This is a genomic window from Streptomyces sp. NPDC058469, assembly GCF_042721125.1.
In the GTDB taxonomy this organism is placed as follows: Bacteria; Actinomycetota; Actinomycetes; order Streptomycetales; family Streptomycetaceae; genus Streptomyces.
In genome coordinates this window covers 1-57,671 of sequence record NZ_JBHXME010000009.1, presented here as the reverse complement: position 1 = coordinate 57,671, position 57,671 = coordinate 1, and the positions used below count along the sequence as shown (strand labels likewise).

At 70.9% G+C, this 57,671-nt stretch carries 47 protein-coding genes and 1 tRNA gene (1 of these 48 running past the window's edge); 19 read left to right on the top strand and 29 right to left on the bottom strand.

Translation table 11 applies throughout. The features are described 5' to 3' along the window. The 3 genes from ACFWP5_RS07690 to ACFWP5_RS07680 all read left to right on the top strand — a co-directional run. Positions 1–93 carry the end of an RNA polymerase sigma factor SigF gene (locus ACFWP5_RS07690; RefSeq protein ID WP_384151824.1) on the top strand. The gene continues 747 nt to the left of window position 1, outside the view, so the window shows 93 of its 840 coding nt (coding positions 748–840); the start codon falls outside the window, past its left edge; the stop codon is at positions 91–93. Positions 94–391: 298 nt separating this feature from the next. Beyond that, entirely contained in the window at positions 392–520 is a 129-nt protein-coding gene (locus ACFWP5_RS07685) for a hypothetical protein (RefSeq protein ID WP_384151821.1), read from the top strand. Further along, positions 517–744: a LexA family protein gene (locus ACFWP5_RS07680; RefSeq protein ID WP_384151818.1), complete on the top strand. Its 228-nt coding sequence runs from the start codon at positions 517–519 to the stop codon at positions 742–744. The genes ACFWP5_RS07685 and ACFWP5_RS07680 overlap by 4 nt, the downstream gene beginning before the upstream one ends. Positions 745–1,209: 465 nt before the next feature. On the opposite strand, the gene ACFWP5_RS07675 is transcribed toward ACFWP5_RS07680, so the two are convergent. From ACFWP5_RS07675 to bldG, 12 genes are all read right to left on the bottom strand, one after another. Beyond that, positions 1,210–1,283, bottom strand: a tRNA-Thr gene (locus tag ACFWP5_RS07675). 106 nt (positions 1,284–1,389) lie between these two features. Continuing rightward, entirely contained in the window at positions 1,390–3,051 is a 1,662-nt protein-coding gene (locus ACFWP5_RS07670) for an alpha/beta hydrolase (RefSeq protein WP_384151816.1), read from the bottom strand. A gap of 174 nt (positions 3,052–3,225) precedes the next feature. Next, positions 3,226–4,431 carry a DNA polymerase III subunit delta' gene (locus tag ACFWP5_RS07665; protein ID WP_384151813.1) on the bottom strand — a complete coding sequence of 402 codons (1,206 nt, stop codon included), beginning with the start codon at positions 4,429–4,431 and terminating at the stop codon, positions 3,226–3,228. 138 nt (positions 4,432–4,569) lie between these two features. Beyond that, complete coding sequence (gene tmk, locus ACFWP5_RS07660; RefSeq protein ID WP_384151810.1) at positions 4,570–7,857, bottom strand: dTMP kinase; 3,288 nt, start codon at positions 7,855–7,857, stop codon at positions 4,570–4,572. Positions 7,858–8,064: 207 nt separating this feature from the next. Continuing rightward, positions 8,065–10,884 (bottom strand): type I DNA topoisomerase, encoded by a 2,820-nt coding sequence (gene topA / locus ACFWP5_RS07655; RefSeq protein WP_384151807.1) that lies wholly within the window; start codon positions 10,882–10,884, stop codon positions 8,065–8,067. A 353-nt stretch (positions 10,885–11,237) separates the two neighbouring features. Continuing rightward, positions 11,238–11,435, bottom strand: coding sequence for a hypothetical protein (locus tag ACFWP5_RS07650; protein WP_366435692.1), 198 nt, complete (start codon positions 11,433–11,435; stop codon positions 11,238–11,240). Positions 11,436–11,529: 94 nt separating this feature from the next. Then, positions 11,530–15,201 (bottom strand): protein kinase, encoded by a 3,672-nt coding sequence (locus ACFWP5_RS07645; protein WP_384151804.1) that lies wholly within the window; start codon positions 15,199–15,201, stop codon positions 11,530–11,532. A 203-nt stretch (positions 15,202–15,404) separates the two neighbouring features. Continuing rightward, a complete protein-coding gene (locus ACFWP5_RS07640) occupies positions 15,405–16,925 on the bottom strand; it encodes a methyltransferase (protein WP_384151801.1) in 1,521 nt (506 codons plus the stop codon). 152 nt (positions 16,926–17,077) lie between these two features. Further along, on the bottom strand, positions 17,078–17,674 hold the full coding sequence (locus ACFWP5_RS07635) for a small secreted protein (protein WP_384151798.1): 597 nt from the start codon (positions 17,672–17,674) through the stop codon (positions 17,078–17,080). A 217-nt stretch (positions 17,675–17,891) separates the two neighbouring features. Beyond that, positions 17,892–20,297, bottom strand: coding sequence for a sodium-translocating pyrophosphatase (locus ACFWP5_RS07630; RefSeq protein ID WP_384151795.1), 2,406 nt, complete (start codon positions 20,295–20,297; stop codon positions 17,892–17,894). A 299-nt stretch (positions 20,298–20,596) separates the two neighbouring features. Further along, positions 20,597–21,034, bottom strand: a complete 438-nt coding sequence (locus tag ACFWP5_RS07625; RefSeq protein WP_033286332.1) for an ATP-binding protein — start codon at positions 21,032–21,034, stop codon at positions 20,597–20,599. Between the two features lie 118 nt (positions 21,035–21,152). Continuing rightward, entirely contained in the window at positions 21,153–21,494 is a 342-nt protein-coding gene (gene bldG, locus ACFWP5_RS07620) for an anti-sigma factor antagonist BldG (protein ID WP_003975386.1), read from the bottom strand. 80 nt (positions 21,495–21,574) lie between these two features. On the opposite strand from bldG, the gene ACFWP5_RS07615 reads away from it, so the two are divergent. Next, the gene (locus ACFWP5_RS07615) at positions 21,575–24,085 is read left to right on the top strand and encodes a DEAD/DEAH box helicase (RefSeq protein WP_384151792.1); all 2,511 of its coding nucleotides are present in this window, start codon (positions 21,575–21,577) and stop codon (positions 24,083–24,085) included. Between the two features lie 60 nt (positions 24,086–24,145). Here the strand turns inward: ACFWP5_RS07615 and ACFWP5_RS07610 are convergent, their stop codons facing one another. From ACFWP5_RS07610 to ssd, 7 genes are all read right to left on the bottom strand, one after another. Further along, on the bottom strand, positions 24,146–24,631 hold the full coding sequence (locus tag ACFWP5_RS07610) for an Rv3654c family TadE-like protein (RefSeq protein WP_384151789.1): 486 nt from the start codon (positions 24,629–24,631) through the stop codon (positions 24,146–24,148). A gap of 71 nt (positions 24,632–24,702) precedes the next feature. Further along, positions 24,703–25,080, bottom strand: a complete 378-nt coding sequence (locus tag ACFWP5_RS07605) for a TadE family type IV pilus minor pilin (protein ID WP_384151787.1) — start codon at positions 25,078–25,080, stop codon at positions 24,703–24,705. Beyond that, positions 25,067–25,306, bottom strand: a complete 240-nt coding sequence (locus ACFWP5_RS07600) for a DUF4244 domain-containing protein (protein WP_384151784.1) — start codon at positions 25,304–25,306, stop codon at positions 25,067–25,069. The genes ACFWP5_RS07605 and ACFWP5_RS07600 overlap by 14 nt, the downstream gene beginning before the upstream one ends. A gap of 122 nt (positions 25,307–25,428) precedes the next feature. Next, a complete protein-coding gene (locus ACFWP5_RS07595) occupies positions 25,429–26,232 on the bottom strand; it encodes a type II secretion system F family protein (protein WP_384151781.1) in 804 nt (267 codons plus the stop codon). A 289-nt stretch (positions 26,233–26,521) separates the two neighbouring features. Next, on the bottom strand, positions 26,522–27,382 hold the full coding sequence (locus ACFWP5_RS07590) for a type II secretion system F family protein (RefSeq protein WP_384151990.1): 861 nt from the start codon (positions 27,380–27,382) through the stop codon (positions 26,522–26,524). Between the two features lie 349 nt (positions 27,383–27,731). Next, positions 27,732–28,889, bottom strand: a complete 1,158-nt coding sequence (locus tag ACFWP5_RS07585) for a TadA family conjugal transfer-associated ATPase (RefSeq protein ID WP_384151778.1) — start codon at positions 28,887–28,889, stop codon at positions 27,732–27,734. A gap of 341 nt (positions 28,890–29,230) precedes the next feature. After that, positions 29,231–30,334 (bottom strand): septum site-determining protein Ssd, encoded by a 1,104-nt coding sequence (gene ssd, locus ACFWP5_RS07580; protein ID WP_384151775.1) that lies wholly within the window; start codon positions 30,332–30,334, stop codon positions 29,231–29,233. A gap of 583 nt (positions 30,335–30,917) precedes the next feature. Between ssd and ACFWP5_RS07575 the strand changes: the two genes are divergently transcribed. Then, positions 30,918–31,760 carry an HAD family hydrolase gene (locus tag ACFWP5_RS07575; protein WP_384151772.1) on the top strand — a complete coding sequence of 281 codons (843 nt, stop codon included), beginning with the start codon at positions 30,918–30,920 and terminating at the stop codon, positions 31,758–31,760. 144 nt (positions 31,761–31,904) lie between these two features. Further along, entirely contained in the window at positions 31,905–32,069 is a 165-nt protein-coding gene (locus ACFWP5_RS07570; RefSeq protein ID WP_158697987.1) for a hypothetical protein, read from the top strand. Between the two features lie 42 nt (positions 32,070–32,111). On the opposite strand, the gene ACFWP5_RS07565 is transcribed toward ACFWP5_RS07570, so the two are convergent. Further along, positions 32,112–32,936, bottom strand: coding sequence for an oxidoreductase (locus tag ACFWP5_RS07565; protein WP_384151769.1), 825 nt, complete (start codon positions 32,934–32,936; stop codon positions 32,112–32,114). Between the two features lie 101 nt (positions 32,937–33,037). Between ACFWP5_RS07565 and ACFWP5_RS07560 the strand changes: the two genes are divergently transcribed. Beyond that, positions 33,038–34,018 (top strand): ATP-binding protein, encoded by a 981-nt coding sequence (locus tag ACFWP5_RS07560; protein ID WP_384151767.1) that lies wholly within the window; start codon positions 33,038–33,040, stop codon positions 34,016–34,018. 45 nt (positions 34,019–34,063) lie between these two features. On the opposite strand, the gene ACFWP5_RS07555 is transcribed toward ACFWP5_RS07560, so the two are convergent. Continuing rightward, a complete protein-coding gene (locus tag ACFWP5_RS07555; RefSeq protein WP_384151764.1) occupies positions 34,064–35,335 on the bottom strand; it encodes a hypothetical protein in 1,272 nt (423 codons plus the stop codon). 335 nt (positions 35,336–35,670) lie between these two features. Between ACFWP5_RS07555 and ACFWP5_RS07550 the strand changes: the two genes are divergently transcribed. The 6 genes from ACFWP5_RS07550 to ACFWP5_RS07525 all read left to right on the top strand — a co-directional run bounded on the left by ACFWP5_RS07550 (position 35,671) and on the right by ACFWP5_RS07525 (position 43,771). Continuing rightward, positions 35,671–38,196, top strand: a complete 2,526-nt coding sequence (locus ACFWP5_RS07550; protein ID WP_384151761.1) for a SulP family inorganic anion transporter — start codon at positions 35,671–35,673, stop codon at positions 38,194–38,196. A gap of 125 nt (positions 38,197–38,321) precedes the next feature. After that, complete coding sequence (acs, locus tag ACFWP5_RS07545) at positions 38,322–40,325, top strand: acetate--CoA ligase (RefSeq protein WP_384151987.1); 2,004 nt, start codon at positions 38,322–38,324, stop codon at positions 40,323–40,325. A gap of 215 nt (positions 40,326–40,540) precedes the next feature. Continuing rightward, positions 40,541–41,977 carry a Na+/H+ antiporter NhaA gene (nhaA, locus tag ACFWP5_RS07540; RefSeq protein ID WP_384151758.1) on the top strand — a complete coding sequence of 479 codons (1,437 nt, stop codon included), beginning with the start codon at positions 40,541–40,543 and terminating at the stop codon, positions 41,975–41,977. A 43-nt stretch (positions 41,978–42,020) separates the two neighbouring features. Further along, positions 42,021–42,506 carry a phage holin family protein gene (locus ACFWP5_RS07535; protein ID WP_384151755.1) on the top strand — a complete coding sequence of 162 codons (486 nt, stop codon included), beginning with the start codon at positions 42,021–42,023 and terminating at the stop codon, positions 42,504–42,506. Further along, on the top strand, positions 42,503–43,453 hold the full coding sequence (locus ACFWP5_RS07530) for an alpha/beta fold hydrolase (RefSeq protein ID WP_384151752.1): 951 nt from the start codon (positions 42,503–42,505) through the stop codon (positions 43,451–43,453). The genes ACFWP5_RS07535 and ACFWP5_RS07530 overlap by 4 nt, the downstream gene beginning before the upstream one ends. Positions 43,454–43,591: 138 nt before the next feature. After that, on the top strand, positions 43,592–43,771 hold the full coding sequence (locus ACFWP5_RS07525) for a hypothetical protein (protein ID WP_078623198.1): 180 nt from the start codon (positions 43,592–43,594) through the stop codon (positions 43,769–43,771). Positions 43,772–43,832: 61 nt separating this feature from the next. Here ACFWP5_RS07525 and ACFWP5_RS07520 read toward each other — a convergent pair whose 3' ends face one another. The 3 genes from ACFWP5_RS07520 to nth all read right to left on the bottom strand — a co-directional run bounded on the left by ACFWP5_RS07520 (position 43,833) and on the right by nth (position 46,692). Then, positions 43,833–45,032 (bottom strand): MarP family serine protease, encoded by a 1,200-nt coding sequence (locus ACFWP5_RS07520; RefSeq protein WP_384151749.1) that lies wholly within the window; start codon positions 45,030–45,032, stop codon positions 43,833–43,835. 13 nt (positions 45,033–45,045) lie between these two features. After that, positions 45,046–45,741 (bottom strand): NUDIX hydrolase, encoded by a 696-nt coding sequence (locus ACFWP5_RS07515; protein WP_384151746.1) that lies wholly within the window; start codon positions 45,739–45,741, stop codon positions 45,046–45,048. A gap of 84 nt (positions 45,742–45,825) precedes the next feature. Then, the gene (gene nth / locus ACFWP5_RS07510; protein WP_384151743.1) at positions 45,826–46,692 is read right to left on the bottom strand and encodes an endonuclease III; all 867 of its coding nucleotides are present in this window, start codon (positions 46,690–46,692) and stop codon (positions 45,826–45,828) included. Positions 46,693–46,944: 252 nt separating this feature from the next. Between nth and ACFWP5_RS07505 the strand changes: the two genes are divergently transcribed. The 3 genes from ACFWP5_RS07505 to ACFWP5_RS07495 all read left to right on the top strand — a co-directional run bounded on the left by ACFWP5_RS07505 (position 46,945) and on the right by ACFWP5_RS07495 (position 49,616). Then, positions 46,945–47,619, top strand: coding sequence for a Crp/Fnr family transcriptional regulator (locus tag ACFWP5_RS07505; protein WP_019063754.1), 675 nt, complete (start codon positions 46,945–46,947; stop codon positions 47,617–47,619). A gap of 73 nt (positions 47,620–47,692) precedes the next feature. Then, positions 47,693–48,736, top strand: coding sequence for a PQQ-binding-like beta-propeller repeat protein (locus ACFWP5_RS07500; protein WP_384151741.1), 1,044 nt, complete (start codon positions 47,693–47,695; stop codon positions 48,734–48,736). Positions 48,737–48,794: 58 nt separating this feature from the next. Continuing rightward, on the top strand, positions 48,795–49,616 hold the full coding sequence (locus ACFWP5_RS07495) for a nucleotidyltransferase domain-containing protein (protein ID WP_384151738.1): 822 nt from the start codon (positions 48,795–48,797) through the stop codon (positions 49,614–49,616). Here the strand turns inward: ACFWP5_RS07495 and ACFWP5_RS07490 are convergent, their stop codons facing one another. From ACFWP5_RS07490 to ACFWP5_RS07475, 4 genes are all read right to left on the bottom strand, one after another. Continuing rightward, a complete protein-coding gene (locus ACFWP5_RS07490) occupies positions 49,617–50,447 on the bottom strand; it encodes an MBL fold metallo-hydrolase (protein ID WP_384151735.1) in 831 nt (276 codons plus the stop codon). It abuts the gene before it with no gap. Positions 50,448–50,502: 55 nt separating this feature from the next. After that, positions 50,503–51,378 (bottom strand): NUDIX hydrolase, encoded by an 876-nt coding sequence (locus ACFWP5_RS07485; protein ID WP_384151732.1) that lies wholly within the window; start codon positions 51,376–51,378, stop codon positions 50,503–50,505. Positions 51,379–51,474: 96 nt separating this feature from the next. Continuing rightward, positions 51,475–51,942 carry a RidA family protein gene (locus ACFWP5_RS07480; RefSeq protein WP_384151729.1) on the bottom strand — a complete coding sequence of 156 codons (468 nt, stop codon included), beginning with the start codon at positions 51,940–51,942 and terminating at the stop codon, positions 51,475–51,477. After that, the gene (locus ACFWP5_RS07475) at positions 51,939–52,097 is read right to left on the bottom strand and encodes a DUF4177 domain-containing protein (protein WP_019063748.1); all 159 of its coding nucleotides are present in this window, start codon (positions 52,095–52,097) and stop codon (positions 51,939–51,941) included. Before ACFWP5_RS07475 ends, ACFWP5_RS07480 begins: the two co-directional genes overlap by 4 nt. Before the next feature lie 95 nt (positions 52,098–52,192). Here ACFWP5_RS07475 and ACFWP5_RS07470 point away from each other — a divergent pair, with 95 nt between their 5' ends. Together ACFWP5_RS07470 and ACFWP5_RS07465 are read left to right on the top strand one after the other, a co-directional pair. Next, the gene (locus ACFWP5_RS07470; protein WP_384151726.1) at positions 52,193–53,170 is read left to right on the top strand and encodes an ArsA family ATPase; all 978 of its coding nucleotides are present in this window, start codon (positions 52,193–52,195) and stop codon (positions 53,168–53,170) included. Then, positions 53,167–54,600 (top strand): ArsA family ATPase, encoded by a 1,434-nt coding sequence (locus tag ACFWP5_RS07465; RefSeq protein ID WP_384151723.1) that lies wholly within the window; start codon positions 53,167–53,169, stop codon positions 54,598–54,600. The genes ACFWP5_RS07470 and ACFWP5_RS07465 overlap by 4 nt, the downstream gene beginning before the upstream one ends. 79 nt (positions 54,601–54,679) lie before the next feature. Here the strand turns inward: ACFWP5_RS07465 and wblA are convergent, their stop codons facing one another. Next, positions 54,680–55,018: a transcriptional regulator WblA gene (gene wblA / locus ACFWP5_RS07460; protein WP_019063745.1), complete on the bottom strand. Its 339-nt coding sequence runs from the start codon at positions 55,016–55,018 to the stop codon at positions 54,680–54,682. 406 nt (positions 55,019–55,424) lie between these two features. Here wblA and ACFWP5_RS07455 point away from each other — a divergent pair. Next, positions 55,425–57,671 (top strand): transglycosylase domain-containing protein (locus tag ACFWP5_RS07455; protein WP_384151720.1); only part of this gene is annotated, 2,247 nt, incomplete at its 3' end.

Below are 57,671 nucleotides of genomic sequence, written 5' to 3'. Positions count from 1 at the left end.
GGCGAACACCTCGGCGTCTCCCAGATGCACGTCTCCCGCCTCATCTCCCGCACCCTCGCCAAACTCCGCGCAGGCATGCTCGCCACCAACTGACCACCCCGGTCCGCAGCCCGCCCGCTGCTCACCGTCACCCCTGTGAGGTGGTAAGCGGCCCCGTTCCTCCGGCTCAGCCTGATCTTTAAGGTTCTTCGACGGGATCACCCTGGACCACACCACCGTCATCAATCCCCTGTTCGGCTTCCACCACGCCGAGAACTACCTGCGATCCGCGACCGCCGCCGCCACCATCGCCCCCTACCTCGAACGATGACCCGACACAGGAGACCTGTTAGCCACGTACGTACGCGGCGCTCGCCGTACCGCGCCCGGCGACCCCCACCACCCTGCGCCCATGCGCCGCCGCCTACAGGTGCTGTCCGCCCGTCTGTTGTGGCACCCGTACTTCTCCACCCCGGGCCGGACCCCGGCGGCGCGAGTCGAGCTGCGCCGCCAGGCCCGCGCTCTCAGGGACCGGCTGTGAACCGGCGCCCGGAACACCTAACCGAGCGGGAGGAGCAGATCCTCGCGGTCGTACGGCGCTGGATCGCCGAGCACGGCGAGGGCCCGTCGGTACGGGAGATCGCCGACGCCGTCGGGATGAAGAGCACCTCGTCGGTCGCCTACCACCTCGGCAACCTCGAAGGGGAGCTCGGAGCCCTGGTCCGCGACGGGCACGGCTGGCGAACTTGCCGCCTGGCGCGCTGACCTGGACGCGGCGGCGATGCGGTGGTTTCGTTCCGATGTTCCTCAACCCCCTGCCCCTGCTCGGCGAGTACTCGGCGAACTGGGGACGGCCTCCGGCGGCAAGCGGGTGCTGGAGACGGTGAAGCGGCTGTCAGCAGTCTCGCGGCGCAAGGTGAAGCCCAAGCCGCGGCTGCCCGCGCGATCAACCAGAAACTGACTCTGGAAGACCACTCGACCTGACCGAGGTCCTCACAAGTGACGCCGCAGGGCAACGCCTTGTAGGGATACAACAACGCCGGTGCGCCAACCCACACACACCCAGCGCACTCTTGGACACCGCCACTGCACGCCGACTGCACGTTTGGCCACCGGTCGGCCACCAGAGGCCACACCGCCGGGCCTCTCAGCCGACGCACCGCCCAGAAGCAAGGTCACACAAAAGCAAAAGCCCCAGGTCACGGCGAGTGAGTCCTGAGGCTTCGGCAGAGCCGCCTTCGGGATTCGAACCCGAGACCTACGCATTACGAGTGCGTTGCTCTGGCCATCTGAGCTAAGGCGGCGCGCTGTCCACACCATGGTGCGATCAGCAACGTCGGAAAGTCTACACAGTTTCCGGGGGTGCTCCGTACACCCCCCGGAAGCACCCCGGCACGCAGCCGCGCGGAGCTACGAGCACCGCTTCCCCACCCCCGGCGCCGTCCCCCGCAGCAGATACGCATCGATCGCGGAGTCGATGCACCTGCTGCCCCGCCCGTACGCGGTGTGGCCGTCGCCGACGTATGTGAGCAGGCGGCCCGAGGAGAGTTGATGGGCGAGGGACTGGGCCCAGCGGTACGGCGTCGCCGGGTCGCGGGTCGTGCCGACGACCACGATCGGGGCGGCGCCCTTCGCCTCGATGCGGTGGGGTTCGCCCGTGGCCCTGACCGGCCAGTACGCGCAGTTCAGGGAGGCCCAGGCGAGGCCGTCGCCGAAGACCGGGGACGCCTTCCCGAAGGCGGGGAGCGCCTGTTCGACCTGGTCGGCAGACGAGAACGCGGCCGGAAGATCGAGGCAGTTCACGGCGGCGTTGGCGAACATCAGGTTCGAGTAGCGGCCGTCGGCGTCACGCTCGTAGTAACTGTCGGAGAGGACGAGCAGCCCCGCGCCGTCGTTCTCCTTCATCGCCGACGTGAGCGCCTCGCGCAGCTGCGGCCAGGCCGCCTCGTCGTACATCGCCGCGATCACGCCGGTGGTGGCGAGCGCCTCGCCGAGCTTGCGGCCGTCGGCGTCGCCGGTGGGGACGGGGTGCGCGTCGAGCTTCTTGAAGAAGGCCTTGAGGTTCGTCCCGACCTTGGCGGGTGTCGTGCTCTTGCCGCCGAGCGGGCAGTCGGTCTGCCGTACACAGTCCTTCGCGAAGGACTGGAACGCCGTCTCGAAGCCCGCCGTCTGGTCAAGGTTCATCCGGCGCGCGGGGAGGGACGGGTCCATCGCGCCGTCGAGGACCACGCGGCCGACCCGGTCCGGGAACAGTCCCGCGTACGTCGCCCCGAGGAACGTCCCGTACGACGCCCCGACGTACGTCAGTTTCTGGTCCCCCAGCACCGCTCGCAGCATGTCCATGTCCCGCGCCGCCTCGACCGTGGAGACGTGGCGCAGGACGTCTGGCGAGTGTGCGCCGCAGCCTTCCGCGAACTTCTTGTACTCGCCTACGAGTTCGGTGGTCTCGCGCTGGTCGTCGGGGGTGGTGTCGGTCTGCGTGAACGTGTCCATGGCCCGCCCGCCGAGGCACTCGACGGGCTCGCTGCGGGCCACGCCGCGGGGGTCCATCGCGACCATGTCGTAGCGGGCGCGGACCTCGGCCGGGTAGCCGATCCCGGCGTACTGCTGGAGATAGCCGACCGCCGAACCCCCCGGGCCGCCCGGGTTCACCATCAGCGAACCGAGCGGTTTGCCCTTGCCGGTGGCCTTCTTGCGGGCGACCGCGAGCCGGATGTCCCCCGCGGTGGGCTTGGCGTAGTCCAGCGGCGCCTTCATCGTGGCGCACTCGAAACCGGGGACACCGCAGGTGTGCCAACTGAGCTTCTGCCCGTAGTACGGCGCCAGGGTGGACGGCGTCGACTGCGGCAGCGCGGCCAGCGCCACGTCCGCGGCCGGACTCGTCGCCGTCGTCGAACTCCCCGAGGAGCACGCGGACACGAACAGCGCGGCGGCGGCGAGCAGCGTGCCACCGGCCCTACGACTACGGCTGCGCTGGCTCCTGCTCCGGCGACTTCGACGGGCCTCGACCTCGCTGGGCTGACTCGGCTGACTGCTCCGGCTGGGCCGGCGAAGGGGGCGCCTGATGTGCATCCAGCGAGCGTAACGCTGCGCGATCACTTGAATGCCGTACGTGCGCGATCCACCCCGGACGAGTTACGCCGTCAACCTCACGCCCGATGAATCAGTCACCCTCCGGCGCATCAACGCGCCGCCCACACAGCCGCCCGCTCGACCCGCCCAACCCACTCGGCCCACTCAGCCCGTTCAACCCGCTCTCAGCGCCAAGGCCATCGCCTCCACCGCGAGCAGCGGCGCCACATTCCGGTCGAGCGCCACGCGGCACGCGCCGATCGCCTCGATACGGCGCAGCGTGGACTCCGGGGAACCGGCACGCGCGAGCCGCTCCAGCGCGTCCTCGGCATCCGCGTTGGCGATCGCCACCCGGGACCCGAACTGGAGCGCGAGGACATCCCGGTAGAACGCGGTGAGGTCCGTCAGCGCGAGGTCGAGACTGTCGCGCTGCGTACGCGTTCTCCGGCGCTTCTGCTTGTCCTCCAGGTCCTTCATCACCCCGGCCGTGCCCCGCGGCATCCGGCTGCCCTGGCCCCCGCCCATCGCCGCCTTCATCTCCTCGGTCTCCTTGTCGTCCACCTCCTCGGCCAACTGCTTCGCGTCCTCGGCCGCGGCATCCACCAACTCCTGAGCGGCCTTGAGACACCCGCCGACGTCCTCGACGCGCAACGGCAGCTTCAGTACGGCGGCCCGGCGTTCGCGCGCGGCCGGGTCCGTGGCCAGCCGACGGGCCCGGTCGACATGGCCCTGCGTGGCACGCGCGGCGGCCGCCGCCACGGCCGGCTCGACGCCCTCCCGCCGTACGAGCAGGTCGGCGACGGCGTCGACCGAGGGCGTGCTCAGGTTCAGGTGGCGGCAGCGGGAGCGGATCGTGGGGAGGACGTCCTCGATCGAGGGGGCGCAGAGGAGCCAGACCGTGCGGGGGGCGGGCTCCTCGACGGCCTTGAGGACGGCGTTGGCCGACTTCTCGTTCAACCGCTCGGCGTCCTCGACGAGGATCACCTGCCAACGGCCGGTCGCCGGCGAGGTGAAGGACTTGCGGACCGTGTCCCGCATGTCGTCGGCGAGGATCTGCGTGCCCACCGCGGCGACCGTGGTGACGTCCGCGTGGGTGCCGATCAACGCCGTATGACAGCCGTCGCAGAAACCGCAGCCGGGGCTGCCGCCGAGCGCTCGGTCGGGGCTCACGCACTGCAGCGCGGCGGCGAAGGCCCGCGCCGCCTGATTACGTCCCGCACCGGGCGGCCCCGTGAACAGCCAGGCGTGCGTCATCTTCGACGCCTCCGGCGGGGCCGTACCGGTGGTCGCCGCGGTGACAAAGGCGTCGGCGTCCCGGGCAGCGGCATCGAGCTGCTCGCTCACCTTCTCCTGCCCCACCAGGTCATCCCACACGGTCATGGGTCACCGGCCCTTTCGTCACGCTTCGGGTTACGCGATCCATTGTGCGGGCCACCACTGACAACGGGGGTCGGGGAGTGGTGCGGGGCGCTGGTTGGGGGCGGGTGCGAAGCGCGGGTCACCGCCCCCGCGCTGCCGTCAGCCCCGACGCCCTCGACCACGACCCCGCCCACGCCCGGTGTCGTCGTCATGCCCGAAGTCGCCGTCGTCGCGCGGACCGAGCAGTTCGTCGGCCAGCGAGGGCAGGTCGTCCAGGGGAGTCTCCTCGGCCCAGTCGGGGCGCGGCCGGCGCCGGGGTGTGCCCTGCTCGTCGACCTGGGGCAGCTCGCGTGTGCGGTCCTCGCCGTCGGCCTGGCCGGCCGGACTCTCGTCCCGGAAGAAACCCGCGGGCACCCGGTCCGACGGCCCCTGCCCACGCACAGGCGGCAGCACAGCGGTCTCGTCCGCGGCACCGGACGGTACGGGCGGCAGTACGGCCGTCTCCTCGGCAGCGGACACCGGCGGCAGCACGGCCGTCTCGTCCGCGGCCCCCGCAGGAGCGGGCGGTTGCGGCAGTTCGGCCGTCGTCTCGGAGTCACGCACCTCGGAATCGGACGCCTCGGAATCCCCGGACACCGGCCGCAGCACAGCCGTCTCGTCCCCGGAACCGGAGCTCACCGGTCGCAGCACAGCCGTATCCTCCGCCGACCGCCCACGCGCACCGGCACCCGGATCCGCACCCGGCTTCACCACCGGCGTCGGCACAGTCGACGCCTCAGGCCTGGCCTCCGGGGCAGCCGGAGCCGCAGGGGCCGTCGGCTGTCGAGCCGCCAGTTCCGCCGCGGCCGCCGCCTCCGCCGCCAGGCGGCGGGCCTCCTCGGCCGCGAGCAGGGCCGCCTCGGCCTTGCGCTGCTTCTCCCGGCGGCGCTCCTCGGCCTCTGCGCGCAGCCGGGCCTCGTCCTCGGCCTGCTTGCGCAGCCGGTCGGCCTCCGCCCTGCGGCGGGCCTCCTCGGCGGCGCGGGCCTCCTCCTCGGCGAGAAGGCGGGCCTTCTCCTCCTCGGCACGCCTGCGTGCGTCCTCGGCGCGCTGCCGGGCCTCTTCGGCCTGGCGCTCCGCCTCGCGGCGCTGGGCCTCCTCCAGCTCGCGCCGCTTGCGCTCCTCCTCCTCGGCGCGCAGCTGGGCGAGCTGCTCCTGGCGCTCGCGCTCCAGGCGCTCCTCCTCGGCCTTGCGGGCGGCCTCTTCCTCGGCCTTGCGGCGGGCCTCCTCCTCGGCGGCTTTGCGCGCCTCCTCCTGGGCCTTGATCTCGGCCTCGGAGAGCGGCAGGACCGTGTCGAGGCGGTGCCGGATCACCGTGGTGACGGCCTCGGGCTCCTGGCCCGCGTCGACCACCAGGTAGCGGCTCGGGTCGGCGGCGGCCAGGGTCAGGAAACCGGACCGTACGCGCGCGTGGAACTCGGCGGGCTCCGACTCCAGTCGGTCCGGCGCCTCCGTGAACCGCTCGCGGGCGGTCTCCGGGTCCACGTCCAGCAGGACGGTCATGTGCGGGACAAGTCCGTCGGTCGCCCACCGGTTGATGCGGGCGATCTCGGTCGGGGACAGGTCGCGGCCCGCGCCCTGGTAGGCGACGGACGAGTCGATGTAGCGGTCGGAGACGACGACCGCGCCGCGCTCCAGAGCCGGTCGTACGACGGTGTCGACGTGCTCCGCGCGGTCGGCGGCGTACAGCAGCGCCTCCGCGCGGTGCGACAGTCCCGCCGACGACACGTCGAGCAGGATCGACCGCAGCCGCTTGCCGACCGGTGTCGCCCCGGGCTCGCGGGTCAGCACGACCTCGTGTCCCTTGCCCCTTATCCACTCGGCGAGGGCCTCGGCCTGGGTGGACTTCCCGGCGCCGTCACCGCCCTCCAGGGCGATGAAGAAACCGGTGGTCGCGGGCACCGTGTCGGGGTCGTCGCCGCCGAGCAGCGCGTCGCGCAGATCGTGCCGCAACGGCACTCCCGCGCGGTCGTCGACCTTGGCAAGGACCAGCGCGGCGACCGGCAGCAGCAGGGCGCCGACCAGCATCAGCGTGAACGCGGCACCGCCGTGCGCGAACACGAACTTGCCGTTCTCCAGGCGGTGCGGGCCGATCAGCGCCGCCACCAGGGGGGCGATCAGCGCGCCGAGCGCCACCGCGACCCTGACGACCGCGTGCAGGTGCTCGGCCGTACGGGCCCGCCGGTAGTCCTCGGCCTCCTGGTCGAGCAGGGTGTGCCCGGTGTTCGCGGTCACGCCCGCGCCGATGCCGGCGAGCGCGACGATCAGCAGCACGGAGGTGACGTCCGGGACCAGGCCCGCGGCGAGCAGCGCGATGCCGGTGAAGGCGATCGCCAGCGTCAGCAGACGGCGCCGCGACAGCGTCGGCAGCAGGGCGGGCGCCGTACGGATGCCGACCACGACCCCGCCGGTCAGTCCGAGCACCAGCAGCCCGAAGGTCACCGGGCCGCCGTGCAGATCCTGGGCCTGGAGCACGGACACGGCGACGGCGGCGGAGATCGCCGCGGCGACGGCCGCGCAGGCGACCACGAGCAGCGCGATCGCGCCCGTACGGCCCTTGTCGACGCCGGTGCCCGTCCTGGGGCGGCGCAGGCCTTCGAGCGGCGACCGCGCGCGCGGGGTGCGCGTTCCGGGCAGTTCCAGGGCGGTCAGGACGGAGAGGGACGCGGCGAACAGTCCGGCCGCGACGTACGAACCGAGCGCGGCCTGGTGCTGGGCGAACCAGGCGACGCCCGTGCCCAGCAGGTTGTTGAGCAGGGCCGCTACGACGAGTGCGGCGGCCGCGAGGGGGATCGACACGAAGCTCGTGCGCAGCGCCAGCCGGCGCAGGGCGTCCATGTGGTCGGGCAGCGGCCGGACCGTGGCGCCCTCCAGCGGCGGGGCCGGCAGCAGGGCGGGCCCCGCGCTCTCGCGGCACACCGTCCAGAAGCGCTCGGCGACTCCGGTCACGAAGGCGGTCACCAGGAGCACGGCCAGTGCGTTGTCCGGAGTCCAGTCGATCCACAGCGGGGCGACGATCAGCAGCGCGGCCCGCAGACCGTCCGCGCCGACCATGGTCCAGCGCCGGTCGAGCGGCCCCTCCTGGGAGGTGAGCGAAGTGAGCGGGCCGAGCAGCACCGCCCCGAAGAGCAGCGTCGCCAGGATGCGCGCCCCGAAGACGGTCGCCACCGCGAACGCCACACCCCGATAGCCACCGCCGAAGGAGCCCTGGGCGATCGCCGCCTGGAAGGCGAGCACGACCAGGACCAGCAGGGCCAGGGTGTCACCGACACCCGTCACGAACTGCGCGCTCCACAACCGCTTGAGCTGCGGTTGGCGCAGCAGGGCGCGGACGGCACGCTCGCGGGAGTCCGCGACAAGGGCGTCGTCGGGGGCCGGCTGGTGGGCCGTTGGCTGCTCGGCTGGCGTCATGCTTTCAGCCTATCGGCAGCCACCGACAACAAGCCGCGCACGCCCGGACCTGCGCACGCCCCGACACCAAAGTGATGCCGGGGCGTGCGTTTCGCGAAGCCGAAGTGACCGAAGTGGAGGACGCGAAACCGAAGCCGACGGTCCGAAGCCGACGAGCCGGAGCCAACGAGCCCAAACCGAAGCCGAAGCCGACGACCGGTGGGCGGCTCAGTCCTCGGACGTCACCTTGGAGGTGGCCGTCTTCTTCGCCGTCGTCTTCTTCGCGGACGTGGTCGTCTTCTTCGCGACGGTCTTCTTGGCCGTCGTCGTCTTCTTGGCGGGCGCCTTCTTTGCCGCCGCCTTCTTCGCAGGGGCCTTCTTCGCCGTCTTCTTGGCGGGCGACTTGGCCCGCTTCTCGGCGAGCAGCTCGTAGCCGCGCTCCGGGCTGATCTCCTCGACGCTGTCGTCGGAGCGCAGGGTCGCGTTGGTCTCGCCGTCGGTGACGTACGGCCCGAAGCGGCCGTCCTTGACGACGACGGGCTTCTCGCTGACCGGGTCCACGCCCAGTTCCTTCAGCGGCGGCTTGCCGGCGGCCCGGCCGCGCTGCTTGGGCTGGGAGTAGATCTCCAGCGCCTCTTCGAGCGTGATCGTGAAGAGCTGGTCCTCGGTCTGCAGCGAGCGTGAGTCCGTGCCCTTCTTCAGGTACGGCCCGTAGCGCCCGTTCTGCGCGGTGATCTCGACGCCCTCGGCGTCCTTGCCGACGACGCGCGGCAGCGACATCAGCTTGAGGGCGTCGGCCAGCGTCACCGTGTCGAGGGTCATCGACTTGAACAGCGAGGCCGTACGCGGCTTGACGGCGTTCTTGCCGGTCTTCGGGGTGCCCTCGGGGAGCACCTCGGTGACGTACGGGCCGTAGCGGCCGTCGCGGGCGATGATCTGGTTGCCCGACTCGGGGTCGGCGCCCAGCTCGAAGTCGCCGCTCGGCTTGGCGAGCAGCTCCTCCGCGAGCTCGACCGTCAGCTCGTCGGGGGCCAGGTCCTCCTGTACGTCGGCGCGCTGGTGGTTCTCGGAGTCCTTCTCGCCGCGCTCGACGTAGGGGCCGTAGCGGCCGACGCGCAGCATGATGTCGTTGCCGACCGGGAAGGACGACACCTCGCGGGCGTCGATCGCGCCCAGGTCGGTGACGAGTTCCTTGAGTCCGCCCAGGTGGTCGCCGTCGCCGTTGCCGGCCTCGGCCGCGCCCCGCGCGTCGCCCTCGCCGAAGTAGAAGCGCCGCAGCCACGGCACGGCCTGCGCCTCGCCGCTGGCGATGCGGTCGAGGTCGTCCTCCATCTTGGCGGTGAAGCTGTAGTCGACGAGCCGCCCGAAGTGCTTCTCCAGGAGGTTGACCACGGCGAAGGACAGGAAGGACGGCACCAGGGCCGTGCCCTTCTTGAAGACGTAGCCGCGGTCGAGGATCGTGCCGATGATCGACGCGTACGTCGACGGGCGGCCGATCTCGCGCTCTTCGAGCTCCTTGACGAGGCTGGCCTCGGTGTAGCGGGCCGGGGGCTTGGTGGCGTGCCCGTCGACCGTGATCTCCTCGGCGCTGAGCGCGTCGCCCTCGGCGACCTGGGGCAGCCGGCGCTCGCGGTCGTCCAGCTCGGCGTTCGGGTCGTCGGCGCCCTCTACGTAGGCCTTCAAAAAGCCGTGGAAGGTGATCGTCTTGCCGGAGGCGCTGAACTCGACGTCCCGGCCGTCGGACGAGGTGCCCGCGATCTTCACGGTGACGGAGTTGCCGACCGCGTCCTTCATCTGGGAGGCGACGGTCCGCTTCCAGATCAGCTCGTAGAGCCTGAACTGGTCGCCGGTCAGGCCGGTTTCGGCGGGCGTGCGGAAACGATCACCCGAGGGGCGGATCGCCTCGTGCGCCTCCTGGGCGTTCTTGACCTTCCCGGCGTACACGCGCGGCTGGGCCGGGAGGTAGTCGGCGCCGTACAGCTGCGTCACCTGGGCGCGGGCGGCGGTGATCGCCGTCTCGCTCAGGGTCGTGGAGTCCGTACGCATGTAGGTGATGTAGCCGTTCTCGTACAGCTTCTGCGCGACCTGCATCGTGGCCTTCGCGCCGAAGCCGAGCTTGCGGCTGGCCTCCTGCTGGAGCGTCGTCGTACGGAACGGGGCGTACGGCGAACGTCGATACGGCTTCGACTCGACGGACCGGACGGCGAACCGCGTGTCCTCCAGGGCGACGGCCAGCGCGCGGGCGTTGGCCTCGTCGAGGTGGAGGGTGTTCGCGCCCTTGATCTGGCCCACGGAGTCGAAGTCGCGGCCCTGGGCGACGCGCTTGCCGTCGACGGCCTGGAGGCGGGCGACGAGGGTCGACGGGTCGCTCGCGTCACCTGCCCGGCCGGTCCCGAAGGTGCCGGTCAGGTCCCAGTACTCGGCGGAACGGAACGCGATGCGCTCGCGCTCCCGCTCCACCACGAGCCGGGTGGCGACGGACTGGACACGGCCGGCCGACAGGCGCGGCATGACCTTCTTCCAGAGGACCGGCGAGACCTCGTAGCCGTAGAGGCGGTCGAGGATACGGCGGGTCTCCTGGGCGTCGACCAGGGGCTGGTTGAGGTCGCGCGGGTTGGCGACGGCGGCGCGGATCGCGTCCTTGGTGATCTCGTGGAACACCATGCGCTTGACCGGGACCTTGGGCTTGAGAACCTCAAGCAGGTGCCACGCGATGGCCTCGCCCTCGCGGTCCTCATCGGTGGCGAGGAAGAGCTCGTCGGAGTCCTTGAGCAGATCTTTGAGCTTCTTGACCTGGGCCCGCTTGTCGGCGTTGACCACATAGATCGGCTCGAAGTCGTGTTCGACGTCCACGCCGAGGCGGCGGACCTCGCCGGTGTACTTCTCGGGCACCTCCGCGGCGCCGTTGGGAAGGTCGCGGATGTGCCCGACGCTCGCCTCGACGACATATCCGGGGCCGAGGTAGCCCTTGATCGTCTTCGCCTTGGCAGGGGACTCGACGATGACGAGTCGGCGGCCGCCGTGTGCGGTCTCGCTGGTCGGGGACAACTTCGCTCTTCTCTCCGGTCGACGCTGGGGCCTCCCCTGGGGCAAGCGGCTTCGGGGAGGAGCAGGTGCGTTTCCGCGTCGTTCGGCGAGAGTGCGTGCCGGATGGCGCGGGGACGTGCCTGCATCTCCCCGGGGTCGCTCGGTCCCGGGGTCGGGTCATGGTGACGCTGCGGAGTGTGACGGTACATCCCGCCCCCGTGTCAAACGGGGAAAGCCCGCAACGGCCACTCGAACGGTAACCCGACTACCGCCATTCCTGCCGCCCGGAGTCCCCACCGGCCTTTTCGGAGCCATCCGGAGGGTGATCTCCTGGCTGTCCGCCGATTGTCCGCGCCGCGGCTCCGGCGCGCTGCTCAGACGTGCAGGAAGCACCAGGTTCCGAGCAGCAGGGCGGCGACCGCGGCGAGGCTCGCGAGGGTCGCCGATGCGACCGGGTTCACACCCTGGGCAACAGGTTCGCGGTGCCGGACCCTGACCACGGTCCACAGCAGCAGCGCGCTTCCGAACAGGGCGAACACCAACCCCGCGAAGATCGCAGGCCCGCTCTCCATGCGTGTCCCCTCCCGACCGATACCCCGGTCCGGGAGGCTGGCACCCGGAGGCGACGGGCAGGCCAACCCCGGGTGAACGCGCGGCGGACAGCGCTCAGGCGGTCGTCCCCAAGGACGATATCGCCCCGGTCGTCCGGGACCGGTCGGCCTCCCCCACGGTGCACACGACCGAGTTGAAACCGGCCTTCCAGTTGTTCTCGTCGGACAGATACCCGAAGACGGAACGGTCGGCACCGGGCGCCCAAGTCGACTCGAACTTGCTGCCGCAGAGCTTGTTCCCCTGCCGCAGCGCCTCCTGGAACGCCATCGTCCTCGGGGCCGTCACGAAACCGATCACCTGGTCGGTGTGCTGATCGGCACAGTCGGTCAAGGTCGCGGTGAAGTACGTCTTGTGGTCGACGTACAGCCAGCAGTCGCCGATGCTCATCTCGGTGGTCCACACGTTCGACCCGGTGCTCCGGAAGCGCCCGATCTCACCGCCGATCGGCACATGCCGCCCGAGCACGAGACACGCCGTACCGCCCCCGGCCGCCCCAAAGCCCGCCTCGGTCGGCGTCAGCGCATAGACACCCGCGTCGGCCAGGGACCCGGCCGCCCCCTTCACCCTGCCCGCGCACCGCTCGGCCCCGTGGTCCCGCGCGTCGGCGAAGTCCCTCGCCGCGTCGACCGCCATCACCTGCCCGTCCGGATCGTCGTGCGCACAGCTCACGACCCTCAGATCGGGCCGCGACGCGAAAGCCGTCCCGGTCCACACCGCGTGCACACAATCCCCGGTTCGCAGCGCCTTCTTGAGCCCGACTTTCTCGCCGTACGGATACACGGCCCCGGCCGACGACGACGCCGACTCCGCGGACGGGGACGCCTTCTTGGTCGCCGCCGTGCCCTTGCCGTCGTTCTGCGAGGTCACGGCCCACACCCCACCGCCGACCACCAACAGAACGGCCACAACGAGGGCAACAACCGCCCCGACCGGCCTCCCCCGCCGACGCCCATGCGACGGCCCACCACCAACAGCCCCCGGTCCACCGGGATACGTCGGCCCCGGCCCGCCCGCGTACGGCGGCGTGATCGCACCGCCCTGATAGGCCTCCGGCCGGGACCCCGGATAGACGCCCTGGGCCCCCTGATCGGACCCCTCATAGGACATCGTGGGGCTGCTCGCATACGGATTCCATTGCCCGTACGACCCACCGTCGGGCGAACTGGCCTGCCCTTGGGGGGCGTATGGCGAGGCGGGGGGCGGCGGGGTGTTGGGGGTTGGCGGCGCACCGGGAATTTGTGGGGTGCCGGGGGGGTGCCGGGTGCCAGGAACCTGCAGGGCGCCTGGAATTGGTGGGGCGCCCGGGGTATTCGGGGCGCCGGGGGTGTACGGGGCACCTGGCGCGTGCGAGGTCCCGGGGACGAGCGGGGCGCCCGGCGCGTGCGGAGTGCCCTGGCTGTGAGGGGTGCCGGGGGTGTGTGGGGTGCCGGGGGTGTACGGAGTGTCCGGGCTGTGCGGGGCGCCGGGGACGAGCGGGGCGCCCGGCGGGTGCGGAGTGCCCTGGATATGAGGCGTGCCCGGGCTGCGTGAAATGCTGGGGATGTACGGAGTGCCCGGGGCGTGCGAGGCACCGGCGGCGTGCGAGGCGCCCGAAGTCTCCGGCGTCCCCAAGGCCTCCGGCGTCCCCGGAGTCCGCGGGCTGTCCGGGGTGGGCCGACCTTCGGGCGTGGAGTCCCCGAGGGCGTCCGCAGGCCGGTCACCGTGCGGCGCCGGACCCTGGTGGGTGGCCCCGGGCCCTCCCGGGGTCTGCGGGGCGTAGGGGCCGCCTACGTAGGGACCGCCCATGACGTATCCGGGCGGCCCGCCCGGGAGTTGGCCCCCAGACCCGCCCGGAGCTTGCCCCCGTGGCCCACCCGCGACATGGCCGGGCTGACCACTCCCGATGTAGCCGGGCGGACCGCTCTCGGCATCGCCGAACGGACCACTCTCCACGGAGCCCGGCGGGCTGCTCCCGTCCTGAGCGGACGAACCGCCCCCGATGTGGCCCGGCGGACCGCTCCCGACCTGACCGGACGCACCACTCCTGATCTGACCGGACGCACCGCCCCCGGCATAGCCAGGCGGACCGCTCGCGACATCGCCGGGCCCACTCCCCGCATAGCCAGGCTGACCACTCCCGACCTGACCGGACGCACCACCCCTGATCTGACCGGGCAAGCCGCCCCCGGCATAGCCAGACGGACCGCTCGCGACATCGCCGGGCCCACTCCCCGCATAGCCAGACTGACCACCCCCGACCTGACCGGACGCACCACCCCTGATCTGACCGGACGCACCGCCCCCGGCATAGCCAGACGGACCGCCCCCGATATGGCCGGACGCACCGTCAGCGACAGGCCCTGGCGGCGGATCAGCCGAGGGCCGGCCACCCTGTGCCGAGCCGAAACCGTCCGATGCCAGGCCGGAACCGTCCGGCGCTGGTCCGAAACCGTCGGGTGCCGGGCCAAGGCCGTCCGATGCCAGTCCAAAGCCCTCCGGCGGCGGCCCAAACCCTTCCGGCATCCGTCCAAAACCATCCGGTGCCGGGCCAAAACCATCCGGCGGCAGCCCAAACCCTTCCGGCATCCGTCCAAAACCATCCGGTGCCGGGCCAAGACCGCCCGGTGCCGGCGCGAAGCCCTCCGGAGGCGGCCCGAACCCGTCCGGCACCCGACCGAAGCCGTCCTCGTCCAGCCCCCGGCCAGGCCCGTCCCCGTCCGGCACCCGACCGAATCCACCCCCATCCGCCCCCCGGCCGAACCCACCCGCCGCCGACAAACCCCCCGCCGCCGCACCCCCCGTCCGCACCACCCGCTCCAACCCCCGCGCCACTACTTCCGGTGTCAACCTCAGCACCGGGTCCTTGACCAACAACCCCTGGAGTACCGGCGCCAGTTCACCCGCGCGGGCGGCCGGCGTCGGCTCCTCCCCCAGCAGAGCCGTGAGCGTCGCGAAGTCGCCGTGGCGGTCGAAGGGGCCGCGGCCCTCGACCGCGGCGTACAGCGTGGCGCCGAGGGAGAACAGGTCCGCGGCCGGGGTGGGCGGCTCGCCGCGGGCGCGTTCCGGGGCGAGGTAGCCGGGCGTGCCGGGGATGCCGGCGGTGGCGGTGAGGCGGGGTTCGTGCGACTCGGGCTGGAGGGCGATGCCGTAGTCGGTGAGCAGCACGCGCGCGTACGGATCGCCCGAAGCATCCGGCGCCAGAAGGATGTTGGCCGGTTTCACATCCCGGTGCAGGATGCCGATGCGGTGTCCGGCGGTGAGCGCGTCGAGGACGGCGAGCCCGATGCGGGCCACCCGGGCGGGCGGCAGCGGGCCCGAACGCCGTAGGACCGCCTGAAGGTCGACGCCGTCCGGGACGTACTCCATGACGATCCAGGGCAGTCCCTCGTGGATCACCACGTCGTGCACGGTCGCCACATGCGGATGGCCGCGCAGGCGGGCCGCGTGCCGGGCCTCACTGCGGGCCCGCGCGACGCTCCCCCACTCTCGGCTTCGCGCGATCGGGGGGACCCCCATCGCGCGCTCGCCCGCATCCCCCGCATCCCCCGAAACGTCCCGGTCGTCCCGGTCATCCCGGATGTCCCGGACGTCCGGCAGCGAGATCTCCTTGACGGCGACCTCGCAGGCCAACTCCTCGTCGTACGCGAGCCATACGCGCCCCGTGCCGCCCGCGCCGAGCATGCGCAGCAGCCGGTAGCGCCCGTTGACGACCCTGCCCTCGTCCTGGTCCTGCGTATCCCCGGCCATCACGCCTCCCCCGAGACGGCGCGCCTCCCCCGAGGACGCGTGGAACCTGTCTCCGAAGGTAGCCTCGCACCCGCCACTGACAAGAGGGCTTTTCCGTACCCATCCGAACAATCACGCCGGACAGGGACACATGCGGCTCAGTGGTACGGGCAGACCTCAGGCGTGACGGCCGCCGCCCGAGGCGTGACGCGCGGCGGGGACGGTCACCCGACCGGCTCCAGGAACCCCTGCTCCACCAGCAGCCGGATCTGCGCCGGCGTGCGGTCGCGGAGCAGGACCGGGTCCTCGCCCACGAGTTGGGCGATGGCGTCGAGGATGCGGCCCGCGCTCAGCGTGCCGTCGCAGACGCCGGCGAAGCCCGCGCCGACCGTGTCGACCTTGGTCGCCCGGCGCATGCCGCGATGCTGGCGCAGCACGACGTGCTCGGGGTCCTCGGCGCCGGGCAGCCCGACCTGTTCCTGGATGATCTCGGGGGCGAGCCTGAAGTGGGCGGCGAGCAGGGCCGCGTCGTCGTGGGCGCGCAGATAGTCGACGCGGTCGAAGTGCTCCCGCACGGTGTCGCCGAGCGGCTGCTCGACCGGGTGCGGCCACTCCTCGACGGTGATCGAGGGCGCGTCGGACCCCGTCCTGCGCAGCGTGATCCAGCCGAAGCCCACGGCCCTGACCTTGCGCGCCTCGAACTCGTCGAGCCACGCGTCGTAGAGCGCCTCGTACGCGGCCGTGTCGCCCTGGTGGTCGCCGGCGTCCCTGAGCCACAACTCGGCGTACTGCGTGACGTCCTGGACCTCGCGCTGCACGATCCAGGCGTCGCACCCGCGCGGCACCCACGAGCGCAGCCGGTCCTGCCAGTCCTCCCCCTCCACGTGCTGCCAGTTGGCGAGGAACTGCGCGAATCCGCCCTCGCGCAGCCGATCCCCCGCCTCCTGAACGAGCGACCGGCACAGATCGTCCCCGCCCATCCCGCCGTCGCGGTAGGTCAGCCGGGCGCCCGGTGAGATCACGAACGGCGGGTTGGACACGATGAGTTCGTACGTCTCGTCGTCCCGGACCGGCTCGAAGAGCGAGCCCTCGCGGAGGTCCGCGGCCGGTGCGCCGGACAGCGCGAGGGTGAGCGCGGTGATGTGCAGGGCGCGCGGGTTGAGGTCGGTGGCCGTCACGCGCGTGGCGTGCCGGGCCGCGTGCAGCGCCTGGATGCCGGAACCGGTGCCGAGGTCGAGCGCGGCGGAGACCGGCGTCCGTACGGTGATGCCCGCGAGCGTGGTGGACGCGCCGCCCACCCCGAGGACGACGCCTTCGTCCCGGCTGCCGATCCCGCCGGCCCCGCCGACCGCGCACCCCAGGTCGGACACGATGAACCAGTCCTCGCCGTCGGGCCCGCCGTAGGGCCGTACGTCCACGGTCGCGGCGACCTCGTGGGTGCCCACGGACACCAGCCACCCGCTCTCCACGCACGCGGCGACGGGCAGCACGTCCGCCACGCGTGCGTGCGGCACGGGCTGTTGGAGCAGGAACAGCCGGACCAGCGTCTCCAGCGGGGTGTCGCCTCTCGTCGCCCGGAGGGCCGGCACGGTCTCGCTGCGGGCCAGCGCCGCGTACGCGGGGGCGCCGAGCAGTTCGAGCAGTCCGTCGGCGGTGAAGGCGGCGCCGAGCAGGGCGTCCCGGAGCCGGGCGGCGACCTCCGGACGGTCGGATGCGGGCAGGTTGGGCAGGGTGGAGTTACTCACACCCCCATTGTGGCCGCTCGGACCGACACCGCGCGTGGCACGGACCGACAAGGCCGGTCGGCATGCGAAGGCCCCGGCACGCACGCGTACCGGGGCATCTTTCAGGTGCTGAAAGATCGCTGCCTACAGGGGACGCCGTTCCCCGGCCGGGGTCAGGCCGCCGACGACGAGGCCACCGGAGTCGCCGTCTTGCAGGCCTCCTGCTTGGTCATCGCCTTGCCGACATCGCCCTCTTCGAGGGTCTTCAGGGCGTCGTTGCCGCTCGTGCTGAGCTTGTCGAGCGAGGTCGCGATGCCCTTGAGGCCGTCCGCGAACTTCGCCTGGTCCTTGGTGTTCAGCACGTCCACCTGCTTCTTCAGGGCGGCGTACGACGTGGAGATGCCGTTGAGCTCCTTGACGGCGTCCTGCTGCTTCTTCGCGCCGTTGTCGACGTCCGGTGCCCCGGCGGTGTTCACGGCGGCCCCGATCGCCTTGTAGGCGTCGGACATGTCCTGGAAGGCCTGCGAGTCGGTCTTCTGCACCTCTTCCGGGGTGCTGTTGTCCGAGGTCTCCTTCTGGATCGCCGTGTTGGCGGCCTCGATCTTCTTCGCCTGCGGCTGCACCGCGACGCAGACCTGCTTGGCCCAGGCGTCCAGCTTGGCGGCGCTGTCGTCGCCGCTGCCGCCGCATCCCGACAGCGCCAGTACCAGTACCGCACCGCCGGACAGTGCGGCCGCGAGCTTCTTGTTCACCGGGTTGGTCCCTTCCATGGCTCTCGGCCCCGGAACATACACGGCGGACGGACCACGCCTCCGGGCCTAAGGTCCGATAGGCGACCTTTTGAAGCCATTTGCACCAAGCGAGAGAAGGCTCACGACGAAGGTCTGAACACGACAGAACGGGCGGGCGGCGCCCACAACTCGCGCCAGCCGCCCGCCCGTTGAGCCGAGCCTCGTAGGACCTCCGGCCCGAGCCCCGTAGGACCGCCTACGAAACGACCGCCGGATCCGCCGACTTGGCCGGCCGCTCGGCGTCGTCCTCGTCTCCTACGGCGATCCCGCGCCGCTTGGAGATGTACACCGAGACGGCGATGACGAGGAACGCGAGCACCGAGATCGTGATCCGCACCCCGATGTTCTTGTCGTCGCCGTAGCTGAACTTGATGACCGCGGGCGCGATGAGCAGCGCGACGAGGTTCATCACCTTCAGCAGCGGGTTGATGGCCGGTCCCGCGGTGTCCTTGAACGGGTCGCCGACCGTGTCGCCGATCACCGTGGCGGCGTGGGCCTCGCTGCCCTTGCCGCCGTGGTTGCCGTCCTCGACGAGTTTCTTCGCGTTGTCCCAGGCGCCGCCCGAGTTCGCGAGGAAGACCGCCATCAGCGTGCCGGTGCCGATCGCGCCCGCCAGGAACGAGCCGAGCGCGCCGACGCCGAGCGTGAACCCGACCGCGATCGGGGTGAGCACGGCGAGCAGACCGGGCGTGGCCAGCTCCCGCAGCGCGTCCTTGGTACAGATGTCGACGACGCGGCCGTACTCCGGTGTCTCGGTGTAGTCCATGATCCCGGGGTGTTCGCGGAACTGCCGCCGCACCTCGTAGACCACGGCCCCGGCGGACCGGGAGACCGCGTTGATCGCCAGCCCCGAGAAGAGGAAGACGACCGCGGCGCCGACGATGAGACCCACCAGGTTGTTGGGCTGGGAGATGTCCATCATCAGGTTGAGTGGTGCGCCGGGTCCTGAGACCTTCTCGCCGACGTCGTTGGCGGCGGTGAGGATCGCGTCCCGGTACGACCCGAAGAGCGCCGACGCCGCCAGGACGGCGGTGGCGATGGCGATGCCCTTCGTGATGGCCTTGGTGGTGTTGCCCACCGCGTCCAGGTTGGTGAGCACCTGCGCGCCCGCGCCCTCGACGTCGCCGGACATCTCGGCGATGCCCTGCGCGTTGTCGGAGACCGGCCCGAAGGTGTCCATGGCGACGATCACACCGACCGTGGTGAGCAGACCGGTACCGGCCAGTGCCACCGCGAACAGCGCCAGCATGATCGACGCACCGCCGAGCAGGAACGCCCCGTAGACCGCGAGACCGATCAACAGGGCGGTGTAGACGGCCGATTCGAGGCCGAGGGAGATACCGGCGAGGATGACGGTGGCCGGGCCGGTGAGCGAGGTCTTGCCGATGTCCATCACGGGACGGCGGTTCGTCTCCGTGAAGTAGCCGGTCAGCTGCTGGATCAGGGCGGCGAGCACGATGCCGATGGCCACGGCGACGAGCGCGAGGATCCGCGGGTCGCCGTCCTTGCCCTTGATCGCCGCGTCGGTGACGCCGTCGAGGCCGGCGTACGACGACGGCAGATAGACGAAGACCGCGACCGCCACCAGCACGAGCGAGATCGCCGCGGAGATGAAGAACCCCCGGTTGATCGCGGACATGCCGCTGCGGTCGGTCCGGCGTGGCGCCACCGCGAAGATGCCGATCATGGCGGTGATCACACCGATCGCCGGCACGAGCAGCGGGAAGGCGAGCCCGGAGTCGCCGAAGGCCGCCTTGCCGAGGATCAGCGCGGCGACCAGCGTCACGGCGTACGACTCGAAGAGGTCGGCCGCCATGCCCGCGCAGTCGCCGACGTTGTCGCCCACGTTGTCGGCGATGGTCGCGGCATTGCGCGGGTCGTCCTCCGGAATGCCCTTCTCGACCTTGCCGACCAGGTCGGCGCCGACGTCGGCGGCCTTGGTGAAGATGCCGCCGCCGACCCTCATGAACATGGCGATGAGGGCGGCTCCGAGGCCGAATCCCTCCAGCACCTTGGGCGCGTCGGCCGCGTACACCAGCACCACACACGAGGCGCCCAGCAGGCCGAGCCCCACCGTGAACATGCCGACGACGCCGCCTGTGCGGAAAGCGATCTTCATTGCTGTGTGCGAGACGGCGGTGAGATCCTTTTCCGGCTCACCCTCCGCCGGGGTCGCTTCCCGGGCCGCCGCGGCGACACGGACATTGCTGCGTACGGCGAGCCACATGCCGATATAGCCGGTGGTCGCCGAGAACACCGCACCGATCAGGAAGAAGATCGATCGTCCAGCGCGCTGATTCCAGTCGTCCGCGGGGAGCAGCAGAAGCAGGAAGAAAACGATCACGGCGAATACGCCGACCGTGCGCAACTGCCGTCCCAGATAGGCGTTGGCGCCCTCCTGGATCGCCGTCGCGATCTTCTTCATGCTGTCGGTGCCCTCGCCGGCCGCGAGTACCTCGCGGACCAGGACGCCCGCGACCACGAGTGCCGCCAGTGCCACGACGCCGATCACCATCACGAGGATGCGGTTGTCGTCGGTCAGAACTGCTGCTGCGAAGGTTGTGGGGTGATCAAACTGCTGAGGGGTAGAAAGCCCCGCCATTCGTCCTCCTTGACGCCTGTGCTGAGCTCAAGATGTGGACGGATTGTAGGTACCCGGACCTGATCAAAACAGTGCGCGGCAAACGGAATTGGCCTTCGCATAGTAATGCCTTAAAAGCATTGACGCTTGATCAAATTATCGGGGCAGCGATCGAAGCAATGATCGGGACGCCGATCTGCATTGATCGTGAATTGATTCACGAATTCTTTCGCACCGGAGACGCACGGTCGCGGCGCTCTCCCGGAAATGCCGAAGGGCCCTGCTCAGCAGGGCCCTTCGGCTGTGATGTACGGCGGTTCTCAGGAAAGCGTCGTGGCCGGCGGGGTCGTCGGCCAGGTCATACGGATCGATCCGCCGTGCTCCCCCGCGGTGACCTCGACGTCGTCGACGAGCCCGCTGATGACAGCGAGACCCATCTCGTCCTCCTCGGTCTCCGCGTCCGGATCGTCGCCCAGGGACCCGGGCGCCTTGTCGCCGGGAGCCGAACGTGGTGCCTCGTCGCCGACCTCGATGGAGAACTGCTTCTCCTCCTCGATCAGCAGCACCTTCACCGGGGCGGTGATTCCGCTGCTCTGGTGCAGCCCGACGGCACGGGTGCAGGCCTCGCCGACGGCGAGTCTGACCTCGTCGAGTACGGCCTCGTCCACTCCGGCCCTGCGCGCCACCGCTGCCGCCACCAGTCGGGCGGTCCTGACGTGCTCGGGCAGCGCGCTGAAGCGGAGTTCAACGGTGGCCATGCATCCCCCTCGGGACTACGGGCGTGCTGTCGGAGGGCCGGGCCGCCGAAAGCCCGGTCCACCGGTCGTCTATACGGCCGATCGGGGAGCGGTCACACACCGCTCCCGGAACGGTCGGTCAGTCGGTGGCCGCCACCGCTTCCTCGACCGAGGTGTGAATCGGGAACACCTTGGTGAGGCCGGTGATACGGAAGATCTTCAGAATGCGCTCCTGGTTGCAGACCAGGCGCAGCGAGCCCTCGTGGGCACGCACCCGCTTCAAGCCGCCGACCAGCACACCGAGCCCGGTGGAGTCGAGGAAGTCGACTCCCTCCATGTCCACGACGAGGTGGAAACTCCCGTCGTTCACCAGCTCGACCAGCTGTTCGCGCAACTTGGGCGCGGTATATACGTCGATTTCGCCACCGACCTCGACGACCGTACGATCGCCGACGGTACGGGTCGACAGGGACAGGTCCACGGATCCTCCAGCACCTTGCTATCGAGCGGTCATCCCATGGGACACCTCGGCAGAGCCCCCAGGACGGTTCGCCAGCCGCGATGGCATTCAATCACTTACCGCAGGGCGTGCACGACGCCTTGGCTCCATTGTCCGTCACGCCAGTGACACACTCGGTGCCGATGGCCAAGAATCAGCGAACCGATCGCCCCTCGGCGGACCCCGTGTCCGGCCTCTCGCCGAGCACGGTTCTGGACCGGCTGGCGTCGGGACCGAGCCGGGCTTCGCGCATCACTCATACGGAGCACTTGCCCCCGCGCGAGGGCCGCCATGCCGTCTGGCCTGACCGGATTCGCGCCGAGGTGATCGCCACCGTCCAGGAAGCCGGTATCGAACACCCCTGGGCCCACCAGGCACAGGCCGCCGAGCACGCCCTGGACGGCGAGTCAGTGATCGTTGCCACAGGCACCGCCTCGGGCAAGTCGCTGGCTTATCTGGTACCGGTCCTCTCGGCGCTCCTGGACGGCTCCGAGGCGCCGAACGGCCGCGGCACCACCGCGCTGTACCTGGCGCCCACAAAAGCCCTGGCAGCCGACCAGCTCCGCTCCGTGAAGGAACTTTCACAACCTCTGGGCAATGCCGTTCGCCCGGCCGTGTACGACGGCGACACTCCGTTCGAAGAGCGCGAGTGGGTCCGCCAGTACGCCAACTACGTCCTGACCAACCCCGACATGCTCCACCGGGGCATATTGCCCTCGCACCCGCGCTGGTCCTCCTTCCTGAAGTCCCTGAAGTACGTCGTCATCGACGAGTGCCACACCTACCGGGGCGTGTTCGGCTCCCACGTCGCCCAGGTACTGCGCCGGCTGCGCCGCCTCTGCGCCCGCTACGGCTCCTCCCCCGTCTTCCTGCTGGCCTCCGCCACCGCCGCCGAGCCCTCGGTCGCGGCCCGCCGCCTCACCGGCCTGCCGGTGGTCGAGGTCGCCGACGACGCCTCACCCCGCGGTGAACTGGTGTTCGCCCTCTGGGAGCCCCCGCTCACCGAGCTGCACGGCGAGAAGGGCGCCCCGGTCCGCCGTACGGCCACCGCCGAGACGGCCGACCTGCTGACCGACCTCGCCGTGCAGGGCGTGCGCTCGGTGGCCTTCGTACGGTCCCGGCGCGGCGCCGAGCTGATCGCGCTGATCGCCCAGGAACGCCTCGCCGAGGTCGACCGCTCGCTGTCCCGGCGGGTCGCCGCCTACCGCGGCGGCTACCTCCCCGAGGAACGCCGCGCCCTCGAACGCGCCCTCCACTCCGGCGAGTTGCTCGGCCTCGCCGCCACCACCGCCCTCGAACTCGGCATCGACGTCTCGGGGTTGGACGCCGTACTGATCGCCGGCTACCCGGGCACCCGCGCCTCCCTGTGGCAGCAGGCGGGCCGCGCCGGACGGTCCGGGCGAGGGGCGCTGGCCATCCTGGTCGCCCGCGACGACCCCCTGGACACGTTCCTCGTCCACCACCCGGAGGCCCTGTTCGACCAGCCGGTGGAGTCCACGGTCCTGGACCCGGACAACCCGTACGTCCTGGCCCCGCACCTGTGCGCGGCGGCAGCCGAACTACCGCTCACTGACGACGACTTGGACCTGTTCGGCCCGGCGACGGCGGACCTGCTGCCGCAGCTGGAGGCCGCGAAGCTGCTCCGCCGCCGGGCGAAGGCCTGGCACTGGACGCGCCGGGAACGGGCCGCCGACCTCACCGACATCCGCGGCGGGGGCGGAAACCCGGTCCAGATCGTCGAGAACGGCACGGGCCGCCTCCTGGGCACGGTCGACGAGGCCGCCTCCCACGCCACCGTCCACGAGGGCGCGGTCCACCTCCACCAGGGCCGCACGTACCTGGTGCGTTCCCTGGACCTGGAGGACTCGGTGGCCCTGGTCGAGGAGGCGAGTCCGCCCTATTCGACGGTCGCCCGCGACACCACGGCGATCTCCGTCCTGGAGACGGACATCGAAATCCCGTGGGGCCAGGGCCGGTTGTGCTACGGCTCCGTCGAAGTCACCAACCAGGTCGTCTCCTTCCTCCGCAGACGTGTCATCACCGGTGAAGTCCTGGGCGAGTCGAAACTCGACCTCCCTCCTCGTACGCTCCGCACCCGCGCCGTGTGGTGGACGGTCACGGAGGACCAGTTGGACGCGGCCCGCATCAACCCGGAGATCCTCGGCGGCGCCCTGCACGCCGCCGAGCACGCCTCGATCGGCATGCTCCCCCTCTTCGCCACCTGCGACCGCTGGGACATCGGCGGCGTGTCCGTACCCCTGCATCCGGACACACTGCTCCCCACGGTCTTCGTCTACGACGGCCATCCCGGCGGCGCGGGCTTCGCCGAGCGCGCCTTCCACACCGCCCGCGCCTGGCTCACCGCCACCCTCCAGGCCATCGCCTCCTGCGAATGCGACGCCGGCTGCCCGTCCTGCATCCAGTCCCCCAAGTGCGGCAACGGCAACGATCCGTTGCACAAACGAGGGGCTGTGCGGCTGCTGACGGAGCTTTTGCGGGAGGCGCCGGAGGTTGTGCGAGAGGTGTCGGGGGGTGCGCGAGAGGTATCGGAGGAGAAGGTGGGCGGGGTTTAACGGGCGGTCGCGGCATCGGCGGGCTGCGGCTCAGGGTGCGGCTGCGGCTGCGGCTGCGGCTCAGGGTGCCGGTGGTGCGGGCGCCAGTGGAGTGGCAGGCGCCCGTGGTGCAGGGACCGGCGGAGCAGCAGGCACCGGTGGTGCAGGGACCGGCGGAGGAGCAGGCACCGGTGCCTCAGGGGGCAGTGCAGGCACCGGTGGCGGTACCGGCGTCGCAGGTCCGGCCCGTGACCTGACCTCCGACGCGAACGGTCCCCGGCCCGCCGACGCCGTCACGTCCGACGTCTCGCCCACGACCGCGCACCGCACAAGACGCGTCCCCTGCGCCCGCGCCACCCGGTGCGCCAGGGCGCAGGACCCCGCACCGCCCTCCGCCCAGTGGTCGGCCGCCGCGAGCGCCGCGAGATCCGCACCACCGGCCGCACGGTGCCGGGCCACGACGGCCTGGCCCAGGGCCAGCACGATCCCGAACACCACACACATCACGGCCATCGCACCGAGGCTCCACACGGTGGCGGACCCACGATCCGAGTGACGGGATCTCATACGCCGCCCCAGAACCGGAATCACGCGCCCCACGGCCGGAATCACATCCCACAGGGCCCGGATACGACACCTCACGGTCCCGCCCTCCCCTCGCCCACCGTCTCCTCCGCCAGCGCCACGGCCTCCTCCCGCACTTCGAAGGGCAGCCCGCTCAGCACCGGCGGTTTCGCGACCACGACCACATGGACCTGGTCGCCCTCCCGGCCGACCGTGACCTTCGCACCACGCGGGGCCGTGTCCCGGACCACCTGGACGACCGCGTCGGCCGGGTCCTGCCGAGCCGCGGCCCGGGCGCCCGAGCGGGCCGCGTCCACGCACTGGATCTGCGCGGCCATCACCAACAGCCCCCACACCAGCGCCATCGCGAACATCACCAGCACGGGCAGGACCACGGCCGCCTCCGCCGTCACGAACCCCTCGTCCCCGCCCCGGCGTTCACACCTTCGCATCGAGGGCCCGCTTCACGATGCTCTGCAGCTCCGCGCTGACCGCCCCGCTGGTCACCACCTTGTAGAGCACCACCGCGAACGCCACCGCCGCGACCAGCCCCATCGCGTACTCGGCGGTGGCCATCCCCGCGTCCCCGCGCGCCACGGCACCCAACCGAGCCCGTACCCGCACCGCTCGCACGGCCCGTACCCCTACTGCCTGCATTGCCTGCACTGCCTTGTACATCTCAACCCCCGTGAGGTTCCTGTCGGTTCACTTACTCGTTCGGTCGGCCGCTGAGGTTCAGCTGTCGCCCGTCATACGTCAGTCGTTGGTCGTCGTACGTCCCTCACCGCTCGCTCCTCCCGTCAGCCACCACCCCCTCCCACCGCCCCGCCGGCGAGCCCGATCACCACAGGCAGTACGCCGACCGCGATGAACGCGGGCAGGAAGCACAGCCCCACCGGTGCGGTGATCAGGACGGCCGCCCGCCGGGCCCGTGCCGTCGTGGTGCGTGTCCAGTCGGCGCGGGCCTCCGCCGCGAGCCGTGCGACCGGTCCGGCGGCGGGGAGCCCCGACTCGTCGGCCCGTTCGAGCAGCCGGGCCAGCGGGCCGGCGCCCGGAAGCACGGCCAACCTCCGCCAGGCGTCCGCCGGTTCGCCACCGAGCCGTACTTCCGCCGCCGCCCGCGCCAGGCGTTCCCCCACGGGCCCTGCAAGGGCCTCTCCGACGGCCTGGGAGGCGATCACCGGCGAGGCTCCGGCGGCGATGCAGGCGGCCAGCAGATCGGCAGCGAGCGGGAGTTGGCGGGCGGCGGTGGCCGCGTCGCGCTCGGCGACGGTGTCGTCGGCCGCCTGCCGACGCCGCCACTGCCACAGCCCGACCGCGACGACCACGCCCACCACGACCCCGGCAGCCCCACCGACCAACACCCACCCGGCACCCACCACACCGACCGCGGGCAGCCACCGCCGCGCAGCGTCCCGAGCCTCGAACCACCGCCCGGCAGACGCCACTTCCCGAGCCTCCCGAACTTCCCGAAGCAGCAGCCCGGCCAGCCGTCGCCGCGCCCTCCGCTCACACCGCACCCCGTCCAGCCACCGCACCAACCACCCCACGACCAACCCGGCCCCCAAGACCACCCCCAGCCTGTGGACAACTTCCGCACTCACGCCGCCTCCTCTGTCTGACTCATGCCAACTTCCGCATCCGCACCCACACCGCTTCCGGCTCTCACCGAGCGCCCGATCCCGTCAAGCCCGCCGCCGACCCCGAATCCCAGCCGCCGTTCCGTCGCGCCGCCGCACGGCTCCCGCACGCGCCCGGCCCCGCTCATGCCACCCCCGCATCCCAGCCACCGACCCATCACGCCCTCGTACAGCCCCGGCCCAAAACGGCTCCCACGTCCTGGACCGAGCCGAACACCGACATCCACTCCCGCGGTCACCCCGCCCCCGCCGCTCACGCCGTCTCCACCCCCCGCACGATTCGCAGCGCCCACCACAACCCCGCGCCCTCCAACAACCCCCCGACCACCAGGCACCCGAATCCCGCCCCGCTGTGCAGCAGCACCCGCAGCGGATCGGCACCCATCGCCGCGCCCAGCAGCAGCCCGAGGACCGGCAACCCGGCGAGCATCACCGCGGTGGCCCGTGCCCCCGCCAACTGGGCGCGAAGGTCGGCCCGTTGGTCCCGGTCGGCACGCAACGTCCCTTCGAGCCGGTCGAGTCCCGCCGCGAGCCCGGCGCCCTGGTCCACGGCGACCCGCCAGCACGCGGCGAGCCCCAACAGCCCGTCCGCGCCCGGCTGTCGTGCCGCCGAGGTGAGCGCACCCGGCACGTCCCCGCCGAACCGCGCCGCCGCCAACACCCCGGCCTGCGCCTCACCGAGCCCGCCGGAGTCATGCGCCGCCCGCAGCAAGGCCTCCCCAGGCTGCCGCCCGGCACGTACCTCTCCGGCGAGCGCCGAGCACAGCGCGATCACCGCGTCCCCGCGCACCTCCCGCGCCCGCCGCGCCTCCCCGGCCAACCGCACCCGCCGTAGCAACGGCACCCCGGCCGCCCCCGCGACGACCGGAATCACCGAGGCCCCCAGCACCGCCAGCACCAGTCCGACGCCCAGCGCCCACCACTCGGCCCGCAACCGGCCCCGGATGCGCCGCAGTTCGTCCACGGCCCGCTCCCACGAGGGCGGCCCGGCGCCCACCACCCCACCGCCCGCGAACAGCAACTCCGCCCGCCGCGCCCCGGGTTGCCGCCCACCCATCAACCAGACCAGGCCCCCGACACACACCGCGACCACCCCGACCGACACCTCACCCATCCCCACGCCCATCACCACTCCCGTTCGCTGTCGCCCGTCCCGCACGACACTCCTGACCACTCCCGCGCCGCCGGCCGTCCGCACGACGCCCACGCCCACTCCGGCTCACCCGCCGCCCGCCCGGCACGGCGCCGATGGCCACTTCCGCCGACCAACACCCGCCCCACACGCGCCTCCCGTCACCGCTCCGGCCCACACGCCGGCCATCCAGCAGGGCACCCATGACGACTCCCACATGCCGACGCCCGCCCCACCCACGCGCCCATCACCGCCCCCCTCACTCGCCGGCCGCCCACCCCGCCCGCCGACCTCCGTCCCACTCCAGCTCGCCAGTGCGTGCACATCCCGCCTAACCCCCGTCAACCCCACCCCGAATCAACTCCCGCAATCGCTCCCACCCCCGCTCGTACGCGAACGCCTCCACCCCCCACCGCAGCGCCGGCACCGTCCGCACCAGCCCCGACGGGTCCCGCTCCAGGACATGGACCTCGGCGATCCGTCGCCGCCCGGTCCGGTCCCGTACGAGATGCAGGACCACCGACAGGGCTGCCGCCAACTGGCTGTGCAGCGCGGCCCGGTCGAGGCCGGCGGCCGTGCCCAGGGCCTCCAGGCGGGCGGGAACATCGGCCGCCGCGTTCGCGTGGACGGTCCCGCAACCGCCCTCGTGGCCCGTGTTGAGCGCGGCGAGCAGGTGGACGACCTCCGGGCCGCGCACCTCGCCGACGACCAGCCGGTCCGGCCGCATCCGGAGTGCCTGGCGGACCAGGTCCTGGAGCGTGACGAGCCCGGCGCCCTCCTGGTTCGCGGGTCTGCTCTCCAGCCGTACGACGTGCGGATGATCCGGTTTCAGCTCCGCAGAGTCCTCGGCGAGCACGATCCGCTCACCCGAACCGACCAGCCCGAGCAGCGCGCTGAGCAGCGTCGTTTTGCCGCTGCCCGTGCCGCCGCTGATGAGGAACGAAAGCCGTGCCTCGACCAGGGCACGCAGGATGCGGTCACCGCCCGGCGGCACCGTGCCCGCCGTGACCAGTTCGCCGAGCGTGAACGCGCGCGGTCGTACGACGCGCAGCGACAGGCACGTGCAGCCGACGGCGACCGGGGGCAGTACGGCGTGCAGGCGGGTCCCGTCGGGCAGCCGGGCGTCGGCCCAGGGCCGGGCATCGTCCAGTCGGCGTCCGGCCACCGCGGCCAGGCGCTGCGCGAGGCGTCGTACGGCTGCCGCGTCCGGGAAGGAGACGCCGGTCAGCTCCAGGCCGCCGCCCCGGTCGACCCACACCCGGTCCGGGGCCGACACGAGGACGTCGGTCACCGAGGGGTCGGCGAGCAGGGACTCCAGCGGGCCGCTGCCCACCAGTTCGGACCTCAGCTGCTCGGCGGCGCCCAGCACTTCGGCGTCCCCCAGCACCCGCCCCTGCTCCCGCAACGCCTGCGCCACCCGCGCGGGCGTCGGCTCACCCCCGCTCTCGGCCAGCCACCGCCGCACACCGTCGAGCAATCCGACGGGCACCGCTGCCTCGCTACTCGCCCCGCCCTCACTCGAAGCCCACCGCCCCGAAGCACCCGCCGAGCCCCGCACCCGATCGACCCCGACGACCCCGCTCGACCCGGCCCCACCCAAAGCCCACGGCCCCGAAGCACCATCCGAGTCCCTCACCCGCTCAACCCCGACCGCGCCACTCGCCGGGACACCCGTCAAACCGCCGTCCCCCAAAGACGCGCCCCTCGACACATCGGCCGAACCCCCCGTCCCCGCAAGCCCAGGCGCCCTGCTGCCCAAGCCCCCCGCCGCACCGCTCCGGAAGGTCGCACCGCCCCTCCCGGGATTCCCCGTGCTCCTCACCAGCCCCCTCATACGCCACCCACCTCGACCAACGCCCGCTCCAGGAACTCCCGGCAGAACCGCGCCAACGGCCCCCTCCCCGCTGTCCCCGGCGGCGCCTTGCCGTCGTGCGGCCGTAGGAGCCCTGACTCGACGGGCACCTCGCCGGCCAGGGGCAGGCCGAGGAGGCGGGCCACTTCCCGGTCGTCGAGGCCGGGGGCGTACGGCCCGCGCACGGCCACGCGCAGGTCGCGCAGGACCATGCCGACGGCGGACGCCACCCGGCCGGCCGCCGCGACGGCGCGCAGTTCGGCGGGGACCACGAGGAGGCCGACGTCGAGTTGGGCGAGGGACTCGGCGACCCCGTCGTCGATGCGGCGGGGCAGGTCGACCACGACCGTGCCGCCGCGTCGTCGGGCCGCGGCGAGCACCGCCCGCACCGCCTGGGGCGGGATCGCGACGCAGTCGCCGCGGTCCCAGCTGAGCACCCGGAGCGAGTGGAGTTCGGGGAGGGACTCCTCCAGGGCGCCGCCGCCGACCCGGCCGCGCGAGGCGGCGAACGCGGGCCAGCGCAGGCCTTCCGCCATCTCGCCGCCGAGGAGCACGTCGAGTCCGCCACCCAGCGGATCCGCGTCCACCAGGAGCGTGCGCAGCCCCTCACGCGCGGAGGTGACGGCCAGCGCACAGGCCAGCGTGGACGCTCCGGCCCCGCCTCGGCCGCCGATGACGCCCACGGTGAGCGCGGGGCGCCCGACGCCCTCGGCCACGTCGGCGATGCGGTCGACCAGCCACTGCTCGCCGTCGGGCAGCATCAGGACGTGATCGGCACCGATCTCGACGGCTCGCCGCCAGACCCCGGAGTCGTCCTGGTCCCGGCCGACCAGCACCACCCCGCGTCGGCGGGCGGCCCCGCGCACCCGCCGTGCCGCGTCGTCGCCGACCAGGACGAGCGGTGCCGTCTCCCAGCCGCCCTGGCGCTCCGGCACCCCGTGATGGACCTCGGGTGTCGCGCCGGCCGCCGCGCACAGGCGCAGCAGGTCGTCGAGGAGCTCGGCGTCCTCGGTGACGATCAGCGGTCCGCCCTGTCGCCCTCCGGCGGCGTGCGGCGGATCGTGTGTGACAGTTCCGGCCATGTTTTCCATCCCCCATCGCTGTGTCTCTCGCGTCGCCCCTGCGGCCCCGCGATTCCCAAACGTGCGAAGAACCGGTGACCGGCCTCCATATGCACGGCCGACAGAAACCGGCCAAACGCGTCCGGCAAACGGAACCGGCCATGAACTCGCCGCGAGCGAGGACGCGTTGGAATCACGGTGCGGGCATCGCGGAAATCATGTGGATCTTGGTCGAAAACTGTGGACAACTCAGGGCCTGTGAATATCGCCTTCACCCATACCGGTGACCCCTGTACTGACCTCTGTACGAGTTCCACAGCGCAGTCCGCCAACTACACACAGTGACGAGCTCTGGGCATGAAAAAAGGCGGCACCAGCCGCCTCGGGATGGCCTCACGACCACGTACAGGGAAGGAAAACGCGTCCGGACATGCGACGACCCCCACCGGGGGGGAGAGTGGGGGTCGTCTTCACGGCCGACTCGGGGGGGGAGGAGCCGGACCGCGTTAGCACGGTCGCGAACGATCCGTGACTTCCATGGTGTACCCGAGAGGCCTCTCAGGCAAACCCACGCGCCTCACCTTACGCCGAATGGGCTGCGCCTATGCTCTGGGTTGTGGAAAACCACTCCTTGCCCCGCACAGCAGCCTTCTTTGACCTGGACAAGACGGTCATTGCGAAGTCGAGCACGCTCACCTTCGGCAAGTCCTTCTACCAAGGCGGACTGATCAACCGCAGGGCCGCCCTGCGGACCGCCTATGCGCAGTTCGTCTTCCTCACCGGCGGCGCCGACCACGACCAGATGGAGCGGATGCGCAAGTACCTGTCCGCACTCTGCCGCGGCTGGAACGTCCAGCAGGTCAAGGAGATCGTCGCCGAGACGCTGCACGACCTGATCGACCCGATCATCTACGACGAGGCGGCCTCCCTCATCGAGGAGCACCACACCGCCGGCCGCGACGTGGTGATCGTGTCCACGTCCGGCGCCGAGGTGGTCGAGCCGATCGGTGAACTCCTGGGCGCGGACCGGGTGGTGGCGACTCGCATGGTCGTGGGCGACGACGGCTGCTTCACCGGCGAGGTGGAGTACTACGCGTACGGCCCGACGAAGGCCGAGGCGATCAAGGAGCTGGCACAGTCCGAGGGGTACGACCTCGACCGCTGCTACGCCTACAGCGACTCCGCGACCGATGTGCCGATGCTCGAGTCCGTGGGCCATCCCTACGCCGTGAACCCGGACCGCACCCTGCGCCGGGAGGCACTCGCGCGCGGGTGGCCGATTCTGGACTTCAACCGCCCGGTCCGGCTCAAGCAGCGGCTGCCCACGCTCTCCGTACCGCCCCGCCCGGCGCTGGTCATGGCCGCGGCCGTGGGTGCCGCGGCGGCCACGGCGGGGCTCGTCTGGTACGCGAGCCGACGCAGGGCGGCGACCGTTTACGCCGGTTAGTTACCCTTTGAACGTAAAAGTAAAGAAGCGCGGCCAGGGGTTCCGCTTCCTCCAGGGCTGGAGTACAAAGGATTCAACGGCCCGCGAGACCAAGGACATCCGAAAGGATCACCTTAATAACGCATTTGGCCCCACGGACCGCGCATGAACACCGAGCACCCACGCGACGTCGACCCGTCGATTACGGGCCAGCCGCACCAGGTGACGGGCAATGTTCCCGACCTGATGGGCAATATTTCGAGGACGCTTGGTAACCCGGTGGAACATGCCAGCGGCGGTACGAATCCTCGTACCGCCGCATCCCTGTAGCGGCCCCCCAGTAGGGGGCCCTTTTCATATCAACCGACGTCGCTACGCGGCCCCGCGCTGAAGCGCCTCGCACACCGCCGTCGACTCGCGCGCCCCCAGTTCGACCGCCCTGCCGCAGTGCGCGATCCAGCCGGCCATGCCCTCCGGGGTGCCGGAGACATAGCCGTCCAGTGCCGCCAGATAGGCCGCGCGCCCCAGCTCGGCGTGGCCGACCTCCGCCGGGCACACGGACTTCGGGTCGAGGCCGCTGCCGATGAGGACGATCCGCTCGGCCGTCCGCGCGACCAGGCCGTTGTGGGACGCGAAGGGGCGCAGGGCGAGCAGTTCGCCGTGCACGACGGCGGCCGTCACCAGCGCCGGCGCCGACCCGCCCGCGATGATCAGGTCCGAGAGTCCGTCCAGGCGCCCGGACACCTCGGCCGCGCTCGGCAGCGGCAGTTCGACGAGCGGCTCGTCGACCGGCTCCCCCTGCTGTCGCGGCCGTCCGACCGCGTCCTCGTTGCTCGCGGCCGCCACCAGGTGCAGCCGGGCGAGCACCCGGAGGGGCGACTGCCGCCAGATGGACAGCAGTTGGCCCGCCTCGGCGGACAGCCGGAGGGCCGCGCCCATCGTGCGGGCCTCCGCGTCGCCGCTGAAGTCGGTACGCCGACGCACCTCTTCCAGTGCCCAGTCGGCCCCGGACAGCGCCGCCGAGCCACGCGCGCCGCGCAGTGCCGCCTCGGCGGTGATCTCGTTGCTGCGGCGCCGCATGACGCGGTGCCCGTAGACCCGGTCCACGGCCTTTCGCATGGACTCGACGGACTCGGCCACTCCGGGCAGCGTGCCCAGGGCCGCGAGCGGATCGGCGGTCGCACCTGTCGTACTCATGAGTACGACCCTAGCCATCCCGGCGGCGCGCCCCACGATTGAGTGGTCTTCTTTACGCAGGCCTGCCACGTACAGCTATGGCACGACTACGCTTCGTGAACATGAAAATTGCTTTCGTCGGGAAGGGCGGCAGCGGGAAGACCACCCTGTCCTCCCTGTTCGTCCGCCACCTCGCGGCCACCGCCCAACCGGTCGTCGCCGTCGACGCGGACATCAACCAGCACCTGGGCCCCGCGCTCGGCCTGGACGAGGCGGAAGCCGCCGCACTGCCCGCGCTCGGCGAGCACCTCCCCCTGATCAAGGACTACCTGCGCGGCACCAACCCGCGCATCGCCTCCGCCGACACGATGATCAAGACCACCCCGCCCGGCGAGGGCTCCCGGCTGCTGCGGGTGCGCGAGAACAATCCGGTCTACGACGCCTGCGCGCGACCGGTGGAACTCGACGGCGGCGCCGTCCGTTTGATGGTCACGGGCCCCTTCACGGACGCCGACCTGGGGGTCTCCTGCTACCACTCCAAGACGGGAGCGGTGGAGCTGTGCCTGAACCACCTGGTGGACGGGCGCGACGAGTTCTTCGTGGTGGACATGACGGCGGGCTCCGACTCCTTCGCCTCCGGCATGTTCACCCGCTTCGACATCACGTTCCTCGTGGTCGAGCCGACCCGGAAGGGGGTCTCCGTCTATCGCCAGTACAAGGAGTACGCCCGCGACTTCGGAGTCGTCCTGAAGGTCGTCGGCAACAAGGTGCAGGGTCAGGACGACCTCGACTTCCTCCGCGCCGAAGTCGGGGACGACCTGCTCGTGACGGTGGGGCACTCGGACTGGGTGCGTGCCATGGAGAAGGGCCGGCCGCCCCGGCTCGAGCTCCTGGAGGACGCCAACCGCCGCGCCCTGCGCCTGCTGGAGATCGCCGCCGACGCGACGTACGAACTGCGTGACGGGGAGCGCTACACGCGTCAGATGGTGCACTTCCACCTGAAGAACGCGCAGAGTTGGGGCAACGCGCGCACCGGGGCCGACCTGGCTGCGCAGGTCGACCCCGGGTTCGTGCTCGACGAGAGCGTCACCGCCTCCGCGTGAGGCGCTGTCTGAGGCGACGCGTGAGGCGGACCCTCTCCGGACCGCTTACCGCTTGACCGCCGGCGCCCCGGGGACGCCCTTCGGGGCCGGGGCGGGGCGGCCGGTCAGGAAGGACGTCCATCCCGGCTTCGGCACCTGGCCGACGTTCAGGGTGCGCAGCTTCGCCAGGGTCTGCGGGTCCTGGGCGTCCAGCCAGTCGGACAGTTGCCGGAAGGACACGCAGCGCACCTCGGACTTGTTGCAGACCTTCTCGATGACCTCGTCGAGGGCACGCATGTAGGTGCCGCCGTTCCAGGACTCGAAGTGGTTGCCGATGACCAGGGGCGCGCGGTTGCCGTCGTAGGCCCGGTCGAAGCCCTTGAGCAGGCCGTCACGCATCTCGTCGCCCCACCGGTCGTACTTGTCGGGGTCGCCCTGGGTCTGTGTGCCGGACTGGTTGACCATGAAGTTGTAGTCCATGGTCAGCTGCTCGTAGGAGTGTCCGGGGAAGGGGACGAGCTGCATGGACAGGTCCCACAGCCCCTCCTTCTTCTTGGGCCAGATCTGGTCGTTGACCCCGCTGGTGTCGTAGCGGAAGCCCAACTGGCTCGCCGCCTTCATGAAGTTGGCCTGGCCCTCCAGGCAGGGCGTGCGGGCGCCGACCAGTTCCTTGTCGTAGTCGAAGGGCAGCGGAGCCGCCTTCTTCATCCCGGAGTTGGTCTTCCAGCTCTTCACGAACTGCTTCGCCTGGGCGATCTCGCTCTTCCACTCGGCGACCGACCACTCGCCGACCCCGCCGTTCTTCCCGCAGAAGTGACCGTTGAAGTGGGTGCCGATCTCGTTGCCCTCCAGCCACGCCAGGCGCAGCTGCTTCACGGTGTCGGAGATGCCCTGCTCGTCGTTGAAGCCGATGTCCGAGCTGCCGGGCGAGTGCTCCGGGGGCTTGTAGAGGTCGCGTTTGTCCTCCGGCAGCATGTACACGCCGCTGAGGAAGTACGTCATGTTCGCGTGGTTGGCCTTGGAGACCTTGCGGAAGTGGGAGAACAGCTTCTGGCTGTCCTCACCGGCGCCGTCGAAGGAGAAGACCACGAACTGCGGGGGCTTCTGGCCGGGCTTGAGCCGCTCGGGTCTGGGCAGATGCGGCTGCGCCCCGGTGTACGACGTGGAGCCGTCCCCGATCAGGCGGACTCCGCTCTTGGGTGCCGGGGCGGGCGCCGCCTTGTGCGGACCGTGCGCTCCGTGCGGGGAACCGTTGTCACCGATCGCGCAACCGGCGAGCGACGCGGCACAGGCCGCGGCGATCACTGCGCCCGCGGTGATCCTCTGGGTGGCGGCCATGTCCGCCCACCTTCTTCCTTCGTTCGGACCGACGCCGATCAGGGCGTTTTCTGGCGATGCGCCGGGAATCCCGGCAGCGCCGCCAAGGTCGCACGGGGCCGAAGGTGGGATTAGTACGACAAGCCGATGAAATTCCCACTTCACTCTCTACGGGGACTTATTAGCCCATTCGCCCGCAAACTCTATGCTCGACCTTTACTCTGCATTACGATCCATTTACCGAGCGTTGAGATATCCCGCCGCTGCACGCCGTGACCCACGGCCGCGACCGACCCCCGCCATCGACGGGGACCACCTGTTCCGCGACCGCGCTGCCCCGGAGGAGACGGGAAGACATGTCAGCCTGCGTACCCACCCGCGCCACCGACTCGACCGTGGATCGGACGAAGCGCATCCACCAGCCGCACAGCCCGCCGCCGCCGCACCGCCGATTCCGTATCGCGGGCGCCGATGTGTCGGCCTCCATCGCGGTCTTCCTGATCGCCCTCCCCCTGTCCCTCGGCATCGCCCTCGCCACCGGCGCGCCCCTCCAGGCCGGCCTGGTCGCCGCCGCCGCGGGCGGACTCGTCGCCGGTCTGCTCGGCGGCTGCCCTCTCCAGGTCAGCGGCCCGGCCGCCGGACTCACCGTGGTCACCGCCGACCTGATCCACCGTTACGGATGGCGTACGACCTGCGCGGTCACCGTCCTCGCCGGCCTCGCCCAACTCGCCCTGGGCTGCGTGCGCGTGGCCCGCACCGCGCTCGCCGTCAGCCCAGCGATCGTGCACGGCATGCTCGCCGGCATCGGTGTCACCATCGCCGTCGCCCAGCTGCACATCGTCCTGGGCGGCACCCCACAGAGCTCGGTCCTCGCCAACCTCCGTGCGCTGCCTGCCCAGTTGGCGGGCCTGCACCCCGCCGACGTGGCGATGAGCGTGCTGACGCTGGCCCTTCTGCTGCTGTGGCCGCGTGTTCCCGGCCGGCTGGGGCACCTGATGCGCAAGATCCCGGCCGCGCTCGTCGCCGTCGCCGGAGCCACCCTCACCGCCTCCCTCGCCGGGCTGAGCCTGGCCAAGGTCGATCTGCCGTCCTGGAGCAGTCACGCGCTGGCCGGACTTCCCGAGGGCCCGGTGCTCGGCGTCGCCGCCGCCGTGCTCACCACCACGCTGGTGTGCAGCGTGCAGTCGTTGCTCGGCGCCGTCGCCGTGGACAAGCTGGTCGCCGGGCAGCCCGGGCTCTCCGCCCGCGTCGGCCGCTCCGACCTGAACCGCGAACTGCTGGGCCAGGGCGCTGCCAACATCGTCTCCGGCGTGCTCGGCGGACTGCCGGTCGCGGGTGTGGCCGTACGGAGTTCGGCGAATGTGCAAGCCGGTGCCGTGAGCCGGAACTCCACGATGCTGCACGGCGTTCTCGTAGTAGCAGCCGCGCTGCTGATGGTCCCGGTGCTGGAGCTGATCCCGCTCGCCTCGCTCGCCGCACTCGTGATGGCCGTCGGCATCCAGATGGTGTCCCTGCACCACATCCGCACGGTGACCCGCCACCGAGAAGTGCTGGTCTACGCCGTCACCACCCTCGGCGTGGTGTTCCTCGGTGTCCTGGAGGGCGTGCTCCTCGGAGTCACCGTGGCCGTCGCCGTCGCACTCAACCGCCTTGCCCACACCTGCATCACGCACGACGAGAAGGAAGGAGTCCATCACGTACACGTCCGAGGGCAGTTGACGTTCCTCGCGGTGCCGCGGCTCAGCCGCACCCTGCATCTCGTACCCCAAGGCGCCCACGTCGTCGTGGAGTTGGACGGTTCGTTCATGGACCACGCGGCGTACGAGTCACTGCAGGACTGGCAGAACGCGCACACCGCACGAGGGGGCTCCGCCGAACTGATGGGACGGCGTACGGGAGTTCGTGTCGCCGAGCCGGGCCGCACCGGGAGTGAGGCAAGACCGGCCGACACCGCGGCCGGCGCGACGAGCGGTACGACGACCGAGGCTCCGGCCCGAACCACGGCCGACGCTCCGACCGACGAGCCGACGACGTCGACCGCCTGCCGCTGCCACCCCTGGACGCCCTGGCGCAACCACCAGTGCGACCACCCGCGTTCCGCCCCGTCGAGCGGACACCCCGGCGAGCCGACGGACCGTTCCGCACCCGGCACAGCCGCACGGGGCGACACCGGCGCGGACACCCACCCCGGCGCCGGCAAGGAGACCGGCCCCGGCGGCCACCAACTAGCGCGTGGCATCAGCGCGTTCCAGCGCAACACCGCGCCGCTCGTGCGCGGGGAGCTGGCCCGGCTGGCCAGGGAAGGGCAGCGGCCTTCGCAGCTCTTCCTGACCTGTGCCGACTCGCGGCTGGTGACGTCGATGATCACCTCCAGTGGTCCCGGTGACCTGTTCGTCGTGCGGAACGTGGGCAACCTCGTGCCGCCGCCCGGCGAGGAGAGCGGGGACGACTCGGTGGCCGCCGCGATCGAGTACGCGGTGGACGTGCTGCGCGTGAGATCGATCACGGTGTGCGGGCACTCCGGGTGCGGGGCCATGCAGGCGCTGCTCAACTCCGAGCCCGGGGGCGCCCGGACGCCGCTGAAGCGGTGGCTGGGGCACGGGGTGCCGAGCCTGGAGCGGATGGCCGACGACGGCCGGCCCTGGGCGCGGCTCGCCGGAAGGGCGCCCGCCGACGCCGTGGAACAGCTGTGTCTGACCAATGTGGTGCAGCAGTTGGAGCATCTGCGGGCGCACGAGTCGGTGGCGCGGGCGTTGCGGGAGGGGGCGTTGGAGCTGCACGGGATGTATTTCCACGTGGGTGAGGCTCAGGCGTATCTGCTGAGCGGGGAGGACGGGGACGAACTGTTCGACGGCGTGGGGGTGGCGGACATGTCGGCCTGAACCTCGTTCACCCGGCGTCCGTGGGTACGAAAGACCCTCGCCACACACCTCTGCCCGCAGGTCCGATGACAGGTCTAAACCAATATTTCGGCGACCCTTGTCATCGGACCCCCGGGTCTGATGAGCTGGCCCGGGACACAACGGACACCCTGGGAAAGGCAGATGCCGTGAGCAACGAAAGCCTGGCCAACCTGTTGCGCGAGGAGCGCAGGTTCGCACCCCCCGCGGACCTGGCGGCGAACGCCAATGTCACGGCGGAGGCGTATGAGCAGGCCAAGGCTGACCGGCTCGGCTTCTGGGCCGCGCAGGCCCGCCGCCTGAGCTGGGCGAAGGAGCCGAGCGAGACGCTGGACTGGTCGAACCCGCCGTTCGCCAAGTGGTTCAAGGACGGCTCGCTCAACGTGGCGTACAACTGCGTGGACCGGCATGTCGAGGCGGGCAACGGCGATCGCGTCGCCATCCACTTCGAGGGCGAGCCCGGCGACAGCCGTGCGATCACCTACGCCGAGCTGAAGGACGAGGTCTCCAAGGCCGCGAACGCCCTGCTGGAGCTGGGAGTTCAGAAGGGCGACCGGGTCGCCGTCTACATGCCGATGATCCCGGAGACCGCGGTCGCGATGCTGGCCTGCGCGCGCATCGGTGCCGCGCACTCGGTGGTGTTCGGCGGTTTCTCGGCGGACGCGCTCGCGACCCGTATCCAGGACGCGGACGCCAAGGTCGTCATCACCACGGACGGCGGCTGGCGGCGCGGCAAGCCGTCCGCGCTCAAGCCGGCCGTGGACGACGCGGTCGACCGCGCGGACAGCGGCGTAGAGCACGTGCTGGTCGTCCGTCGTACGGGCCAGGACGTCGCCTGGAACGACGAACGGGACGTGTGGTGGCACGAGATCGTCGAGCGGCAGTCGGCGGAGCACACCCCCGAGGCGTTCGAGGCGGAGCAGCCGCTGTTCATCCTCTACACCTCCGGTACGACGGGTAAGCCCAAGGGGATCCTGCACACCTCCGGCGGCTACCTCACCCAGGCCGCGTACACCCACCACGCCGTCTTCGACCTCAAGCCGGAGACCGACGTCTACTGGTGCACGGCCGACGTCGGCTGGGTCACCGGCCACTCGTACATCGTCTACGGCCCGCTGGCGAACGGCGCGACCCAGGTCATGTACGAGGGCACCCCGGACACCCCGCACCAGGGCCGCTTCTGGGAGATCGTGCAGAAGTACGGGGTGACGATCCTGTACACGGCGCCCACCGCGATCCGTACGTTCATGAAGTGGGGCGACGACATCCCCGCGAAGTTCGACCTCAGCAGCCTGCGCATCCTGGGATCCGTCGGCGAGCCGATCAACCCCGAGGCGTGGATCTGGTACCGCAAGCACATCGGCGCCGACAGGACGCCGATCGTGGACACCTGGTGGCAGACCGAGACCGGCGCGATGATGATCTCGCCGCTGCCGGGCGTGACCGAGACCAAGCCCGGTTCCGCGCAGACACCGCTGCCCGGCATCTCCGCGACGGTCGTCGACGACGAGGCGAACGAGGTCCCGAACGGCGGCGGCGGTTACCTGGTCCTCACCGAGCCGTGGCCGTCGATGCTGCGCACGATCTGGGGCGACGACCAGCGGTTCCTCGACACGTACTGGTCGCGTTTCCCGGGCAAGTACTTCGCCGGTGACGGTGCGAAGAAGGACGACGACGGCGACATCTGGCTGCTCGGCCGCGTGGACGACGTGATGCTCGTGTCCGGGCACAACATCTCCACCACCGAGGTCGAGTCGGCGCTCGTCTCCCACCCCGCCGTCGCCGAGGCGGCCGTGGTGGGCGCGGCCGACGAGACGACCGGGCAGGCGATCGTCGCGTTCGTCATCCTCCGCGGCACCGCGAACGCCGACGACGAGAACCTCGTCGCCGACCTGCGCAACCACGTCGGCACCGTCCTCGGCCCGATCGCCAAGCCCAAACGGGTCCTCCCGGTGGCCGAGCTGCCGAAGACCCGCTCCGGCAAGATCATGCGCCGACTGCTGCGGGACGTGGCCGAGAACCGGCAGCTGGGAGACGTCACCACCCTGACCGACTCCACCGTCATGGACCTCATCCAGGACAAGCTCCCGGCCGCGCCCAGCGAGGACTGACCTGCGCATACGACGACGAAGGGGCGCCCGGCGGCGAACGTGCCGGGCGCCCCTTTCGCGCATAACGTGAGATCCGTACCCGTAGACGTGAGATCCGTAGGACCCGTCCCGCCGCATCTTAGGTAAACTAAGCAAAGCGTCAATGACGCGACAAGGTGTGCCGGGAAGTCTGGTCGGCGAGTGCTCTGTGCTGCCCACCCACCGGAGGTCTCCCCGTGACCACGCCCCGCCCCACCGACTCCCGCAAGGTGCTCGGACGGCTGTCCCTGCCCGAGCGGAACTTCGTCGCGGACGCGCTGCGCACCGAGACCGTCGGCGGTGTCCTCCTCCTGATCGCCGCGGTCACCGCGCTGATCTGGGCCAACGTCCCCGCGCTGCACGACAGCTACGAGAGCGTCAGCCACTTCCACCTGGGCCCCGCCGCCCTCGGCCTGCACCTCTCGATCGCCCACTGGGCCGCCGACGGACTCCTCGCCGTCTTCTTCTTCGTCGCCGGCATCGAGCTCAAGCGCGAACTCGTCGCCGGCGACCTGCGCGACCCCAAGGCCGCCGCCCTGCCCGTCGTCGCGGCCCTGTGCGGGATGGCCGTACCGGCACTCGTCTACACGCTCACCAGCCTCACCGGCGGTGGTTCGCTGCAGGGCTGGGCGGTGCCGACCGCCACCGACATCGCCTTCGCGCTCGCCGTCCTCGCGGTCATCGGCACCTCTCTGCCGAGCGCCCTGCGCGCCTTCCTGCTCACCCTCGCCGTGGTCGACGACCTGTTCGCGATCCTGATCATCGCGGTCTTCTTCACCGCCCGGATCGACTTCTTGGCGCTCGGCGGGGCCGTCATCGGCCTGGCCGTCTTCTGGCTGCTGCTCCGCAGGGGCGTGCGCGGCTGGTACGTCTACGTCCCGCTCGCACTCGTGATCTGGACGCTGATGTACAACAGCGGCGTCCACGCCACGATCGCCGGTGTGGCGATGGGCCTGATGCTGCGCTGCACCACCCGCGAGGACGAGAAGCACTCCCCCGGCGAGCACGTCGAACATCTCGTACGGCCGCTGTCGGCGGGCCTCGCGGTGCCGCTGTTCGCCCTGTTCAGCGCCGGAGTCGCCATCTCCGGCGGCGCGTTGGGCGACGTGTTCACCAGACCGGAGACCCTGGGCGTGGTACTCGGACTCGTCGTCGGCAAGGCGGTCGGCATCTTCGGCGGGACCTGGCTGACGGCCCGTTTCACCCGGGCCTCGCTCAGCGACGACCTCGCCTGGCCGGACGTGTTCGCGGTCGCCTCGCTGGCCGGCATCGGCTTCACCGTGTCGCTGCTCATCGGGGAACTCGCGTTCGACGGCGACCAGGTGCTCACCGACGAGGTCAAGGCGGCCGTCCTGGTCGGCTCCCTCATCGCCGCACTCTGCGCGACCGTGTTGCTCAAGCTGCGCAACGCCAGGTACCGCAGGATGTACGAGGACGAGGAGCGCGACGAGGACCTCGACGGCATCCCCGACATCTACGAGCAGGACGAGCCGTCGTACCACCTGCGCATGGCGGAGATCCACGAGCGCAAGGCCGCGGAGCATCGCAGGCTCGCCGAGGTGAAGGCCGCCGAGCGACGCGGGCTTGCCGAAGTGGCGGGCGGGGCAGGCGAGGACAACGACGGTCCGGCATGATCTGACCAGACGGTACAAACACATGCAGATGAGGGAGTACGCGATGAGCGCACCCGACGGCAGCCCGGTCGGCGCCGAACGCAGCATCGGCCAGTTGTTCGCCTCGGCGACGACCGAGATGTCCGCGCTGGTGCACGACGAGATCGCGCTGGCGAAGGCGCAGCTCAAGCAGGACGTCAAGCGGGGTGCGGCGGGCGGCGGCGCGTTCACGGTCGCCGCGGTGGTCCTGCTGTTCTCCCTGCCGATGCTCAACTTCGCGCTGGCGTACGGCATTCGTACCTGGAGCGGCTGGAACATGGCGCTCTGCTTCCTGCTCTCCTTCGCGGCGAACGTGCTCGTCGCGGTCGTCCTCGGGCTGGTGGGCGTGCTCTTCTTCAAGAAGGCCGCGAAGAGCAAGGGCCCGCAGAAGGTGGCCGCTTCGGTCAAGGAGACCGCGGGCGTCCTGGGCAACGCCAAGCCGCATCCGCGCGCGGCGATCGAGGACCGTGTCCCCGAAGCCATCGAGGCTGTGGCACGCTCGTCCTCATGACGGACCCCGCCAATCCTTGGGCGCAACCTGCTTCGGTCGTACGGCTCGACATTCCCGGCGGACGCGAGGTGACCCACCGGGATGTCGCGGCCAACGGCGCCCGCTTCCACATCGCGGAGGTGGGCGACGGGCCGCTGGTCCTGCTGCTGCACGGCTTCCCCCAGTTCTGGTGGACCTGGCGGCACCAACTCGGCGCGCTGGCCGACGCCGGGTTCCGGGCCGTCGCCATGGACCTACGGGGCGTCGGCGGCAGCGACCGCACCCCGCGCGGCTACGACCCGGCCAACCTCGCCCTCGACATCACCGGCGTGATCCGCTCGCTCGGCGAGCCGGACGCCGCGCTGGTCGGCCATGACCTGGGCGGCTATCTGGCGTGGACGGCGGCGGCGATGCGCCCCAAGCTGGTGCGCCGGCTCGCCGTCTCCTCGATGCCGCACCCCCGGCGCTGGCGCTCGGCGATGCTCTCCGACGTCAGGCAGTCGACGGCGAGTTCCTACATCTGGGGGTTCCAGCGCCCCTGGATTCCCGAGCGGCAACTCCTCGCCGACGACGCCGAGTTGGTGGGCACGCTGATCCGGGGCTGGTCCGGGCCGCGGCTGCCGGACGACGAGGCGATCGAGTCGTACCGGCGCGCGATGCTGATCCCGTCGACCGCACACTGCTCGATCGAGCCGTACCGCTGGATGGTGCGGTCGATGGCGCGCCCGGACGGCATCCAGTTCAACCGGCGCATGAAGCGGCCGGTGCGGGTGCCGACACTGCATCTGCACGGCTCGCTCGACCCGGTGCTGCGCACCCGCAGCGCGGCGGGTTCCGGGGAGTACGTCGAAGCGCCGTACCGCTGGCGGCTGTTCGACGGTCTCGGGCACTTCCCGCACGAGGAGGACCCGGCCGTCTTCTCGACCGAACTGGTCAACTGGCTGCAGGATCCCGAACCCGATCGGTGACCGATGAGTGGCCGGTCCGCCGCACCCGGTATCCGGATCTGAACACCTGTCCTACGAACGGCTACTTGCCTCGCGCATAGGCCAATTGGGGCCCCAAGGGGTGGTTATCGACCTTGGGGCAGGGGCAGACGGAGGGGTATGGGCTGGACGCACGACTACAGTGACGCAGCACGCAATCGCCGCTCGGACCACGGTCTGAGCTCCCACCAACGAGGCGCCCCGCAACTCCAGGGCACAGACCTCAGGGTGGGGATCCCGCGCATTCTGCGCCGCCGGGCCCGCTGGGTCTCGGTACGGCTGCGTCATCCCCGAGGCTGACGCACCCAACCTCTTACGGCGCGCACCTCTTACAGCGCGCACCTTTCACGGCGCACACCTCTCACAGCGCGCAACTGTCGCTGTCCACCTGCTCGTTGGCACTGCGCCCCTTGACGATGTCCGGCTGGATCTCGTCCGCGGTGAGCGCGTACCCGGTGTCGGGGTCGTCGAGGGACTTCGCGAAGACCACCCCGTACACCTTGCCCTCGGTCGTGAGCAGCGGGCCGCCGGAGTTGCCCTGGCGGACGGTCGCGTAGAGCGAGTACACATCGCGGCGGACCGTGCCGCGGTGGTAGATGTCCGGGCCGTTGGCCGTGATACGTCCCCGCACGCGTGCGGCACGGACGTCGTACGACCCGTTCTCCGGGAAGCCGGCGACGATCGCGCTGTTGCCGCTGGTCGCGTCCTTGGTCGCGAACTGCAGGGAGCGCGCCCTGAGGTCCGGTACGTCGAGTACGGCGATGTCGCGGTGCCAGTCGTAGAGGACGACCTTGGCGTCGTACTTCCGGCCCTGGCCGCCAATCTGGACGGTGGGTTCGTCGACGCCGCCGACGACGTGCGCGTTGGTCATGACGCGGCGGTCGCCGAAGACGAAGCCGCTGCCCTCCAGGACCTTGCCGCAACTCTGGGCGGTGCCCATGACCTTGACGATGGACTGCTGGGCGCGGGTGGCGACCGCGCTGGAGGCGAGGGCCGGGTCGGGCGGCTGGACGTCGTTGATCGGCTCGTTCGCGAACGGGCTGAAGACCTGCGGGAAGCCGTTCTGCGCGAGGACCGAGGAGAAGTCCGCGAACCAGGTGTCGGCCTGGGCGGGCAGCGCCCGGGAGACCCCCAGCAGCACCTTGGAGCTGCGGACCTCCTTGCCGAGCGTCGGCAGGGTGGTGCCGGCCAGCGCGGAGCCGATCAGCCAGGCGACCAGGAGCATCGCGAGGACGTTGACGAGGGCGCCGCCGGTCGCGTCCAGGGCGCGGGCCGGGGACCAGGTGATGTACCGGCGCAGCTTGTTGCCCAGGTGGGTGGTCAGGGCCTGGCCGACCGAGGCGCAGACGATGACGACGATGACCGCGACGACGGCCGCCGTGGTGCTGACCTCCGCCTTCTCGGTCAGCGCGTCCCAGATCACGGGCAGCGTGTAGACGGCGACGAGACCGCCGCCCAGGAACCCGATCACCGACAGGATGCCGACGACGAACCCCTGGCGGTAGCCCACGATCGCGAACCACACGGCGGCGACCAGCAACAGGATGTCCAGCACATTCACGACGGACACCTTGTCATGACCGCCAGTCGAGGGGGACCTGCTTCTCGGGGTCCCAGGGCCTCTCCCAGCCGGAGTAGTGCAGCAGGCGGTCGATGACTCCGGCCGTGAAACCCCACACCAGGGCCGATTCGACCAGAAATGCCGGCCCCAGGAAGCCGCTGGGGTGCGTGACGGTGACTCTGTTGGCCGGATCCGTGAGATCCGCCACGGGGACGGTGAACACCCTCGCCGTCTCGTTCGGATCGACCACGCCCACCGGCGTCGGCTCCCGCCACCAGCCCAGCACCGGCGTCACGACGAAGCCGCTCACCGGGATGTACAGCTTGGGCAGCACTCCGAAGAGCTGGACTCCGGCCGGGTCGAGCCCGGTCTCCTCCTCGGCCTCACGGAGAGCGGCCCGCAGCGGTCCGTCACCGGTCGGGTCACCGTCCTCGGGGTCGAGGGCGCCACCCGGGAAGGACGGCTGACCGGCATGCGACCGGAGCGAACTCGACCGCTCCATGAGCAGCAGCTCGGGCCCGCGCTCCCCGTCGCCCTCGCCGAACAGGATCAGCACCGCCGACTGCCGACCCGCCCCGTCCTCCGGCGGCAGGAACCGGCTCAACTGCAGCGGCTCGACCGTCTCCACCGCTCGCACCACCGGATCAAGCCAGCCCGGCAGCCCGTCCTTGCTGAGCCCCACACCCTGGGTATTGCTCGCGCGTGTCATCCCCCACCCCCGTTCCCACTGATCAACGCCCGATACCTCCGAGATCGTTCCGTCTTCCGGCCCCCGATGTCATGCCGATCCCCGTCATGCCGATCCCAGAGGCGGGGCCGGTTTTCCGCCCGCGTCCAGATAGGCCTGCGGCGGGTTCAGGCGCTGGCCCGGATAGCCGCCCTTCTCGTACTTGAGCAGCTTCTTCGCCTTCTCCGGGTCGGTCTCGCCCTCGCCGTACGCCGGGCAGAGCGGGGCGATGGGGCAGGCACCGCAGGCGGGCTTGCGGGCGTGGCAGATCCGGCGGCCGTGGAAGATCACGTGGTGGGACAGCATCGTCCAGTCGCTCTTCGGGAAGAGCGCTCCCACGGCTGCCTCGATCTTGTCGGGCTCGGTCGCCTCGGTCCACTTCCAGCGCCGTACGAGCCGCTGGAAGTGCGTGTCCACGGTGATGCCGGGCCGCCCGAAGGCGTTGCCGAGCACCACGAAGGCGGTCTTACGGCCCACACCGGGCAGCTTGACGAGATCTTCGAGCCGGCCCGGGACCTCGCCCCCGAAGTCCGCCACCAGGGCCTTGGAGAGCCCTATCACCGACTTGGTCTTGGCCCGGAAGAACCCGGTCGGGCGGAGGATCTCCTCGACCGCCTCCGGGTCGGCGACGGCCAGGTCCTCAGGGGTCGGGTACTTGGCGAACAGGGCCGGCGTCGTCTGATTGACCCTCAGGTCGGTCGTCTGGGCCGACAGGACCGTGGCGACCACGAGCTGGAAGGGGTTCTCGAAGTCGAGCTCCGGGTGGGCGTACGGATAGATCTCCGCCAGTTCGCGATTGATACGGCGGGCACGGCGGACGAGGGCGGTGTGCGACTCACTCTTCACGCCAGCCACCCCTTTTGCCCCCTTTGCCACTTTCTTGCCGCCGTCAGGGCTTTGTTCGCCCACGGCGGAATCACGAGATGCAACCATCCGCCCAGCCCCCTTGGCCTGTGCTCTCACCGGCGATTTGGACACCCGGCCAGCCTAGAGCCCGCCACTGACATCCGCCCCGGACCCCGAAGATCGGCCCCCAATTGGACCCCTGCCGCTTACCTCGGGACACCAGTGCGGCATCCTTGTGACAGATCACACTGTTTGGACGGTCCGGCAAAATGGGGAGCACGGTCCCCTGGTACCAAGGGGGAACACCATCCCCTGAGCAGGTCGACAAGGAGAGAACTCGTGGACGACGTTCTGCGGCGCGCCCCGCTCTTCGCGGCGCTCGATGACGATCAGGCGGCGGAGCTGCGCGCCTCCATGAGTGAGGTGACCCTCGCGCGCGGGGACTCCCTCTTTCACGAGGGCGACCCCGGCGACCGGCTCTACGTGGTCACCGAGGGCAAGGTGAAGCTTCACCGCACCTCCCCCGACGGCCGCGAGAACATGCTGGCCGTCCTCGGCCCCGGCGAGCTGATCGGCGAGCTGTCGCTGTTCGACCCGGGCCCGCGTACGGCGACCGCCAGCGCGCTGACCGAGGTCAAGCTGCTCGGCCTGGGCCACGGCGACCTCCAGCCCTGGCTGAGCGCCCGCCCCGAGGTGGCCTCCGCGCTGCTGCGCGCGGTCGCCCGCCGGCTGCGCAAGACCAACGACGCGATGTCCGACCTGGTCTTCTCGGACGTCCCCGGCCGCGTGGCCCGCGCCCTGCTGGACCTCTCCCGCCGCTTCGGCGTGCAGTCAGAGGAGGGCATCCACGTGGTGCACGACCTCACGCAGGAGGAGCTGGCCCAACTGGTCGGCGCGTCCCGCGAGACGGTCAACAAGGCGCTGGCGGACTTCGCGGGCCGCGGATGGCTGCGCCTGGAGGCACGCGCGGTGATCCTGCTGGACGTGGAGCGGCTGGCGAAGCGCTCGCGTTAGCCACAGCATTTCGTACGACTTCGAAGGGCCCTGCTCGTACGGCGGGGCCCTTCGCGTATCGCCAGGGGTGGGGATGTACGAGGACAAGGCGTCGGATTCGGCCTGGAGACACTCCTGGTGGCGAAGATCGGCGCGCCGGCTGTGGAGAACGCCCGACGAGAAGGGCGACCTCGGCGGAAAGCCGCTGGGCCTGTGGCTGACGGACGACACCGTCGTCATCGCCCGCGCGGACCGGGTGCGGGCGTTCCGGGCCACCACGGGCGAACCGCTGTGGACCTGGCGGCCGCCGGGCGACCAGGTCGTCGGGCTGGTGTCCGCCGACGTCCAGGGCGGCGTGGGGGTGGTGATGCACTACGAAGAGGCGCGCCGGGACGTGAAACGGGTCGGCCTCACCTCGCTGGCGGTGGCCACGGGCGAGGTCGTACGGCGCCGGAAACAGGACGCGGCCCGGCTGGGGCACATACCGTCCAAGGTCGCCATCGGCGGGGGTCTCGTCGCGACGGCCGGCGAGTCCTGGAAGGACTGGGAGGCGCGGCCGGTGATGCGCGCCCTCGACGTGGACACGGGCGAGGTCCGTTGGAAATACGAACTCACCGACCCGCGCGTGGAGAGCGCGTCCGTCATCAGCGCCCGCCCCTTCGTGGCGTCCCTGAGGACGCGCGGTGAGCGCGGCGGGCACAGTCTCCTGGTCCTGGGCGACGGCGGGACGGGGGCCGTGACGCTGGCGCTTCCGGACGGGTACGAGAGGTTCGGCGAGCAGGTCGCCGTGGCCGGTGACGTCCTGGTGGTGGGCCTGGTTCCCAAGGACAGGGCCGAGCTCGACCGGGGCAACCGGCTCGGGGCGTACTCCGTCTCCTCCGGCGAGCTCCTCTGGGAGTGGCACGGCAAGGAGACGTACCAGGACGGCGTCTTCGCCCACCGCGGCCGGCTGCTGGTCGTGCACGAGTACGGCGGCCGCCTCAGCGTGCTCGACCCCGCCGACGGCAGGGTGGTGGCCCGGCGCAGGCTGCCCGGCACCGCGTTCGACTCACTCGTCGCCGCGTCCGGCGACCTGGTCGCGGTGGGCTGTGAAGCCGGCGACTACAGCCACGGGTTACGGGTGTTCCGCTGGCGATGAACCCGCCCGGCGACCGGAAAAGCACTCCCGGGGGCCCGTCTCCCGGCACAGTGATCCCATGGCCGGAACCGTTCACCCCAGAGGCCTCGACGCCCAGGGATACATCGAGCGCGAGGGCTCCTTGGGACGCGTTCCGCCCGCCTTCCGCCCGGTCGTCGCCGCCGCGCGGGACCGCCTGATCGACATCTACGGGGGACGCCTCAACAGCGCGTACCTCTACGGGTCGATCCCCCGCGGCACCGCGCGCGTGGGACGCAGCGATCTGGACCTGCTCGTGGTGACCCGGCAGGAGCCGACCGAGGAGGACCGCTCCGAGGCCCGGAGCCTCGGCGAGGCGCTCGACAAGGAGTTCCCGGAGATCGACGGGGTCGGCACGCTGCTGTACGGCCGGGCGCGGCTGCTGAGCGAGCCGGAGACGTACGACCTGGGGTGGTTCGTCGCGTGCCTCTGCACACCGCTGCTCGGGGAGGACCTCGCCGAGGACCTGCCCCGCTACCGCCCCGACTCGCGGCTCGCCCGGGAGACGAACGGCGACCTGGGGCTGCTGCTCCCCCGCTGGCGCGAGCGCGTCGCCACCGCCGAGGACACGGACGAGGCCCGGCGCCCCCTGATTCGCTATATGTCCCGGCACCTCGTCCGCACCGGCTTCACCCTCGTCATGCCCCGCTGGAACGGCTGGACCAGCGACCTCCGGGAGATGGCCGAGGCATTCGGCGCGTACTACCCGGAGCGGGCGGAGGCCCTGCGCAAGGCGGCGGAACTCGGATACGAACCGACGGGCGACGCGGGCGTCCTGCGGTCGTACGTCGATGATCTGGGCCCGTGGCTGGCCGCGGAGTACGCGCGCGTGCACGGCGTGAAGACACCGCGCCCCCGCTGACTAGATCAGGCCGTGTTCCTTCAGGTAGTCCAGCTGGGCCCGTACGGACAGTTCCGCCGCCGGCCACAGGGAGCGGTCGACGTCCGCGTACACGTGGGCGACGACCTCGGCCGGGCTCCGGTGGCCGTTCTCGACGGCCGTCTCGATCTGGGCGAGCCGGTGGGCACGGTGGGCGAGATAGAACTCGACGGCGCCTTGGGCGTCCTCCAGGACGGGCCCGTGGCCCGGCAGGACGGTGTGGACGCCGTCGTCGACCGTGAGGGACCGCAGCCGCCGCAGCGAGTCCAGGTAGTCGCCCAGGCGGCCGTCAGGATGCGCCACGACGGTCGTACCGCGCCCCAGGATGGTGTCCCCGGTCAGGACGGCCTGATCGGCCGGGAGATGGAAGCACAGGGAGTCTCCGGTGTGCCCGGGCGTCGACACGACGACCAGTTCCAGCCCGCCGACCCGCACCACCTCCCCGGATCCCAGCCCCTCGTCCCCGAGCCGCAGCGCCGGATCCAGCGCGCGCACCTTGGTCCCGGTCAGCTCGGCGAAACGGGCGGCGCCCTCCGCGTGGTCGGGGTGCCCGTGCGTCAGCAGGGTCAACGCGACCCGCTTGCCCGCCTTCTCGGCCACGTCGACGACATTCCGCAGATGCCCCTCGTCCAACGGCCCCGGATCGATCACCACGGCCACCTCGGAGTCCGGCTCCGCGACGATCCACGTGTTCGTCCCGTCCAGGGTCATCGCGGACGCGTTGGGCGCGAGCACGTTGACGGCACGGGCGGTGGCGGGGCCGGTGAGAACCCCGCCGCGTGGCTGGCCGGGGAGGGCGGCTGCGTCGGTCATGCGGGGGCGCCTTCCTTGCGGGTGGTGGGGCGGGGGGTGTCGTTCGGTGGGGTGGTCATGCGGGCGCCCCACCCGTAGGGATGTGCTTCGTGAACTCCTCGTGGCCCGGCCAGGACAGGACGACCTCGTCGGCCTCCAGGCGGGCCCGGGCGAGGACAGGGGTCAGATCGCGTTCCGGGGCCGACGAGAGGGCCTCCGCGGCGCTGCCGTACGGGATCAGCCCGCGCAGGGTCGCGACGGTGGGCGGCATCATCGTCAGGTCGCCCTTGTCGTACGACGAGGCCGCCTCGCCCGGGGTGATCCACACCGTGCGGTCGGCCTCCGTGGAGGCGTTCCGGGTGCGCTGCCCCTCCGGGAGGACGGCGACGAAGAACCAGGTGTCGTAGCGGCGGGTCTCGAATTCCGGGGTGATCCAGCGGGCCCACGCGCCCAGCAGGTCGGAGCGCAGGACCAGGCCCCGGCGGTCGAGGAACTCCGCGAAGGACAGGTCACGGGCGACCAGGGCGGCCCGGTCCGTCTCCCAGTCGGGGCCCGTGGTGTCGCCGACCACGGAGTCGGGGGTCGGTCCGGCGAGCAGGACGCCTGCCTCCTCGTACGTCTCCCGTACGGCCGCGCACACGATCGCCTGGGCGGCCGTCTCGTCGACGCCGAGCCGGTTCGCCCACCACGCGCGCGGGGGGCCCGCCCAGCGGACGTGGTGATCGTCGTCGCGCGGGTCGACGCCGCCGCCCGGGTACGCGTACGCGCCCCCGGCGAAGGCCATGGAGGCGCGTCTGCGCAGCATGTGGACGGCGGGGCCGGTGTCGGTGCCGGTGTCCCTCAGGAGCATCACCGTGGCCGCCCGCCGGGGCTCCACCGGCGTGAGCCGGCCCTCCGCGAGCGCCCGGATGCGCTCGGGCCACTCCGCCGGGTACCACTGACCGTTCGCCATGGGCAAAAGCTATCCCGTAGCGCGCGGATGTTCGAGAGGCAACAACATGTACCCCTGGACAGCGATTACGCCCGCTCACGCACTCCGGGACAACGACTACGCCTGCGTCAGCTCCACCTGGATCTCGACCTCGACCGGCGAGTCCAGCGGCAGTACCGCCACGCCGACCGCGCTCCGCGCGTGCACGCCCTTGTCGCCGAGGACCTCGCCGAGGAGTTCGCTGGCGCCGTTGATGACGCCCGGCTGGCCGGTGAAGTCGGAGGCCGAGGCGACGAAGCCTACGACCTTCACCACGCGCGCGATGCGGTCCAGGTCACCGGTGACGGACTTCACGGCCGCGAGGGCGTTCAGCGCGCAGGTGCGGGCCAGTTCCTTGGCCTCCTCCGCGGTGACCTCACCGCCCACCTTGCCGGTGACCGGAAGCTTGCCGTCCACCATGGGCAGTTGGCCGGAGGTGTAGACGTACACCCCGGACCGCACGGCGGGCTGGTACGCGGCGAGCGGCGGAACGACCGCGGGCAGGGTCAGACCGAGTTCGGCCAGCCGGGCCTCGACGGCACTCATGCCTTCTCCCGCTTGAGGTAGGCCACCAGCTGCTCGGGGTTGTTCGGCCCGGGCACGACCTGGACGAGCTCCCAGCCGTCCTCGCCCCAGGTGTCCAGAATCTGCTTCGTGGCGTGGACGAGCAGCGGCACAGTCGAGTATTCCCACTTGGTCATGCGGCCGACTTTAGCCGCTGCCCACCGACCGTCCGCCGTCGCGTTATCCACAGCCTCCTGCTTGGTTCGGGCGCGGACTGGTTAGGCTCGAAGACGTGAGCAGGCTCCAGGTCGTCAGTGGCAAGGGCGGTACCGGCAAGACCACGGTGGCCGCGGCCCTCGCGCTGGCCCTGGCCACCGAGGGGAAGCGGACGCTTCTCGTCGAGGTCGAGGGTCGCCAGGGCATCGCGCAGCTCTTCGAGACGGAGACGCTGCCCTATGAGGAGCGGAAAATCGCCGTCGCTCCCGGGGGCGGGGAGGTGTACGCGCTCGCCATCGACCCCGAACTGGCCCTTCTGGACTACCTCCAGATGTTCTACAAACTGGGCGGAGCGGGCCGCGCCCTGAAGAAACTCGGCGCGATCGACTTCGCCACCACGGTCGCGCCCGGCCTCCGGGACGTCCTCCTGACCGGCAAGGCCTGCGAGGCCGTACGCCGCAAGGAGAAGAGCGGACGGTTCGCCTACGACTACGTCGTGATGGACGCGCCCCCGACCGGCCGCATCACCCGCTTCCTCAACGTGAACGACGAGGTCGCCGGGCTCGCGAAGATCGGCCCGATACACAATCAGGCGCAGGCGGTGATGCGGGTGCTGAAGTCCCCGGAGACGGCCGTGCACCTGGTGACGCTCCTGGAGGAGATGCCCGTCCAGGAGACCGCGGACGGCATCGCCGAACTGCGGGCGGCGCGACTGCCGGTGGGCCGGATCATCGTGAACATGGTGCGCCCCGAGGTGCTGGACTCGGCCGACCTCGATCTCGTACGGGCCGTGCCGCGCACCGCCGTGGCGCAGGCACTGTCCGCCGCAGGCCTCGGCGGGGCCCGGCGCGGCGGCAATGCCGAGAAGCTGGTGGATCCGCTGCTCGCGCAGGCCGAGGAGTACGCCGAGCGGTACGCCCTGGAGCACGACCAGCGGACCGTACTCGCCGAACAGGGCCTGCCGTTGCACGAACTGCCGTTGCTCGCCGAGGGCATGGACCTCGCGGGCCTGTACGAACTCGCCACCGAGCTGCGGAAGCAGGGGATGTCATGAGTCCGGACCCGGCCCGCGCACAGGACCCCGCCCACGGCTCCCGTTCACAGGACACCGCCCGCTCCCACCACATCTCCCACGCGCGCGTGCTCGACGTGGATCCGCTGCTCGACGACCCGGAGACGCGGATCGTGGTGTGCTGCGGCTCGGGCGGGGTCGGGAAGACGACCACCGCGGCGGCGCTCGGGCTGCGGGCCGCCGAGCGGGGGCGCCGGGTCGTCGTCCTGACCATCGACCCGGCCCGGCGGCTGGCCCAGTCCATGGGGATCGACTCGCTGGACAACACCCCGAGGCGCGTGAAGGGCGTCGACGGGGACGGCGAACTGCACGCCATGATGCTCGACATGAAGCGCACCTTCGACGAGATCGTCGAGGCGCACGCGGACCGTGAGCGGGCGGCCGCGATCCTGAGCAACCCCTTCTACCAGTCGCTCTCGGCGGGCTTCGCGGGTACGCAGGAGTACATGGCGATGGAGAAGCTGGGCCAGTTGCGCGCCCAGCACGACTGGGACCTGATCGTCGTGGACACCCCGCCGTCCCGCTCGGCGCTCGACTTCCTGGACGCGCCGAAACGTCTCGGCTCGTTCCTGGACGGCCGGCTGATCCGGCTGCTGACCGCCCCGGCGAAGCTCGGCGGGCGGGCCGGGATGAAGTTCCTCAACGTCGGCATGTCGCTGATGACCGGCACGCTCGGCAAGCTGCTCGGCGGTCAACTCCTCAAGGACGTCCAGACGTTCGTGGCCGCGATGGACACCACCTTCGGCGGGTTCCGCACGCGCGCGGACGCGACGTACAAGCTGCTCCAGGCACCCGGGACGGCGTTCCTGGTCGTCGCGGCGCCGGAGCGGGACGCGCTGCGCGAGGCCGCGTACTTCGTGGAGCGGCTGGCGGCCGAGGAGATGCCGCTGGCCGGTCTGGTCCTCAACCGGGTCCACGGCAGCGGAGCCGCCCGGCTGTCGGCCGAGCGGGCACTCGCCGCCGCGGAAAATCTTGAGGAGCCCCGCATTGTCGATCAGGTGGGCGGGAAAGCTGGACTTCGTAACTCTCCCGACACGTACGGCAGTTCAGAGTCTCCCGCTTCATCTTCCGCTACCGAGGCATCAGCTCGTGCCACAGCTCCTGACGAAGGCTCCCCCGCCGATACGGACCAGGAGCGGTCCGCCGCCACGGACGACACGGACGATCAGCCGACCGACGACGAGCGATCCGTGGACCAACTCACCGCAAGCCTGCTCAAGTTGCACGCCGAGCGGATGCGGCTGCTCTCGCGTGAGCAGCGCACACGTGACCGCTTCACCGCACGTCACCCGGAGGTGGCCGTGGCCGAAGTGGCCGCGCTGCCCGGCGATGTACACGACCTCGCGGGGCTGCGGGACATCGGGAACCGGCTCGCGGCCGGTCGGCCGGAGCTGCCCGAGACGAAGGTCTGACGCACGCCCCGGGACGCAACTCCCCGGGCGGGTACCCCCGGGGATCGCCCGGGGTCGATCGGCCCCTACGGGACCGGCGTCAGCCCACCGCCGCGTAGTTCTCGTAGATCTCGTCGTCGTCGAGGGGGATGATGCCGACCCCTCGTTCGTACTCGATGCGCGCGGTCTCCAGTAGCCGGCGCCATGAAGTGACAGTGGGCCGCCTGCGCAGCAGTGCGCGGCGCTCCCGCTCCGTCATTCCTCCCCACACGCCGAACTCGACGCGGTTGTCGAGCGCATCGGCGAGGCACTCCGTGCGTACCGGACATCCGGTGCACACTGCCTTCGCCCTGTTCTGCGCTGCTCCTTGAACGAACAGTTCATCCGGATCGGTAGTGCGGCAGGCCGCCTGCGCACTCCAGTCGGTAACCCAGCCCATACCGGCGCCGTCCTCTCCCGAATCGAGGCTCCCCCACGGCGGCAGCGGCATATTCACCGCCGCCAGTTGAGGACGTTACGGAAGGTGGGCACAGCGCAACACCCCCTTCGGGCCCAATCTTGAATGGCCCGAACGGACTATGGGTAAGCGGCAGATCACCCGGGGGAGTGAGCTGGCGACATGCGTGACTTTCCCGGCGAAGCGGGACAGTTGACATGCGCCACAACGGGCACCAGGTGACACAGGAGGCGGATTCGGACACGCCTCCGACAAAAAACCGGGAACGACCGGAACGATTCGGGGTCGCCGGACGTATTGATACGTGACCGCGCTGCTGTGACAGTTGAGAGCAGCTTAGGCCAACGCCTATACACGTGTCCGGCGAATGAGAACGTAGGCTGCCCCCATGCCAAAAAAGCGCTCGGGTGGTGGTCTGTCCCCTCTGCAGCAGGCCGCCAAGTTCCTCGGTGTCAGTGTGCTCGCCGGTGGCCTCATGGCCGGAATCGCGATCCCGGCGGCCGGCGCGCTGGGACTCGCGGCCAAGGGGTCGGTCCAGGGGTTCGACGACATCCCGGACAGTCTGAAGAGTCCTCAGCTCAGCCAGCGCACCTCGATCCTGGACAGCAAGGGCAACCAGATCGCCTCGGTCTACTCCCGTGACCGCACGGTGGTGGAGCTCAAGGACATCTCGCCGTACATGCAGAAGGCGATCGTCGCGATCGAGGACTCGCGCTTCTACCAGCACGGCGCGATCGACCTGAAGGGCGTCCTGCGCGCCCTCAACAAGAACGCGCAGAGCGGCGGGGTGTCCCAGGGTGCCTCGACCCTCACCCAGCAGCTGGTGAAGAACTACTTCGTCGAGGAGGCCGGTGACGACCCGACGAAGGTCGCGCAGGCCACCCAGCAGACGCTCGGCCGCAAGGTCAAGGAGCTGAAGTACGCGATCCAGATCGAAGAGAAGCTCGGCAAGAAGAAGATCCTTGAGAACTACCTCAACATCACCTTCTTCGGAGAGCAGGCCTACGGCGTCGAGGCCGCGTCCGAGCGCTACTTCTCCAAGCACTCCAAGGACCTGAACCTCCAGCAGTCGGCGCTCCTCGCGGGCATCGTCCAGTCGCCCACGCGCTACGACCCGATCAACGACGAGGCCGAGGCCAAGAAGCGGCGCAACACCGTGCTGGCCCGCATGGCCGAGGTCGGCGACATCTCCAAGGCGGAGGCCCTGGCGGCCGAGAAGACCGACCTCGGCCTGAAGGTCAGCCAGCCGAAGAACGGCTGCATCACCGCGGTCAAGGGCGCCAGCTTCTTCTGCAAGTACGTCGAGAAGGTCTTCCTGAGCGACCCGGTCTTCGGCAAGACCAAGGAGGCCCGCGCGAAGATCTGGAACCAGGGCGGCCTGACGATCCGTACGACGCTGGATCCGCAGGCGCAGGACTCGGTGCAGGCCTCGCTCAAGGACCACATCTACAAGTCGGACTCGGTCGCCGCGGCGGCCACCCTCGTCGAACCCGGCACCGGCAAGATCCTCGGGATGGGCCAGTCGAAGCCGTACGGCTACGGGAAGAACGAGACCGAGTACAACTACTCGGTCAACGCCGACATGGGCGGCTCGAACTTCGGCTTCCCGACCGGTTCGACGTTCAAGCCGTTCGTCGCGGCCGCCGCGCTGGAGCAGGGCCTGCCGGCCACCCAGCAGTACCCGGCGCCGTACTCCATGGACTACCCGAGCCCCGTCTCGACCTGCAGCGGCAAGAACTGGGTCAACACGGACGGCGCGACCGTGGAGAACGAGAGCGAGTCGGAGAAGGGTCCGTACGCGCTGAAGGAGGCGATGGCCAAGTCGGTCAACACCTACTTCGTGCAGATGATCTCCGACATCGGTCTGTGCCCCGTGGTGAACATGACCAACAAGCTCGGGGTCGTACAGGGCAACGGCGACAAGATCCCCGAGGTCCCGGCCATCGCGCTCGGCTCCAAGGGCCTCTCGCCGCTGACGATGGCCTCCGCGTACGCGTCCTTCGCCAACGAGGGCACGTACTGCACGCCGATCGCCATCGAGTCCATCACCCAGAAGGTGGGCAACGAGCAGAAGTCGCTCGCCGTCCCCAAGTCAACCTGTACGCGCGCGATGAGCAAGAAGACCGCCGACACCATCAACACCGTGCTGCGCGGCGTGGTCGACTCCGGCACCGGCCAGGAGGCCGGCCTCACCGACCGCGAGAGCGCCGGTAAGACGGGTACGACGGACTCGCGCAAGAACGCCTGGTTCGTCGGCTACACCCCGAACCTGGCCGGCGCCGTCTGGGTCGGCAGCGCCAAGCAGAACGTCGAGATGACCAGCATCAGGATCGGCGGAGTCTGGCACGACCAGGTCTACGGCGCCGACACCCCCGGCCCGATCTGGAAGGACGCCATGTCCGGCGCCCTGGAGGGCAAGCAGGCCGAGTCGTTCACCCTCGTCAACATCCCCGACCCCACCAAGGACAAGGGCAAGGGCAACGACGGCGGCAAGAACGGTGACAACGGGGGCACCGCCACCGGCGGCCTGACCACCAACGGCGGCACCACCGGCACGACCGACGGCGGCACCACCCCGACCCCGACGTTCTCCCTCCCCGACGGCTTCATCCAGGGCACGTCGAACGGCGGCAAC

Coding starts and splice junctions, on each gene's coding strand:
- ACFWP5_RS07685 (WP_384151821.1), top strand. CDS start 392: ATGCGCCGCCGCCTACAGGTGCTGTCCGCCCGTCTGTTGTGGCACCCG.
- ACFWP5_RS07670 (WP_384151816.1), bottom strand. CDS start 3,051: ATGCACATCAGGCGCCCCCTTCGCCGGCCCAGCCGGAGCAGTCAGCCG.
- ACFWP5_RS07665 (WP_384151813.1), bottom strand. CDS start 4,431: ATGACCGTGTGGGATGACCTGGTGGGGCAGGAGAAGGTGAGCGAGCAG.
- tmk (WP_384151810.1), bottom strand. CDS start 7,857: ATGACGCCAGCCGAGCAGCCAACGGCCCACCAGCCGGCCCCCGACGAC.
- ACFWP5_RS07650 (WP_366435692.1), bottom strand. CDS start 11,435: ATGGAGAGCGGGCCTGCGATCTTCGCGGGGTTGGTGTTCGCCCTGTTC.
- ACFWP5_RS07645 (WP_384151804.1), bottom strand. CDS start 15,201: ATGGCCGGGGATACGCAGGACCAGGACGAGGGCAGGGTCGTCAACGGG.
- ACFWP5_RS07635 (WP_384151798.1), bottom strand. CDS start 17,674: ATGGAAGGGACCAACCCGGTGAACAAGAAGCTCGCGGCCGCACTGTCC.
- ACFWP5_RS07630 (WP_384151795.1), bottom strand. CDS start 20,297: ATGGCGGGGCTTTCTACCCCTCAGCAGTTTGATCACCCCACAACCTTC.
- ACFWP5_RS07625 (WP_033286332.1), bottom strand. CDS start 21,034: ATGGCCACCGTTGAACTCCGCTTCAGCGCGCTGCCCGAGCACGTCAGG.
- ACFWP5_RS07615 (WP_384151792.1), top strand. CDS start 21,575: ATGGCATTCAATCACTTACCGCAGGGCGTGCACGACGCCTTGGCTCCA.
- ACFWP5_RS07610 (WP_384151789.1), bottom strand. CDS start 24,631: ATGAGATCCCGTCACTCGGATCGTGGGTCCGCCACCGTGTGGAGCCTC.
- ACFWP5_RS07605 (WP_384151787.1), bottom strand. CDS start 25,080: ATGCGAAGGTGTGAACGCCGGGGCGGGGACGAGGGGTTCGTGACGGCG.
- ACFWP5_RS07600 (WP_384151784.1), bottom strand. CDS start 25,306: ATGTACAAGGCAGTGCAGGCAATGCAGGCAGTAGGGGTACGGGCCGTG.
- ACFWP5_RS07590 (WP_384151990.1), bottom strand. CDS start 27,382: ATGGGTGAGGTGTCGGTCGGGGTGGTCGCGGTGTGTGTCGGGGGCCTG.
- ssd (WP_384151775.1), bottom strand. CDS start 30,334: ATGGCCGGAACTGTCACACACGATCCGCCGCACGCCGCCGGAGGGCGA.
- ACFWP5_RS07575 (WP_384151772.1), top strand. CDS start 30,918: ATGCTCTGGGTTGTGGAAAACCACTCCTTGCCCCGCACAGCAGCCTTC.
- ACFWP5_RS07570 (WP_158697987.1), top strand. CDS start 31,905: ATGAACACCGAGCACCCACGCGACGTCGACCCGTCGATTACGGGCCAG.
- ACFWP5_RS07565 (WP_384151769.1), bottom strand. CDS start 32,936: ATGAGTACGACAGGTGCGACCGCCGATCCGCTCGCGGCCCTGGGCACG.
- ACFWP5_RS07560 (WP_384151767.1), top strand. CDS start 33,038: ATGAAAATTGCTTTCGTCGGGAAGGGCGGCAGCGGGAAGACCACCCTG.
- ACFWP5_RS07555 (WP_384151764.1), bottom strand. CDS start 35,335: ATGGCCGCCACCCAGAGGATCACCGCGGGCGCAGTGATCGCCGCGGCC.
- ACFWP5_RS07550 (WP_384151761.1), top strand. CDS start 35,671: ATGTCAGCCTGCGTACCCACCCGCGCCACCGACTCGACCGTGGATCGG.
- ACFWP5_RS07535 (WP_384151755.1), top strand. CDS start 42,021: ATGAGCGCACCCGACGGCAGCCCGGTCGGCGCCGAACGCAGCATCGGC.
- ACFWP5_RS07530 (WP_384151752.1), top strand. CDS start 42,503: ATGACGGACCCCGCCAATCCTTGGGCGCAACCTGCTTCGGTCGTACGG.
- ACFWP5_RS07525 (WP_078623198.1), top strand. CDS start 43,592: ATGGGCTGGACGCACGACTACAGTGACGCAGCACGCAATCGCCGCTCG.
- ACFWP5_RS07515 (WP_384151746.1), bottom strand. CDS start 45,741: ATGACACGCGCGAGCAATACCCAGGGTGTGGGGCTCAGCAAGGACGGG.
- nth (WP_384151743.1), bottom strand. CDS start 46,692: ATGGTTGCATCTCGTGATTCCGCCGTGGGCGAACAAAGCCCTGACGGC.
- ACFWP5_RS07500 (WP_384151741.1), top strand. CDS start 47,693: ATGTACGAGGACAAGGCGTCGGATTCGGCCTGGAGACACTCCTGGTGG.
- ACFWP5_RS07495 (WP_384151738.1), top strand. CDS start 48,795: ATGGCCGGAACCGTTCACCCCAGAGGCCTCGACGCCCAGGGATACATC.
- ACFWP5_RS07490 (WP_384151735.1), bottom strand. CDS start 50,447: ATGACCGACGCAGCCGCCCTCCCCGGCCAGCCACGCGGCGGGGTTCTC.
- ACFWP5_RS07485 (WP_384151732.1), bottom strand. CDS start 51,378: ATGGCGAACGGTCAGTGGTACCCGGCGGAGTGGCCCGAGCGCATCCGG.
- ACFWP5_RS07480 (WP_384151729.1), bottom strand. CDS start 51,942: ATGAGTGCCGTCGAGGCCCGGCTGGCCGAACTCGGTCTGACCCTGCCC.
- ACFWP5_RS07475 (WP_019063748.1), bottom strand. CDS start 52,097: ATGACCAAGTGGGAATACTCGACTGTGCCGCTGCTCGTCCACGCCACG.
- ACFWP5_RS07465 (WP_384151723.1), top strand. CDS start 53,167: ATGAGTCCGGACCCGGCCCGCGCACAGGACCCCGCCCACGGCTCCCGT.
- wblA (WP_019063745.1), bottom strand. CDS start 55,018: ATGGGCTGGGTTACCGACTGGAGTGCGCAGGCGGCCTGCCGCACTACC.